Annotated in this window: 48 protein-coding genes (2 of these 48 running past the window's edge); 23 read left to right on the top strand and 25 right to left on the bottom strand. The window is 65.2% G+C overall.

Translation table 11 applies throughout. From position 1 onward, the window contains the following. Both AC07VU_RS11540 and AC07VU_RS11545 read left to right on the top strand, forming a co-directional pair. On the top strand, positions 1-293 hold the final stretch of the coding sequence (locus tag AC07VU_RS11540; protein ID WP_495029969.1) for a D-arabinono-1,4-lactone oxidase. Its footprint begins 1,036 nt before the window's first position; only the last 293 of its 1,329 coding nucleotides appear in the window; its start codon lies off the left edge, out of view; its stop codon occupies positions 291-293. 84 nt (positions 294-377) lie between these two features. Continuing rightward, positions 378-1,586 (top strand): DSD1 family PLP-dependent enzyme, encoded by a 1,209-nt coding sequence (locus tag AC07VU_RS11545; protein ID WP_173679829.1) that lies wholly within the window; start codon positions 378-380, stop codon positions 1,584-1,586. Here AC07VU_RS11545 and AC07VU_RS11550 read toward each other — a convergent pair. Both AC07VU_RS11550 and AC07VU_RS11555 read right to left on the bottom strand, forming a co-directional pair. Further along, entirely contained in the window at positions 1,583-1,735 is a 153-nt protein-coding gene (locus tag AC07VU_RS11550; RefSeq protein WP_185057573.1) for a hypothetical protein, read from the bottom strand. The two genes, AC07VU_RS11545 and AC07VU_RS11550, sit on opposite strands and share 4 nt — an antisense overlap. A 14-nt stretch (positions 1,736-1,749) precedes the next feature. Continuing rightward, positions 1,750-2,700, bottom strand: coding sequence for a SphA family protein (locus AC07VU_RS11555; RefSeq protein ID WP_495029876.1), 951 nt, complete (start codon positions 2,698-2,700; stop codon positions 1,750-1,752). Positions 2,701-2,972: 272 nt separating this feature from the next. Here AC07VU_RS11555 and AC07VU_RS11560 point away from each other — a divergent pair, with 272 nt between their 5' ends. The 3 genes from AC07VU_RS11560 to AC07VU_RS11570 all read left to right on the top strand — a co-directional run bounded on the left by AC07VU_RS11560 (position 2,973) and on the right by AC07VU_RS11570 (position 6,323). Further along, positions 2,973-4,010, top strand: a complete 1,038-nt coding sequence (locus AC07VU_RS11560; protein WP_062825598.1) for an AraC family transcriptional regulator — start codon at positions 2,973-2,975, stop codon at positions 4,008-4,010. A 100-nt stretch (positions 4,011-4,110) separates the two neighbouring features. Continuing rightward, a complete protein-coding gene (locus AC07VU_RS11565; RefSeq protein WP_274303895.1) occupies positions 4,111-4,995 on the top strand; it encodes a Dyp-type peroxidase in 885 nt (294 codons plus the stop codon). Between the two features lie 566 nt (positions 4,996-5,561). Then, the gene (locus AC07VU_RS11570; RefSeq protein ID WP_274303894.1) at positions 5,562-6,323 is read left to right on the top strand and encodes a fimbrial protein; all 762 of its coding nucleotides are present in this window, start codon (positions 5,562-5,564) and stop codon (positions 6,321-6,323) included. A gap of 132 nt (positions 6,324-6,455) precedes the next feature. Here the strand turns inward: AC07VU_RS11570 and AC07VU_RS11575 are convergent, their stop codons facing one another. The 3 genes from AC07VU_RS11575 to AC07VU_RS11585 form a co-directional block, all read right to left on the bottom strand. Next, positions 6,456-8,114 (bottom strand): phosphoethanolamine transferase, encoded by a 1,659-nt coding sequence (locus AC07VU_RS11575; protein ID WP_495029877.1) that lies wholly within the window; start codon positions 8,112-8,114, stop codon positions 6,456-6,458. Positions 8,115-8,246: 132 nt separating this feature from the next. Further along, a complete protein-coding gene (locus AC07VU_RS11580; protein WP_457276715.1) occupies positions 8,247-8,984 on the bottom strand; it encodes a TorF family putative porin in 738 nt (245 codons plus the stop codon). A gap of 130 nt (positions 8,985-9,114) precedes the next feature. After that, entirely contained in the window at positions 9,115-10,857 is a 1,743-nt protein-coding gene (locus AC07VU_RS11585) for an amidohydrolase (RefSeq protein WP_277589168.1), read from the bottom strand. Between the two features lie 103 nt (positions 10,858-10,960). Between AC07VU_RS11585 and AC07VU_RS11590 the strand changes: the two genes are divergently transcribed. The 11 genes from AC07VU_RS11590 (at position 10,961) to AC07VU_RS11640 (ending at position 25,275) form a co-directional block, all read left to right on the top strand. After that, positions 10,961-11,878, top strand: a complete 918-nt coding sequence (locus AC07VU_RS11590) for a LysR family transcriptional regulator (protein WP_277589167.1) — start codon at positions 10,961-10,963, stop codon at positions 11,876-11,878. Between the two features lie 38 nt (positions 11,879-11,916). Then, complete coding sequence (gene lexA, locus AC07VU_RS11595; RefSeq protein WP_053261774.1) at positions 11,917-12,534, top strand: transcriptional repressor LexA; 618 nt, start codon at positions 11,917-11,919, stop codon at positions 12,532-12,534. After that, positions 12,534-13,151 (top strand): translesion DNA synthesis-associated protein ImuA, encoded by a 618-nt coding sequence (imuA, locus tag AC07VU_RS11600; protein WP_277589166.1) that lies wholly within the window; start codon positions 12,534-12,536, stop codon positions 13,149-13,151. Before lexA ends, imuA begins: the two co-directional genes overlap by 1 nt. A 7-nt stretch (positions 13,152-13,158) precedes the next feature. Then, the gene (locus tag AC07VU_RS11605; protein ID WP_495029878.1) at positions 13,159-14,574 is read left to right on the top strand and encodes a Y-family DNA polymerase; all 1,416 of its coding nucleotides are present in this window, start codon (positions 13,159-13,161) and stop codon (positions 14,572-14,574) included. Next, positions 14,571-17,654: an error-prone DNA polymerase gene (locus AC07VU_RS11610; RefSeq protein ID WP_495029879.1), complete on the top strand. Its 3,084-nt coding sequence runs from the start codon at positions 14,571-14,573 to the stop codon at positions 17,652-17,654. Before AC07VU_RS11605 ends, AC07VU_RS11610 begins: the two co-directional genes overlap by 4 nt. Positions 17,655-17,922: 268 nt before the next feature. Further along, the gene (locus AC07VU_RS11615; protein WP_223816008.1) at positions 17,923-18,579 is read left to right on the top strand and encodes a CsgG/HfaB family protein; all 657 of its coding nucleotides are present in this window, start codon (positions 17,923-17,925) and stop codon (positions 18,577-18,579) included. 26 nt (positions 18,580-18,605) lie between these two features. Continuing rightward, positions 18,606-18,977 carry a DUF4810 domain-containing protein gene (locus tag AC07VU_RS11620; RefSeq protein ID WP_087091552.1) on the top strand — a complete coding sequence of 124 codons (372 nt, stop codon included), beginning with the start codon at positions 18,606-18,608 and terminating at the stop codon, positions 18,975-18,977. Beyond that, complete coding sequence (locus AC07VU_RS11625; RefSeq protein ID WP_087091551.1) at positions 18,974-19,633, top strand: DUF799 domain-containing protein; 660 nt, start codon at positions 18,974-18,976, stop codon at positions 19,631-19,633. Before AC07VU_RS11620 ends, AC07VU_RS11625 begins: the two co-directional genes overlap by 4 nt. 267 nt (positions 19,634-19,900) lie before the next feature. Further along, a complete protein-coding gene (locus AC07VU_RS11630; RefSeq protein WP_495029880.1) occupies positions 19,901-22,012 on the top strand; it encodes a hybrid sensor histidine kinase/response regulator in 2,112 nt (703 codons plus the stop codon). 168 nt (positions 22,013-22,180) lie between these two features. Next, entirely contained in the window at positions 22,181-24,841 is a 2,661-nt protein-coding gene (locus AC07VU_RS11635; protein ID WP_495029881.1) for an excinuclease ABC subunit UvrA, read from the top strand. A gap of 200 nt (positions 24,842-25,041) precedes the next feature. Beyond that, a complete protein-coding gene (locus tag AC07VU_RS11640) occupies positions 25,042-25,275 on the top strand; it encodes a DUF465 domain-containing protein (protein WP_007932361.1) in 234 nt (77 codons plus the stop codon). A 175-nt stretch (positions 25,276-25,450) separates the two neighbouring features. On the opposite strand, the gene AC07VU_RS11645 is transcribed toward AC07VU_RS11640, so the two are convergent. The 3 genes from AC07VU_RS11645 to AC07VU_RS11655 form a co-directional block, all read right to left on the bottom strand. Continuing rightward, positions 25,451-25,588 (bottom strand): PA0050 family protein, encoded by a 138-nt coding sequence (locus AC07VU_RS11645; protein WP_007932359.1) that lies wholly within the window; start codon positions 25,586-25,588, stop codon positions 25,451-25,453. A gap of 140 nt (positions 25,589-25,728) precedes the next feature. After that, on the bottom strand, positions 25,729-26,838 hold the full coding sequence (locus AC07VU_RS11650; RefSeq protein WP_495029882.1) for an SMP-30/gluconolactonase/LRE family protein: 1,110 nt from the start codon (positions 26,836-26,838) through the stop codon (positions 25,729-25,731). Between the two features lie 24 nt (positions 26,839-26,862). Then, positions 26,863-28,032 carry an SRPBCC family protein gene (locus tag AC07VU_RS11655; protein WP_150052133.1) on the bottom strand — a complete coding sequence of 390 codons (1,170 nt, stop codon included), beginning with the start codon at positions 28,030-28,032 and terminating at the stop codon, positions 26,863-26,865. A gap of 94 nt (positions 28,033-28,126) precedes the next feature. Here AC07VU_RS11655 and bsrA point away from each other — a divergent pair, with 94 nt between their 5' ends. After that, positions 28,127-29,065 (top strand): LysR family transcriptional regulator BsrA, encoded by a 939-nt coding sequence (gene bsrA / locus AC07VU_RS11660; RefSeq protein WP_495029883.1) that lies wholly within the window; start codon positions 28,127-28,129, stop codon positions 29,063-29,065. A gap of 124 nt (positions 29,066-29,189) precedes the next feature. Further along, positions 29,190-29,816: a thiol:disulfide interchange protein DsbA/DsbL gene (locus AC07VU_RS11665; protein ID WP_495029884.1), complete on the top strand. Its 627-nt coding sequence runs from the start codon at positions 29,190-29,192 to the stop codon at positions 29,814-29,816. Between the two features lie 108 nt (positions 29,817-29,924). Here AC07VU_RS11665 and AC07VU_RS11670 read toward each other — a convergent pair whose 3' ends face one another. The 8 genes from AC07VU_RS11670 to AC07VU_RS11705 all read right to left on the bottom strand — a co-directional run bounded on the left by AC07VU_RS11670 (position 29,925) and on the right by AC07VU_RS11705 (position 38,112). After that, the gene (locus AC07VU_RS11670) at positions 29,925-31,337 is read right to left on the bottom strand and encodes an amidase (RefSeq protein WP_007932347.1); all 1,413 of its coding nucleotides are present in this window, start codon (positions 31,335-31,337) and stop codon (positions 29,925-29,927) included. Further along, entirely contained in the window at positions 31,334-32,614 is a 1,281-nt protein-coding gene (locus AC07VU_RS11675) for a Zn-dependent hydrolase (RefSeq protein ID WP_495029885.1), read from the bottom strand. Before AC07VU_RS11675 ends, AC07VU_RS11670 begins: the two co-directional genes overlap by 4 nt. 13 nt (positions 32,615-32,627) lie before the next feature. Continuing rightward, a complete protein-coding gene (locus AC07VU_RS11680; RefSeq protein ID WP_495029886.1) occupies positions 32,628-33,323 on the bottom strand; it encodes an ABC transporter ATP-binding protein in 696 nt (231 codons plus the stop codon). Continuing rightward, entirely contained in the window at positions 33,323-34,075 is a 753-nt protein-coding gene (locus tag AC07VU_RS11685) for an ABC transporter ATP-binding protein (RefSeq protein ID WP_007932340.1), read from the bottom strand. The genes AC07VU_RS11680 and AC07VU_RS11685 overlap by 1 nt, the downstream gene beginning before the upstream one ends. Beyond that, entirely contained in the window at positions 34,072-35,082 is a 1,011-nt protein-coding gene (locus AC07VU_RS11690) for a branched-chain amino acid ABC transporter permease (protein WP_009044478.1), read from the bottom strand. Before AC07VU_RS11690 ends, AC07VU_RS11685 begins: the two co-directional genes overlap by 4 nt. Before the next feature lie 2 nt (positions 35,083-35,084). Beyond that, positions 35,085-35,945: a branched-chain amino acid ABC transporter permease gene (locus AC07VU_RS11695; RefSeq protein WP_009044477.1), complete on the bottom strand. Its 861-nt coding sequence runs from the start codon at positions 35,943-35,945 to the stop codon at positions 35,085-35,087. Between the two features lie 81 nt (positions 35,946-36,026). Beyond that, the gene (locus tag AC07VU_RS11700; RefSeq protein WP_277589155.1) at positions 36,027-37,229 is read right to left on the bottom strand and encodes an ABC transporter substrate-binding protein; all 1,203 of its coding nucleotides are present in this window, start codon (positions 37,227-37,229) and stop codon (positions 36,027-36,029) included. Positions 37,230-37,341: 112 nt separating this feature from the next. Beyond that, positions 37,342-38,112 (bottom strand): FadR/GntR family transcriptional regulator, encoded by a 771-nt coding sequence (locus tag AC07VU_RS11705; protein ID WP_085534255.1) that lies wholly within the window; start codon positions 38,110-38,112, stop codon positions 37,342-37,344. A gap of 216 nt (positions 38,113-38,328) precedes the next feature. Here AC07VU_RS11705 and AC07VU_RS11710 point away from each other — a divergent pair, with 216 nt between their 5' ends. After that, a complete protein-coding gene (locus AC07VU_RS11710; RefSeq protein WP_277589154.1) occupies positions 38,329-38,733 on the top strand; it encodes a DUF488 domain-containing protein in 405 nt (134 codons plus the stop codon). 12 nt (positions 38,734-38,745) lie between these two features. Here AC07VU_RS11710 and AC07VU_RS11715 read toward each other — a convergent pair whose 3' ends face one another. Continuing rightward, positions 38,746-39,207 carry a hypothetical protein gene (locus tag AC07VU_RS11715; protein ID WP_102679517.1) on the bottom strand — a complete coding sequence of 154 codons (462 nt, stop codon included), beginning with the start codon at positions 39,205-39,207 and terminating at the stop codon, positions 38,746-38,748. 105 nt (positions 39,208-39,312) lie between these two features. Continuing rightward, a complete protein-coding gene (locus AC07VU_RS11720; RefSeq protein ID WP_277589153.1) occupies positions 39,313-39,591 on the bottom strand; it encodes a hypothetical protein in 279 nt (92 codons plus the stop codon). Positions 39,592-39,789: 198 nt separating this feature from the next. On the opposite strand from AC07VU_RS11720, the gene AC07VU_RS11725 reads away from it, so the two are divergent. Beyond that, a complete protein-coding gene (locus tag AC07VU_RS11725; protein ID WP_277589152.1) occupies positions 39,790-42,432 on the top strand; it encodes an MGH1-like glycoside hydrolase domain-containing protein in 2,643 nt (880 codons plus the stop codon). Between the two features lie 105 nt (positions 42,433-42,537). Here the strand turns inward: AC07VU_RS11725 and AC07VU_RS11730 are convergent, their stop codons facing one another. The 3 genes from AC07VU_RS11730 to AC07VU_RS11740 form a co-directional block, all read right to left on the bottom strand. Further along, a complete protein-coding gene (locus AC07VU_RS11730; RefSeq protein WP_277589151.1) occupies positions 42,538-44,256 on the bottom strand; it encodes a hydrogenase maturation protein in 1,719 nt (572 codons plus the stop codon). 282 nt (positions 44,257-44,538) lie between these two features. Next, a complete protein-coding gene (locus tag AC07VU_RS11735; RefSeq protein ID WP_007921837.1) occupies positions 44,539-44,853 on the bottom strand; it encodes an SCP2 sterol-binding domain-containing protein in 315 nt (104 codons plus the stop codon). A gap of 47 nt (positions 44,854-44,900) precedes the next feature. Further along, positions 44,901-45,611 carry a histidine phosphatase family protein gene (locus tag AC07VU_RS11740; RefSeq protein ID WP_009044471.1) on the bottom strand — a complete coding sequence of 237 codons (711 nt, stop codon included), beginning with the start codon at positions 45,609-45,611 and terminating at the stop codon, positions 44,901-44,903. Between the two features lie 204 nt (positions 45,612-45,815). On the opposite strand from AC07VU_RS11740, the gene sohB reads away from it, so the two are divergent. Then, positions 45,816-46,838, top strand: coding sequence for a protease SohB (gene sohB, locus AC07VU_RS11745; RefSeq protein ID WP_009044470.1), 1,023 nt, complete (start codon positions 45,816-45,818; stop codon positions 46,836-46,838). 163 nt (positions 46,839-47,001) lie between these two features. Here sohB and AC07VU_RS11750 read toward each other — a convergent pair whose 3' ends face one another. Both AC07VU_RS11750 and AC07VU_RS11755 read right to left on the bottom strand, forming a co-directional pair. Continuing rightward, the gene (locus AC07VU_RS11750) at positions 47,002-47,496 is read right to left on the bottom strand and encodes a DUF934 domain-containing protein (protein WP_007921840.1); all 495 of its coding nucleotides are present in this window, start codon (positions 47,494-47,496) and stop codon (positions 47,002-47,004) included. Then, entirely contained in the window at positions 47,480-49,138 is a 1,659-nt protein-coding gene (locus AC07VU_RS11755) for a nitrite/sulfite reductase (protein WP_062825622.1), read from the bottom strand. Before AC07VU_RS11755 ends, AC07VU_RS11750 begins: the two co-directional genes overlap by 17 nt. Positions 49,139-49,635: 497 nt before the next feature. Between AC07VU_RS11755 and AC07VU_RS11760 the strand changes: the two genes are divergently transcribed. Then, positions 49,636-50,733, top strand: a complete 1,098-nt coding sequence (locus AC07VU_RS11760) for an ABC transporter substrate-binding protein (RefSeq protein WP_274303849.1) — start codon at positions 49,636-49,638, stop codon at positions 50,731-50,733. A 7-nt stretch (positions 50,734-50,740) separates the two neighbouring features. Here AC07VU_RS11760 and AC07VU_RS11765 read toward each other — a convergent pair whose 3' ends face one another. Next, positions 50,741-50,959: a DUF2970 domain-containing protein gene (locus tag AC07VU_RS11765; RefSeq protein ID WP_053261745.1), complete on the bottom strand. Its 219-nt coding sequence runs from the start codon at positions 50,957-50,959 to the stop codon at positions 50,741-50,743. Positions 50,960-51,065: 106 nt separating this feature from the next. After that, on the bottom strand, positions 51,066-54,776 hold the full coding sequence (gene metH / locus AC07VU_RS11770; RefSeq protein ID WP_274303846.1) for a methionine synthase: 3,711 nt from the start codon (positions 54,774-54,776) through the stop codon (positions 51,066-51,068). A 156-nt stretch (positions 54,777-54,932) separates the two neighbouring features. Between metH and AC07VU_RS11775 the strand changes: the two genes are divergently transcribed. Beyond that, on the top strand, positions 54,933-57,210 hold the 5' portion of the coding sequence (locus tag AC07VU_RS11775) for a fatty acid cis/trans isomerase (RefSeq protein WP_457276697.1). It continues 14 nt past the right edge of the window; only the first 2,278 of its 2,292 coding nucleotides appear in the window; its start codon is at positions 54,933-54,935; its stop codon lies beyond the right edge, outside the window.

A 57,210-nucleotide genomic window follows, 5' to 3' on the forward strand; every position in this document is an offset into this window, starting at 1 on the left:
GCTATGTCCAGGCCGACGACATTGCCCTGAGCATGTTCGAGGGCCGCGACAGCTGTTCGATCTCGGTGCACCAGCACTACGCCATGGACCACCACAACGTCTTCGCCGCCATTGAACCGATCTTCTGGAAGTACGCCGGCCGCCCGCACTGGGGCAAGTTGCACAGCCTCAACGCCCGGCAGTTGCAGGCGCTGTACCCGCGCTGGCGCGAGTTCACCCGGGTGCGCGAAGCGCTGGACCCCGGCGGCAAGTTCCTCAATGCACACCTGTCGTCCATCCTGGGCGTGGTCTGAAGGGAGATAAAAAGCATGAATCGACGCAACTTCCTGCTCGGTACCGCGGGTGTCGGCGCCTTGTTGGCGGGCGTGGGGGCCTGGCTGCGGCCCGCCGACCGGGGCGGGCCCTACAGCGACTATTTCCGCGCGCTGAACCAGGAACTCAAGGCCCACGGCCCGATGCGCCCGGTGCTGCTGATCGACCTCGACCGCCTGGACCACAACATCGATGTGGTGCTGCAGTCGGTCAAGCGCGGCGGCAAGCAGCTGCGGCTGGTGGAGAAATCCCTGCCGTCGCCGGGACTGCTGGCGTACATCGGCCAGCGTGCCGGCACCCAGCGCCTGATGTCGTTCCACCAGCCATTCCTCAATCACGATGCCATGCGTTTTCCCGAGGCCGATATCCTGCTGGGCAAGCCGCTGCCGGTGCGTTCGGCGCAGCTGTTCTACCAGGGCCACAAAGGCCGGTTCGACCCGGCCCGGCAGCTGCAATGGCTGATCGATACCCCGGAACGTTTGCAGCAATACCTGGCCCTGGCCCGCGGCCTGGGCACCCGGCTGCGGATCAATATCGAGCTGGACGTCGGCCTGCACCGCGGTGGGGTGAAGGACAGCAGCGGCCTGGGGCCGTTGCTGACCCTGATCGCGGCCAACCCCCAACACCTGGAGTTCGCCGGCTTCATGGGCTACGACCCCTTTGTCGGCATGGGCGTGCCGGGCATTCTCGGCTCGCCCGAAGCGCTGTTCGCCAAGGTCATGCAGCGCTACCAGAGCGCCGTGGACTTCACCCGGCAACGCCATCCAGCGCTCTGGCAGCCGGGGCTGACCCTCAATACCGCCGGCAGCCCCAGCTACCGCATGCATGAGCGGGAACAGTTGAGCAGCGAGGTGTCGGTGGGCACGGCGATGCTCAAGCCGACCCATTACGACCTGCCATCCCTCAGCGAACATCGGCCCGCGGCCTACATCGCCACCCCGGTGCTGAAAAACACAGGCCCGGTGCGCATCCCGGCGCTGGACGACAAGTCGAAGCTGCTGGCCTGGTGGGACCCGAACCAGCGCGAGACCTTCTTCATCTACGGCGGCAACTGGCAGGCCGAGTTCGAGTCGCCGGCGGGGCTGCAAAGCAACGGTCTGTTTGGCCGCAGTTCCAACCAGGAGATGGTCAACGGCTCGCCCGCCGTGGGCCTGGGGCCGGACGACCAGGTGTTCCTGCGGCCGATGCAGAGCGAAGCGCTGCTGCTGCAATTCGGCGACCTGCTGGCGGTGCGCGGTGGGCGGATCGTCGAGCGCTGGCCGGTCTATAGCTAGGTTTTTGCGCTGCTGCCGAGGACCTCATCGCGGGCAATCGAGCAGGCGCGTCCTTCTTCTGTAGGAGCGAGCGGGCGGCGATCCGACTTGCCCGCGATGACCGTGACGCGGAATGTCTGAACCACCGCGTTATCGTTCATCGCGCGCAAGCTGCGCTCCACTATTACAAAGAGAACGGAATCGTCAGCTTGGCCCACAGCATCTCGCCCTCGGGCCGGTTCTCCACGTCGAACTCCTTGGCCCAGCGGATCTCCGCGCTGGCGTACTTGAGGAAGGTCAGGTACAGCGCCGGGCCGATGGCGAACACCTGGCCGCGTACGCCGTCGTCCACGTCCTCGCCGAGAAACTGCACGGTGCGGCCGTACTGTTTGTCGTCGCTGGTCTGCTTCAGGTAGTAGCCGTTGAGCCCCAGGCTCAGGTTGTCGGTCACCTTGTAGCTGGCGGAATAGTCGAAGTGGAAAATCTGCCCGGACTTGTAGTCGGTGGCGTGGTTTTCCTCGTTGAAGCTGTAGGTGGTCTTCAGCGACAGCTCGGTGCGCGGAGTCGGCAGCCAGGTCACCGAAACCAGCGGCTTGTAGGTGTAGAAATTGTTGCTGGTATTGGCCAGGCGCGTCGCGTCGTACTTGCCGGTGGGAATGGTGATTTCCACGGCGGCGCCCAGGGTCAGGTTCTTGCCCAGGTCCCACAGGATGATCGGCGCGATGGTGGTGTCGCCCATGCTTTCGCGCTGGTCCTTGAGGCCGAAGACCCCCACCTGCTGGCGCAGATAGGGCTGCGCCACATAGCCGCCGAGGCGCCCGCCGAATACCCGCAGCGGGCTCAGGTAGTCGAGGCGGGGAATGATCGCGTCGGAGACGATCCGCACGTCCGGCACCTTGCCGCCCAGGGAGCTGATATTCAGCTTCCGCGCTTCGTAGTGGTTGTAATACAGGTTGAAGGCGAACATGTGGTCCGGCAGGCCGTTGACATCCAGCGGCAGGATGAAAAAACCGTCGGTGCCGGGGCCGATATTGTCGACCCCGGATTCGCTGGCCGGGGCCAGGGCGGGCAGGGCGGCGAGGCAGGCCAGGCTGGCGGCGAGGCGCCGGGGGAGAGGGGGGCGGGTCGAATTCATGTTCGGGCTCTTATTATTGTCAGTGGGCGCGCAGTGGGCCGGTTTCCGGCCGCCCCATAGGAATAAGCCTTCGGCACCCGGGCAGGCAGGGTATTGGCGGCCACTGAGGGGGACTTTCGCGGCCAGCCTGCAATGACTTGTTACATCCTTGCGTGAGCGCGAGCGGAAAACGCTATGCTGAGCGGGCGCTCGCCTCGCCCTGGCGGTGTCCGGGAGCGGGGCGCATAACCAGAATAAGCATTGCAGCCGAACCGGCTCGGGACCCGATGCCCATGCAGATGAAAGCCGTCGACCCACAGTACCAACTGGCCCTGGTGTCCCCCTTCCTGTTGCAGACCCTGGCCGAAGTCGCGGGCAGCCACGGCGTCGACCCGCACGCCCTGTGCCGCGGCCTGGGCTTTACCCTCGACGACCTGCAGGACCCCGCGCAACGCATCTCCTACCGCCAGGCCGTGGCGATGATCCAGCGCGCGCTCAAGGCCTTGCCCCGGCAGGGCCTGGGCCTGTGGGTCGGGCACCAGAACGTGCTCGGCACCCTGGGCCTGCTGGGGCATGTGCTGTCTCTGTGCAAGACCCTGCGCGATGCCTTCGACATCGGCATCCGCCACCAGCACACCTCGGGCGGCATCGTCAGCTGCACGGTGCGGCAGCAGGGCGATGAATTTTTCGTCGAGGCCGAATGCCGGCTGCCCTACAGCGACGTGCAGATCTTTGCCGTCGAAGAGTTCTTCGCCAGCCTGCCGGTCTATGGCCGTGCCTTGGTCGGCGCCGATTTCCAGGCGCTGCGGGTCGAGTTCATGCACGCCGCCCCGGCTTACCAGGATGAGTACCTGCGCCTGCTGGGGCCCGACGTGCACTTCGGCTGCCTGCACAACCGCATGGTCATCGCCGGCGAATGGCTTGATACGCGCCTGCCCAACCACCACGCCGTGGCCCTGCGCCAGGCGCTCAAGTTGCTGGAACTGGAAAGCGCCCAGGTGCATCGCAAGCTGGACCTGATCCAGGCGGTGGAGCGGGCCATCTCTCGCGACCTGACCCAGGGCAGCCATATCGAGCAGGTCGCCAGTGACCTGAACATGAGCGGGCGCACCCTGCGCCGGCGCCTGAGCGAGCACGACCTGACCTTCGACGCGTTGCTGGAGCAGGTGCGCCGGGCGCGCACCCTGAGCCTGCTGGCCAACCCGCAGCTGTCCATCGAGCGCATCACCGAGGCGGTCGGCTACAGCGACGTGCGCAGTTTTCGCCGGGCGTTCAAGCGCTGGACCGGCCTGAGCCCCAGTGCCTATCGGGAGGAGGGCGGCCAGGCGTAGGACAGGGGCGTGGCCCTTCACCGCGTCACTTCATGGGTGTCTAAACCCCCACAAATTGTGGTGCTCCGGGTAAACTCCGGGCTTTCTTCAAGGAGTCGCTATGAGTTACTACCAGCCGGGCATTCTTGCCACCCCCGTTCCGAGCCAGGCTCGTCACCTGTTTTTCGCCCTCGAATCCATCGAGGCGCTGCCGGCGGCGATCGATCGTCTGCTGACGCTGGTGGACGGGAAAACGGCGGTAGCAGGGTTTGGCGCGTCGCTGGTCAAGGCGCTGGGCGCCCGCGTGCAGGGACTCAAGGCCTTCCCGGCGCTGACCGGCGTCGGCGTCGACAACCCTTCGACCCAGCATGCGCTGTGGGTCTGGCTGCATGGCGAAGACCGCGGCGAGCTGCTGCACCGCGGCAACGCCCTGGCGGCTGCCCTGGCCCCGGCGCTGCGCCTGGTGCAGATGAACGAAGCCTTCCGCCACAAGACCGGCCACGACCTGACCGGTTACGAGGACGGCACCGAAAACCCCCACGATGAAGAAGCGGTTTCCGCGGCCCTGGCCGACGGCAGCGACGGCCTGCGCGGTGGCAGCTTCGCCGCGATCCAGCAGTGGCAGCACGACTTCAAGGGCTTTGCCGCGATGCATCAGGAAGAGCGCGACAACATCATCGGCCGCCGCCTGAGCGACAACGAAGAGCTGGACGACGCGCCGGACTCGGCCCACGTCAAGCGCACCGCCCAGGAGAGTTTCACCCCCGAGGCCTTTATGGTGCGCCGTTCGATGCCGTGGATCGAAGGCGACAAGGGCGGCCTGATGTTCCTCGCCTTCGGCCACAGCCTCCAGGCCTTCGAAGTCCAGCTGCGACGCATGAGCGGCCTGGAAGACGGCATCGTCGACGGCCTGTACCGCATGAGCCGGCCGATCACCGGCGGCTACTACTGGTGCCCGCCGCTGCAGGATGGCCGCCTCGACCTGCGCGCCCTGCAAGCGGTCTGATCCGCGCTCATCGCTGACAAACCTTGCTCTTACAGAAGTGTGCTTTCCTCTGTAGGAGCGAGGAGGACGCCTGCTCTTGGCACGCGACGCCGACAGACTCACTTATGGCGTTATTAAGGTAAATATAAGACACCGGTAATGTTGAAAATATCTGCTTTTATTGCCTGAAGGCCATTGTCATATCTTATAGACAGGGCTGATGCTTGGCGTTATGCAAGGTGAGCGGAGTTATTAAGACGTTTCTTAATTTTTTGTGTTTTTCTTTGGCGAAAATGCGGGGGGTGATATAAAGGTCGGCAAATTTTCTTGTCGGTCTTTACTGTATGTCTGTTTGTTCTGGAAGGTTGTTGTTTTGTATATCGTCTGTCTTCTTGTTTGCTTGTTTTAAGGTTAATGCAAGTTGCACCATCACGAGGTCGGATGGCGCTGTTGTTAATTCGCTTATCGTGACACTTCCACTGGCGGCATCTCAGCCTTTTGATCCGAATGTTCCTGACGGTACGGTTATATACAGCTCTTCAGGAGCGGGAACAGGGCTGGGAGGTAGGGCCAAATGTACCAGCGTAGTGGGTGATGTCCAATACAGGGGTATCGGGCCTGTAGGGAAGTTCAATACTTATTCAACTCCGGTTGCTGGTATCGGCATCCGCATTCGAGGAGGTATCAACACAAGTCAATGGTGGCCTCAACAAATGACAAGCCCTAATATTGACTATGGCCTAGGGACGGGATCAGACTTCACAGTGGAGTTGGTGAAAACGGGGCCGGTCACGGCGTCAGGACAATTGACGGGGCTTATTGGCACAACTACGGCTATTGCTCATGGCTCGGATTTTCGCAGGATTTCAATTAGTGGCTCCCTGCAGATCAAACCGAAAGTTCCCTCTTGTTCTCTTTTGACTCCTAATATCTCGGTGAGCCTTGGAAAAGTCTCGATCAGTTCGATGACGGGGCCAGGTGTTACTACTTCATCATCTCCGCTGGAGATTCGCCTGAAATGTTCAGGGGGTAATGAAGGCAGTACCACAAGAATGTTCTTGACCCTGACCGATGCTGTCAGTCCGGGTAACAGGTCCAGTAATTTATCGCTGCTGCCGGGTCCCGCCACGGCCTCAGGGGTGAGTGTGCAGATATTGCGCGGTGACGGCACACCGGTCAGCTATGGCCCGGACTCGGCGGAAACCGGCAATCCGAACCAATGGCAAGTGGGTGAGTTTGGCAACGTCATCGTGACCATCCCGTTCAAGGCGCGTTATATCCAGACGGCCACTAGCGTCCGCCCGGGGTCAGCCAATGCGGCGGCGACCTTTACCATGAGTTATCAGTAGACGGATGACTTCTGCCGGACTTGCCCGCGATAAACGATGATGCGGTGTGCCAGGCAAACCGCGCAGGCCTTCGCGGGCAAGTCGGATCGCCGCCCGCCCGCTCCTACAGAAGCCAAACGCTATCCAGCGGCGCTAGTGTGCCGCGGTCATGTTCGGCCGGCATGAATGGAAGATGTCCAGTTGCGGCTGGTACAGGCTGGTCTTGATCTCGAACAGCCCGAGCACCGAGTGGAACAGGTTGTCGTGGCTCAGGTCCGGCTCGCCGCTCTTGCCTTGCAGGCAGTCGCGCTGGATGCCCAGGTCACTCAGGGCCTGCTGGCCGAACCACATCAGCATCGGCACATGGGTCTGCGCCTGCGGCGCCAGGGCGTAGGGCGCGGCGTGCAGGTACAGGCCGTTTTCGCCGAGGGACTCGCCATGATCGGAGACGTACAGCATCGAGGTGTCGAAGCGTTGCTGGTTGTGCTTGAGCAGCTTGATGACCCGGGCCAGGAAGTGGTCGGTGTAGAGGATGGTGTTGTCGTAGACGTTCACCAGTTCCTCGCTGCTGCAACTGCCCAGCTGGTTGGTGTGGCAGATCGGGGTGAAGCGCTCCAGGTTCTTCGGGTAGCGCTCGTAGTACTCCGGGCCGTGGCTGCCGTCGGCGTGCAGGACGATGATCGCGTTGTCGCCGAGGTGGTCGATGTACTGCTGCAGGTCCACCAGCAGGGCTTCGTCCAGGCAGTTCTTGCCGTCGCAGAAGGGGCTCGGCTGGGTCTTGGGAATGTCGCGGTTCGGCACCCGCAGGCAGGTGCCCTTGCAGTCGCTGTTGTTGTCCAGCCACAGCACCTGCACGCCGGCCCGTTGCAGCACATCCAGCAGGCCTTCGTAGGTCTTGCCCTTCTTGTCGCTGTAGTCCCCGCGGGGAAACATCGAGAACATGCACGGCACCGAGACCGCGGTCGAGGTGCCGCAGGAGTGCACCTGGGTGAAATTGAGGATGTCCAGCCTGGCCAGCTCCGGGTTGGTGTCGCGGGCATAGCCGTTGAGGGAGAAGTGATCGGCGCGGGCGGTTTCTCCGACCACCAGGATCATCAGCGACTTCTTCTCCCGGGCGCTGGCCTGGGCACTCATCGCCGCGTCCTGGCCGATCGGCTGGACCATCAGGTGTTGCTTGATCCCCAGGCTCTGCTTGGCGTATTTGCCGAGGGCGTAAATGTAGTTGGTCGGGTTGATGAAGTGGGTCAGCTTGTCTTCTTCGCGAAAGATCGGCGCGTAGGTGGAATAGAAGGCGCCGACCGAGACCGCGATCACCAGCACACAGCCGGCGATCACCAGCAGCTTGTTCAGCAGGCCGCGAAAGAACGGTCGGTAGCGCACCGGGGTGCGCCAGATCAGCATCACCGGCAGCAGGCCCAGCACCAGCAGGTAGCCCAGCAGCTTGAAATTGAACAGCGCGGCGGCTTCGTCCGGGTTGGTCTCGAACACGTTCTGCACCATCACCGTGTCGATGGTGATGCCGTATTGGTTCATGAAGTACGCGGCGGCGGCCGAGGTCAGGGCCACCAGGGTCAGCGCCGGTTTGAGGGTCCAGCGGAAGGACACCAGGGTCAGCAGCAGGGTGATGGCGGCCCACAGGAACAGCCCGAAGGAGGCAAAGAACGCCAGCTTGTGCAGGCCTTGCAGGCTGATCAGGTTGCCCAGCGCGTGCCAGGTGGCGAAGTTGTAGAGCAGCACCAGCGCCAGGGAAAACAGCAGCACCAGGCGGGTCGATGTGATTGACGCGAATCGCAGTCCTTTGCCCAAGACCATTTCAGTTCGTTCCTCTACCTGTGATGAAGGCGCCAGCAGTTGCACTGCCGACTATAGATAGGGATTGGTAAAAAAAATGTCGAAAGGGCGCTGCTTTTCGTATCGGTTCACGCCAACCAGCGCCCGCGGGATTCAGAAGGTCTTCCTGGCACTGGCGACCCAGGTCGCGCCACACAGGTCGCTGAATCCGTAATTGCCGGTGCACTGGCTTTTCGACAGGTCGGTATCGATATAGCTCAGGCCCAGTACCACGCCCGCCACTTCGCGGGTCAATCTGGCCTCCCATTCGTGGTAGGCATCCTCGCCCTGGCCCGAGGCCGAGATCAGTCGCGGGTCCTTGAAGTCCATCTCGCCGTATCGCAGCTTCAAGCCCAGGCCCAGGGGCAGCTCGGTTTCGTAGCCGAGGTAGCGGTACAGGGTGCTCTGCTGGCTGTCGATGCCCGGCGCATCGTTGGAGTAATAGGCCGCCAGGCTGAACCCGTAGGCGCTGAAAATCCCGTAGACCTCGCTCTGGTTGAATTGCCCTTCCCGGGGGTAGCTGTACTTGAGGTAGCCCAGGTCGAGGCTGACCGCGTCGCTGGCCTGCCACAGCCAGCCGGCGTAGTAGTCGACTTCCTGGCGGGTCTTCAGGCCGCCGCCGAAATCGACGTTGGAGGTCCAGGCACCGAGGTACAGGCCGCTGCTGTGCAGCAGGGTCGCCGCGGCCTGCGCGGCGGGATCGTTCTGGGTCTGGGAAATGCCGCGGGTGCGGTAGTCGCTGGCCAGGGTCAGCTCCAGCTCCACGGCAACGTCATCGTTCAAGGGCAGGGCCTGGCTGCCCGGGGGCAACAGGCTCAAGGCACCGATGGCGAACAGGCTGAGGGTCTTCATGTGGGCGTCCCGTATTGTTGTGATTGTTATGGGCAGGTTTCGGGCAAGGCTGCGCCGGCCCACACGCGCAAGGACGTGGGGCGGGGCAGTGGATTAGTTTTTTTAGATGGGTCGGTTTAGCGAGATCGGGTTAAAGAGGCCGGGCGTAGACTTCGCGGCCGGCGAACCAGGTCTGCAGCACCTGGGTTTCGTGCAGGGCCTTTTCGTCGACCTTGAACACGTCGCGGTCCAGCACGATGAAATCGGCCTGTTTGCCGGCGCTCAGCGAGCCGATCTGCCGCTCCAGGCCAATGGCGCGGGCGGCGTTGAGGGTGTAGGCGTAGAACATGGTTTCGCGGTCCAGGCGCTCGTCGGCGTTGAGCACCCCCAGCGGCCCCTTGCGGGTGATGGCCTGGGCGATGGCGTTCCACGGGTTGGGCGAGGACACCGGCCAGTCGCTGGCCCCGGCGAGGGTCGCGCCCTGCTTGAGCAGGGAATGCGCCGGGTACTGGTAACGGAAAGCCAGGGCGCTGACGTAGGGCTTGATCATGTCCAGGGTGTAGTCGTCCGCCGAGGCCCACAGCAGTTGCATCGAGGCGATGACCCCGAGCGGCTTGAAGCGGGCGAACTCTTTCGGGTTGACCATCTGCAGGTGGGTGATGGAGTGGGCGATGCCGCTCTGGCGGTCCTTGCGCGCCTGGGCGATGCCGTTGAGGGATTCGCGTACCGCGCGGTCGCCGATCGCGTGGATGTGCACCCGCCAGCCGCGCTGGTCGATGGCGCTGACCAGTTCGCCGAAATGCTCGGGATCGATCAGTAGTTCGCCCTGTTTGTGCGAGTTGCTGTAGGGATCGATCATCGCCGCGCTCTGGGCCGGGTACTCGATCACCCCGTCGGCGAAGATCTTGACGCCGGGCAGGGTCAGGTTGGGGATGCCCTGGAATTGCTGGCGCACCTGTTCCAGGACGTCGAGGTCGGCAGGAAGGCTTTTCGGGTTGGCCACCAGCAGCGCGGCGACATGCGCGCTCATGCCACCGCTCTCGGCCAGCGCCTTGTAGGCCGGCAGCACACCGACGGTCTGGGCGGTGGGCTTGAGGGCGAACACTGCCTCGCCGGGAGCCGCATTGGCCGCCGGGTCCATCCAGGCGGTGATGCCCAGGCTGTTGTTGTAGCGCACCGCCGATTGCGCCGCGTTGAGTAGGGCGGCGGCGCTGGGCACCGGCATTTTCGCCGCGACCCGGTCCCAGCCGGCGTCCACCAGGAAGCCGTTGGGGCGGCCGTCGGCGAGCTTGCCGATGGTGTCGCGCTCGGCCTGCGGCAGGTTCTTGAGCAGGGCGGCGTCGATGCCGGCGCGCTCGAGCATCGCATTGTTGGCCCAGGCGGTATGGTGATCGCTGCCGGTGAACACCACCGGCACCCTGGCCCATTCGCCGGCGTTGAAGCGCTGGCCCAGGGCTTCGGCCTGGGCCCAGTAGGCCGAGCTCATGCCGGCGATGCTGAGCACATCGCCATGCCTGGCCTTGCCGTCGTCGCGCCAGGCACGCAGCTTTTTCTCCAGCTCGTCGAGGCCGACCACCTCGTCCTGCAGGTTGGCCGAGGTCATTTCCAGGCCGCCGAAGATCGCGTGGGAATGGCTGTCGATCAGGCCGGGCATCAGGGTCTTGCCGCCCAGGTCGATGACCCGGGTGCCGGTTTCGATCAGGGCCTTGATCTGCGCGTCGCTGCCCACCTGCAGCACCTTGCCGTCGGCCACCGCCAGGGCCTGGGCCTTGGGTTGGGCGCGGTCGGCGGTGAACACCTGGCCGTTGAACAGCACCAGGTCGGTGGCGGCCATGGCTTCCATTGAGGCAAAACTCACTGCAATCGCCAGCAGATTCGGGATGAATCTTTTCATTGAGTATTTCCTTGTTATTGCGTCTGATGGCCAGCTTATTGGCTTGCCAGAGCCGACAGAACGCCTCACTGACGAAAAACGTTTTTGCCGGAATGGAAAAAGCATGGACAAGTTGAGTGCACTGAAAATGTTCGTGGTCACCGCGCAGCTGGGCAGTTTCAGCCGCGCCGCCGAGCAGTTGGGCAAGACCCCCTCGGCCCTGACCAAGGCGGTCAATCACCTGGAAGTCGAGCTGGGCGCGCGCTTGTTCGAGCGCAGCACCCGGCGGATCCTGCTGACGGAAGTGGGGCGGCTCTACCTGGACACTGCGCGCCAGGTCCTGCAGCGACTGGAGGAGGCCGGTGAGGAAATCGAGCAGTTGCAGCATGGCCTGCGCGGCAACCTGAAAATCACCGCGCCGCTGGCCTATGGGCAGGCCTTTCTCGACCAGGTGTGTGGCGGTTTCCTCGAGCAGTACCCGCAGATTGACCTGCAAGTGGATTTGTGCGACGAGTTCGTCAACCTGCTGGAAAGCGGCTACGACCTGGCCCTGCGCGAAGGCCATGACGACCTGCCGGGGTTGATCGCCCGGGTGGTCGGCAGCAATTGCCTGGCCTTGTGCGCCAGCCCGGCCTACCTGGCGCGCAAGGGCGTGGCGGTGACGCCGCAAACCCTCGACGACCACGAATGGCTGCTCTATCGCCATCCCTTGCTCAGCCGCGAGTTCTGGTGGGTCGAGCGGGACGGGCAGCGCCTGAGCTTGCTGCAACCTCGGGCGCCGCGGCTGCGCAGCGACAATTACGACCTGCTGCTGGCCAATGCCCTGGCCGGGCGCGGGCTGCTGCACACCCCGTTGTGGAGCGCCGCGCCTTACCTGGCCGACGGCCGCCTGGTGCGGGTGATGGCCGACTATTCCATCGACCCGGACTGCTTCGGGCCGCACATCCTCGCGGTCTACCCCAGCCACCGGCGGGCCACGGCCAAGGTGCTGGCGTTCATCGATTACATCAGCGCGTTCCTGGCGAGCCGTGGCCTGGGCTGACTGGCGGTTCTTGTCAGGAAACCCCGGGAGGAGTACAAATGTACTCCATGACCACTTTATCTCCCCGCCGCAGTGCCATCCTGACCTTTATCCGCGAGCGCATCGCCGAACATGGCCAGCCCCCGAGCCTCGCTGAAATCAGCGAGGCCTTCGGCTTCGCCTCGCGCAGCGTGGCGCGCAAGCATGTCGTGGCCCTGACCGAAGCCGGCTTCATCGAGGTCAACCCCAACCAGGCCCGGGGCATCCGCCTGCTCAACCAGCCGCCGCGCCCCGAGCTGCTCGACATCCCGGTGCTCGGCCGGGTCGCCGCCGGCCTGCCGATCGGCGCCGATGCCGAGGTGCACAGCCGCTTGCTGCTCGACCCGGCGCTGTTTTCCCGTACCCCCGATTACCTGCTGCGGGTCCAGGGCGACTCGATGATCGAGGACGGCATCCTCGACGGCGACCTGGTGGCGGTGCGCCGCGACAGTGAGGTGCGCAACGGTCAGATCGTGGTGGCGCGGCTGGACGGCGAGGTCACCATCAAGCGTTTCGAACGCCTGGCCGAGGGCGTGCGCCTGCTGCCGCGCAACCCGGCCTATGCGCCGATCCTGATCGGCGAGGACCGCGACCTGGCCATCGAAGGGGTGTTCTGTGGCCTGGTGAGGCAAGGCTGATGGGCGCCGTCGTGGCACTGGAGACGCTGTTCAATGCCGGCCGGGTGTGGAAGGGCCGCCCGACGGCGCCCGCGGCCAGCCCGCAACCCACCGGCCACGCCATGCTGGATGCGGCCTTGCCTGGCGGCGGCTGGCCGGAATCGGCGCTGACGGAAATCCTCATCGCCGCCCAGGGTGTCGGCGAGCTGCAATTGCTGTGGCCGACCCTGGCCCGGCTCTCGGCCGCTGGCGAGCGCATCGTGCTGGTGGCGCCGCCCCATGTGCCGTACCCCCAGGCCTGGCAGAGCGCCGGGGTCGACCTGCGCCAGCTGGCGGTGATCCAGGCCGGCGAACGGGATGCCCTGTGGGCCGCCGAGCAGTGTTTGCGTTCGGGCAGTTGCGGGGCCGTGCTGTGCTGGCCGCAACTGGCCGACGACCGCGCCTTGCGGCGTTTGCAGGTGGCGGCCGAAACCGGCCAGACCCTGGCCTTTGTCTACCGCTCCCTCAAGGAAGCCATCAACCCTTCGCCGGCGGCCCTGCGCCTTGCCGTGGAGGCGCGACCGGCACAGTTGCGGGTGCTCAAGTGCCGCGGCGGCCTGGCCCACTCGGCGCCGATCGCCTTCGCCCCGGGGTCCTGAGGTTGCCATGCGCTGGGTCTGTATTCTGTTCCCGCAATTGGCGCTGGACGCGGCGCTGCGCCAGCACCCCGAACCGGAGGCCGCGCTGGCGCTGATCAGCGGGACGCCGCAGCGCCGGGTGATCCAGGCGGTGAATGCCGCGGGCCGCGAGCTGGGGTTGCGCCCCGGGCAGTCTTTGACCGCCGCCCAGGCCCTGAGCAAGGACTTCGCCAGCGCCGAATACGACGCCGAGGAAATCGCCCGTTGGCAGCAGTTTCTCGCGGCCTGGGCTTACCGCTTCAGTTCCCAGGTCAGCGTGCATTACCCGCGCACCCTGGTGTTCGAGATCGAGTCGAGCCTGGGCCTGTTCGGCCCCTGGCCGCAGTTGGAGGCGCGTCTGCGCCAGGAGCTGGGCGAGCTGGGTTTTCGCCACCGCATCGTCAGCGCGCCGAATCCGGCGGCGGCCCGGGTGCTGGCCAATGCCTGCGACGGGCTGGCGGTGACCGACCTGGAGCAATTGCGCCAGGCCCTGGGGCGCATGCCCGTGGAGCGTCTCGGCCTGCCGCCGGGCGCGGCCACCGCCCTGTCGCGCATGGGCCTGCGCACCTTCGCCCAGGTGCGTGGGCTGCCGCGGGACACCCTGGCCCGGCGTTTCGACGCGGGCCTGCTCAAGCACCTGGACACTCTTTTGGGCGAGCGCTCCCTGGCGCTGGCGTTCTATCAGCCGCCGGACCGTTTCGACCTGCGCATCGAATTGAATTTCGACGTGCTGTCCCATCAGGCCCTGCTGTTTCCCCTGCGCCGCTTGACCAGCGATCTGGCGGCGTTTCTCTGTGGCCGTGACAGCGGGGTGCAGCGCTTCGAGCTGCACCTGGAACATGTCGAGCGGCCCGACACCCTGGTCAAGGTCGGCCTGCTCAGCGCCGAGCGCGAGCCGGGGATGCTGTTCGAACTGGCGCGCGGGCGCCTGGAGCAGGTCCAGGTGCCCGCGCCGGTGCGTGGCGTGCGGCTGGTGGCCGAGGATTTGCCGCGCTTCGTGCCGCAGCACCGCGAACTGTTCGACGAACGTCCGCAGCAATCCCTGCCCTGGGAGCAACTGCGCGAGCGCCTGCGCGCCCGCCTGGGAGACGAGGCGGTGCATGGCTTGCGCTTCCACTCGGACCACCGCCCCGAATGCAGCTGGCAACCGATCGGCGACAGCCAGGCTTGCCCGCTGTTGCCCGGGCCCCGGCGCCCGGGCTGGCTGCTGCGCGAGCCGCTGGTGCTGGCGGAGGGGGCGGCGCGCATCCTCATGGGGCCGGAACGCATCGAGTCCGGCTGGTGGGACGGCGGCGACGTGCGCCGCGACTATTACCTGATCGAAACCCGCGGCGGCCAGCAGGGCTGGGCGTATCGCCCAGTGGGCGAGGCGGGGCCCTTGCTGTTGCAGGGCTGGTTCGCATGAAGGGCTACGCCGAACTGCACTGCCTGTCGAACTTCAGTTTCCAGCGCGGTGCCTCCAGTGCCCGCGAGCTGTTCGAGCGGGCGGCGGCCCAGGGCTACCAGGCCCTGGCGATTACCGACGAATGCAGCCTGGCCGGCATCGTCCGGGCCTGGCAGGCCTCCAGGGACAGCAACCTGGCGCTGATCGTCGGCAGCGAAATGCGCCTCGACGACGGCCCGAGGCTGGTGTTGCTGGTGGAGAACCTGGAGGGTTACCAGGGCCTGTGCCGGCTGATCACCCGTGGCCGGCGCCGGGCGCAGAAGGGCCAGTACCAGCTGCTGCGCGAAGACTTCGAACAACCCTTGCCGGGGCTGCTGGCCCTGTGGCTGGCGGACGGTCAACCAGAGGGTGAGCAGCAAGAAGCGGGGCGCTGGTTGCAGCAGGTGTTCGCCGACCGGCTATGGCTGGCCGTGGAGCTGCACTGTGGTCAGGACGATCAGCGGCGCCTGGACGAGTCGCTGGCGCTGGCCCGAGGGCTGGGCATTGCCGCCGTGGCCTGCGGCGATGTGCATATGCATGTGCGTGGGCGGCGGGCCTTGCAGGACACCATGACCGCGATCCGCCATCACGTGCGGGTGGCCGAGGCCGGCCAGCGCCTGCACCCCAATGGCGAACGGCATTTGCGCAGTATCGAGGCGTTGCAGGGGCTGTATCCGCCGGCCTTGCTGGAAGAGTCGCTGAAGATCGCCGAGCGCTGCGATTTCGACCTCGGGCAGTTGCACTACCAGTACCCCCGGGAGCTGGTGCCCCAAGGGCAGACGCCCGCCAGCTGGCTGCGCGAGCTGACCGAACGCGGCATCGTCAAGCGCTGGCCCGGGGGCGCCAAGCCCAAGGTGCTCAAGCAGATCGACGATGAGCTGGAGCTGATCACCGAGCTGGGGTACGAGAGCTATTTCCTCACGGTGCACGACATCGTCAACTTTGCCCGCGGCCAGTCGATCCTCTGCCAGGGGCGGGGCTCGGCGGCCAACTCGGTGGTGTGTTTCGCCCTGGGCATCACCGAGATCGACCCGGACCGCTCGACCCTGCTGTTCGAGCGTTTTCTTTCCCGCGAGCGCAACGAGCCGCCGGATATCGACGTGGACTTCGAGCACGATCGCCGCGAGGAAGTCCTGCAGTACGTGTTCCAGCGTTACGGCCGCCACCGCGCCGCGCTGACCGCGGTGGTCAGCACCTACCACGGCGCCGGCGCGGTGCGCGATGTGGCCAAGGCCCTGGGCCTGCCGCCGGACCAGGTCAACGCCCTGGCCGATTGCTGCGGCCACTGGAGCGACACGCCGCCGGCCGTCGAGCGCCTGCGGGAGGCCGGCTTCGACCCGGATAGCCCGGTGCTGCGCCGGGTCCTGAGCCTGACCGGGCAACTGATTGGCTTTCCCCGGCACCTGTCCCAGCACCCCGGCGGCTTCGTGATTTCCGAGCAGCCACTGGACACCCTGGTGCCGGTGGAGAACGCGGCCATGGCCGAGCGCACCATCATCCAGTGGGACAAGGACGACCTGGACGCGGTCGGGCTGCTCAAGGTGGACGTGCTGGCGCTGGGCATGCTCAGCGCGATTCGCCGCTGTTTCGATCTGATCCATGGCTATCGGGACCAGCGGCTAAGCCTGGCCAGCATCCCCGCCGAGGACCCGGCCACCTACGAAATGATCGGCCGCGCCGACACCATCGGTGTGTTCCAGATCGAGTCGCGGGCGCAGATGTCGATGCTGCCCCGGCTCAAGCCGAAGGATTTCTACGACCTGGTGATCGAGGTGGCCATCGTCCGGCCGGGGCCGATCCAGGGCGGCATGGTCCATCCGTACCTGCGCCGGCGTGACAAAAAGGAGAAGGTGACCTATCCCTCGGCGGAGCTCAAAGAGGTGTTGGAGCGAACCCTGGGCGTGCCGCTGTTCCAGGAGCAGGTGATGCAGATCGCCATTGTCGCCGCCGACTACACCCCCGGCGAGGCCGACCAGTTGCGCCGTTCCATGGCCGCCTGGAAACGCCACGGCGGCCTGGAACCCCATCGCCTGCGCCTGCGCGACGGCATGCGCGCCAATGGCTACAGCGACGAGTTCGCCGCGCAGATCTTCGAGCAGATCAAGGGCTTTGGCAGCTACGGTTTCCCCGAGTCCCACGCCGCCAGTTTCGCCTTGCTGACCTATGCCAGCTGCTGGCTCAAATGCCACGAGCCGGCGGCCTTCGCCTGCGCCCTGATCAACAGCTGGCCCATGGGTTTCTACAGCCCCGACCAGATTCTCCAGGACGCGCGCCGGCATCAGTTGGCTATTCGTCCGGTGGACGTGCGCGCCAGCACCTGGGATTGCAGCCTGGAGCCGCTGGCCGGCGCGCAGCCGGCGTTGCGCCTGGGGCTGCGGATGATCAAGGGCTTTCGCGAAGACGACGCGCGGCGGATCGAGGCGGCGCGTGGGCATGGCCCGTTTGTCGACATTGCCGACCTCGGGCAACGGGCGCGCCTGGACAGCCGCGCCCAGGAGCTGCTGGCCGATGCCGGCGCCCTGCGCGGGCTGGTCGGGCACCGGCATCGGGCGCGCTGGGAAGTGGCGGGGGTGCAGCAACAGCTCGGGCTGTTCGCCGGCCTGCCGCGCCAGGAGGAAGTGCCGGTGGTCTTGCCGCGGCCGACGGTCGGCGAAGACCTGCAGGCCGATTACCTGAGCGTCGGCACCACCCTGGGGCCGCATCCGCTGGCCTTGCTGCGGGGCGAGCTCAAGGCCCGGCGCTGCCGCAGTTCCCGCGAGCTGCTGGAGGTCGAGCACGGGCGCCCGGTGAGCATCGCCGGGCTGGTCACCGGGCGCCAGCGGCCGGGCACCGCCAGCGGCGTGACCTTCGTCACCCTGGAAGACGAGTTCGGCAACGTCAACGTGGTGGTCTGGCGTGACCTGGCCGAGCGCCAGCGCAAGGTCCTGGTGGGCGCGCAGTTGCTCAAGGTCGACGGCACCCTGGAAACCGAAGGCGAGGTCCGCCACCTGATCGCCGGGCGCCTGAGCGACCTCAGCGACCTGCTGAGCGGTATCAGCGTGCGCAGCCGGGACTTTCGCTGACGGAGCGAGCGCTTGCCCAAAGGTGCAGGCGCAGGGCGGAGCGCCCGGCAGTCAATCGACTGACGCCAGAGTTTTTTATTTCTTTTCGCAATGATGGCACTTTGGCATAATCGCCGCCGCCGACGCCTCCTGCGTCACGTTTCAGCGTGCCCTGACTGCTATTTCCGAACCCGCAGAAGCCGTGTTTCGCAAGGCTGTGGCAGGGCGCAGGCACTTTTTTATGAATACTCAAAAGGAACGCAGAGTGAGACTGATCTCGAAGTTGGTGATGTCGGGCGTAGCGTTGGCTGTACTGGCGGGCATGAGCGGTTGTGCCACTGAAAGCTCCCGGGCGTTGCCGGTGGAGAAGGTCCAGAGCGCCAATCAGGTGTGGACCGGGGCTCGGGTACCGATGGCGGTGGGCAAGTTCGATAACCGCTCCAGCTACATGCGCGGGATTTTCTCAGACGGCGTCGACCGCCTCGGTGGCCAGGCCAAGACCATCCTGATTACCCACCTGCAGCAGACCCACCGCTTCAATGTGCTGGATCGCGACAACATGGGCGAGATCCAGCAGGAAGCGGCGATCAAGGGCCAGGCGCAGAAGCTCAAGGGCGCGGACTTCGTGGTGACCGGCGATGTCACCGAGTTCGGCCGCAAGGAAACCGGCGACCACCAGCTGTTCGGCATTCTCGGCCGCGGCAAGACCCAGGTGGCCTATGCCAAGGTGGCATTGAACATCGTCAACATCAGCACTTCCGAAGTGGTGTATTCGACCCAGGGTGCCGGTGAGTACGCCCTGTCCAACCGCGAGGTGATCGGCTTCGGCGGCACCGCCTCCTACGACTCGACCCTCAACGGCAAGGTCCTCGACCTGGCCATGCGCGAGGCCGTCAACCGCATGGTCGAGGCGATTGACGCCGGCGCCTGGAAACCCAGCCGCTGATCAACACTGCTGACAGGGAGAAGAGCATGTTCAACACCCAGATGGCCCGGCCGCTGATGGCCGCCACGTTGCTGGGCAGCGTATTGCTGGCCGGTTGCAGTGGGCCGAAGACGCTTTACCAGTGGGAAACCTACCAGACCCAGACCTACGAGTACTTCAAGGGCGAGGAGGCCAAGGAGGCCCAGGTCGAAGCGCTGGAGCGCGACCTGCAGAAGATCAAGTCCACCGGCAAGGCGGTGCCGCCGGGTTACCACGCGCACCTGGGCATGCTCTATGCGGGCCTGGGCAAGGACGACCAGATGGTGCAGCAGTTCAACACCGAGAAGGCGCTGTTCCCCGAATCCACGCCGTACATGGACTTTCTGCTGAAGAACGCCAAGAAGGGAGCCGGCCAATGAACCTCTACACCTTGCGCAACCTGTTGGGCCTGTTGGCCGTCAGCCTGCTGGTGGGCTGCGCCACGCCCAAGACCGTGGACTACTCGGCCTACAAGCAGGCCCGGCCGAAGTCGATCCTGGTGCTGCCGCCGCTCAACGAGTCGCCGGACGTCAAGGCCACCTACAGCATGCTGTCCCAGGTGACCTTTCCCCTGGCCGAAGCCGGTTATTACGTGATGCCGATCGCGGTGGTGGATGAAACCTTCCGCCACAACGGCCTGACCAACCCGGCGGACATCCATGGCTTGTCGCCGGCCAAGCTCAACGAGATCTTTGGCGCCGATGCCGGGCTGTATATCACCGTCAAGGAATACGGAACCAGCTACATGCTGATCAGCAGCGCCACCGTGGTCACCGCCAGTGCCACCCTGGTCGACCTGAAGACCGGCACCACGCTGTGGACCGGCACTGCCCGGGCCTCCAGCGAAGAGGGCAACAATAACAGCGGCGGTGGCCTGGTGGGCATGCTGATCACCGCCGCGGTGAAGCAGATCATCAACACCTCCACCGACGCCGGTCACCCGATCGCCGGCATCACCAGCCAGCGCTTGCTGTCGGCCGGGCAACACGCGGGCCTGTTGTACGGTCCGCGCTCGCCGAAATACGGCACCGACTGAGGTCTTCAGGGCGGGCAATCCGCCCTGTGCCAGGCGGCGCCTGCGAGCGTCCGCCTGGACCTTGCGCCTAGGCTGTTTGTTCAATAGTGCCCGGCGCACGCTGGGGGCGCTCGCGGGCAGGGCGTCCGACCAGCGGCAGCGGTGATTCGGCCTCATGGCTGAAAATCTTGAAACCATCCGTGTGCAGGGTGCTCAAAGGCTCTGGAGGCTGCTGCGTCGCGACCTCCTGAAAATTCATGCTTGCCATGCTTTTCGTAGAGTTCGCTCATGCCGTTCTTATCCGATCCTCATGGTTGCCAGGGCTGGAGAGGCGAGATGGCCGGGCGTATCCAGGCGTTCGACTGGTCCGTCACCGAGCTGGGCGCGCTGGAGCAGTGGTCGTCGAGCCTGTGCAGCGCCGTGCAACTGTTGCTGGCCTCGCCGGTGCCGCTGGTCATGCTCTGGGGGCGCTCGGGCTACATGATCTACAACGATGCCTACGCCGAATTCGCCGGCGGCCGGCATCCGTACCTGCTCGGCCGCCAGGTGGAACTGGGCTGGCCGGAAGTGGCGGATTTCAACCGCCATGTGTTGGACACCTGCCTGGCGGGCGGGACCCTGTCGTACCGCAACAAAGAGCTGGTCCTGCTGCGCAACGGCCAGCCGGAACATGTCTGGATGGACCTCTACTACAGCCCGGTGGCCGGTGACGACCAGGCCCCGGCCGGGGTCATGGCGATCGTGGTCGAGACCACCGCCCACGTGCTGTCCGAGCAGCGCCGCCAGGAAGTCGAGAACGCCTACCGCGCGGAAAATGAACGGGTGCAGCTGGCGCTCAATGCCGGGGCGCTGCTGGGCTCCTTTGTGTGGGACATCAAGGCCGATCGGCTATCGGGCGACGAGCGTTTTGCCCGGACCTTTTCCTACCCGCTGGAGCAGCCGCTGGACGACCTGTCGATGGCGGTCGCCGACAGTCGGGTGCACCCTGAGGATCTGCCGCGGATCAAGGAACAGGCCGCCTACAGCGTGAAAAAGGGCGTGCCCTACAACACCGAATACCGCATCCGCCGGGAGGACGGCAGTTACCTGTGGGTCATGGGCTGTGGCCGTTGCGAGTTCGACGACGCAGGGCAGGCCTTGCGCTTTCCCGGCGTGCTGATCGATATCCACGAACGCAAGATGGCCGAAGAGTCGCTGCTGCAACTGACGCGCAACCTCGAGCAGCGGGTGGCCGAGGAGGTCAACGCGCGGGTCTCGGCCGAGGAGCAGTTGCGCCAGGTGCAGAAGCTCGAAGCCATTGGCGGCATGACCGGTGGCGTGGCCCACGACTTCAACAACCTGCTGCAAGTGATCGCCGGCAACCTGCACCTGCTGGCGCGCCATGAGCCGGACAATGCCAATGTGCAGCGCCGGGTCGGCGCGGCCATTACCGCGGTCGAGCGCGGCGCCAAGCTGTCCGCGCAATTGCTCGCGTTCGCCCGGCGCCAGCCGCTGTCGCCCGAGGTCTACAACCCCCGCCGGATCCCCGACAGCCTGAGTGAGCTGCTGCAACGGGCCCTCGGCGAAACCATCGACATCGATGTGCAACTGCCGGCGAAGCCCTGGTGCATCAAGGTCGATCGCAGCCAGCTGGAAAATGCCTTGCTCAACCTGGCGATCAACGCCCGCGACGCCATGAAGGGCGAGGGCACCATCGGCATCCGCGGCGAAAATATGGTGCTCGACCGCGGTTTCTGCGCCGGCAAGGGCATCAGTCCCGGTGACTACTTGTGCCTGTCGGTGGCCGATACCGGCGATGGCATGCCCCCCGAGGTGCTCAAGCAGGCATTCGAGCCGTTCTTCACCACCAAGCGCGACGGCCAGGGCACCGGGTTGGGACTGAGCATGGTGTTCGGTTTCGTCAAGCAGAGCGGCGGCCATATCGAGATGCTCAGCACGCCGGGGCAGGGCACCACGGTGCGCATGTATTTCGTGCGCAGCACCGAACCGGAACCGGGAGAGGCGCCCCGGCGCGGGCGGCGGCCTGGCCACGGCCAGGAAACCATCCTGGTGGTGGAGGACAACGAGGACGTCCGCGCGGCGGCGGTCGAGCTGCTGGAGAGCGCCGGCTACAAGGTGCTGGTGGCGGCCAATGGCGATGCGGCCATGCAACTGCTGCTGAGCGGCGCCCGGGTCGAGCTGATCTTCACCGATGTGGTGATGCCCGGCCTGATCAAAAGCACCGACCTGGCGCTCTGGGCCAAGACCCAGTCGCCGTCGGTGGCGGTGCTGTTCACCTCGGGGCATACCCGCGACATCATTTCCTGCAATCACCAGCTCAGCCCGGACACCCACCTGCTGAGCAAGCCCTACAGCCCGGATGCCCTGACCGCCATGGTCAGGTCGGTGTTGGAGGCATGAGGCCATAAGCGGGAAAAAGTCCGCCGAACGTTCGACATCCGCGGTTGCTCAAAACCCCGGGCCCATGCACCCTGCACCTCGGTCGGGTGGCTGCCGGTCGCCGGTGCTGGCGCCGTGGGGCTTTCTGACTTGACCTCTGTTCCGACACCTCCGATACAAGGCTGTCCCATGACTTCAGCGCGCAATACGCCTTCGCCACAGGTTTTGTCTTCCTTGCCCGCGAACAGCTCGGGTTTTGTCAGGGTGCGCGGCGCCCGCGAACACAACCTGCGCAACGTCGACGTGGATATTCCCCGCGATGCGCTGGTGGTGTTCACCGGGGTCTCCGGCTCCGGCAAATCGTCCCTGGCGTTCTCGACCCTGTATGCCGAGGCCCAGCGCCGCTACTTCGAATCGGTGGCGCCTTACGCCCGGCGCCTGATCGATCAGGTCGGGGTGCCGGATGTCGACGCCATCGAAGGCCTGCCGCCGGCGGTGGCCCTGCAACAGCAGCGCGGCACGCCGAGCACCCGCTCTTCGGTGGGCAGCGTCACCACCTTGTCCAGCCTGATCCGCATGCTCTATTCCCGGGCCGGCAGCTACCCGCCGGGACAGCCGATGCTCTACGCCGAAGACTTCTCGCCCAACACCCCGCAAGGGGCCTGCCCCAACTGTCACGGCCTGGGCCGGGTCTACGAGGTCAGCGAGGCGTCCATGGTCCCGGACCCTTCGCTGACCATCCGCCAGCGCGCGGTGGCGTCCTGGCCGCTGGCCTGGCAGGGGCAGAACCAGCGCGACATCCTCGTGACCCTGGGCTACGACGTCGATATTCCCTGGCGCGACCTGCCGCAAGAACAGCGCGACTGGATCCTGTTTACCGAAGAAACCCCGACCGTGCCGGTGTACGCCGGGCTGACCCCGGAGCAGACCCGCGAGGCCCTCAAGCGCAAGCAGGAGCCGAGCTACATGGGCACCTTCAGCGGGGCCCGGCGCTATGTGCTGCACACCTTCACCCATTCGCAAAGCGCGCTGATGAAAAAGCGCGTGTCGCAGTTCATGCTCGGCAGCCCGTGCCCGCTGTGCGAGGGCAAGCGCCTGAAGCGCGAGGCGCTGTCGGTGACCTTCGCCGGCCTCGACATCGGCGAGCTGTCGCAGATGCCCCTGCTGCAACTGGCCGAGGTGCTCAAGCCGGTGGCCGCCCAGGCTTACCTGGAACAGGCCGAGAAGGCCGGCGAGGTCTGGAGCCACGAACAGACCCAGGCCGCGCGCCAACAACGGATCGCCCAGGGTGCGCCGGGGCATGTCGGAGGGCCGGATGTGCGGCACACGCCGAACCTGTCCCTGGAAAAACGCCTGGCCGCGCAACGCATCGCCCAGGATCTGCTGGAGCGGGTCAGCACCCTGACTGGCCTGGGCCTGGGTTACCTGGCCCTGGAACGCAGCACGCCGACCCTGTCGTCCGGCGAGTTGCAGCGTCTGCGCCTGGCGACTCAATTGGGTTCGCAGCTGTTCGGGGTGATCTATGTGCTCGACGAGCCTTCGGCCGGCCTGCACCCGGCGGACGCCGAGGCGTTGTTCGAGGCCCTGCAGCAGCTCAAGGCTTCGGGCAATTCGCTGTTCGTGGTCGAGCACGACCTGCAGACCATGCGCCGCGCCGACTGGCTGATCGACGTCGGCCCGGCGGCGGGCGAGCAGGGCGGCCAGGTGCTGTACAGCGGTCCGCCGGCGGGGTTGGCCCAGGTCGCGCAGTCGCAGACCCGCGCCTACCTGTTCGCCGAACAGGCGCCGGCCCGCCGTACTGCGCGCCAGGCCCAGGGCTGGCTGCGCCTGGAGGGCATCAGCCGCAACAACCTGAAGGACCTGAGCGCGCAATTCCCCCTCGGCTGTTTTACCGCGGTGACCGGGGTGTCGGGCTCCGGCAAGTCGAGCCTGGTCAGCCAGGCCTTGCTGGAACTGGTGGGCGCGCACCTCGGGCGGCCGCAGAGCAACGAAGAACCGGAGGAGCTGAACCTGGAAGACGACGCCCCGCAGGCCAGCAGCGGCGAAGTCACCGCCGGGCTGGAGCGGATCAAGCGCCTGGTGCAGGTGGACCAGAAACCCATTGGCCGTACCCCGCGCTCGAACCTGGCGACCTACACCGGGCTGTTCGACCATGTGCGCAAGCTGTTCGCCGCCACCCCCGAGGCGCGCGCGCTGGGCTACGACGCCGGGCAGTTCTCCTTCAACGTCGCCAAGGGTCGTTGCCCGGCCTGCGAAGGCGAAGGTTTTGTCAGCGTCGAGCTGCTGTTCATGCCCAGCGTCTATGCGCCGTGCCCGACCTGTCACGGCGCGCGTTACAACCCGCAGACCCTGGCTATCCAGTGGCAGGGCCTGGACATCGCCCAGGTCCTGCAACTGACGGTGCAGGAGGCGGTCGAGGTGTTCGCCGGACAGGCGAGCATCCACCGTTCCCTGGAAGTCTTGCGCGATATCGGCCTGGGTTACCTACGCCTCGGCCAGCCGGCCACCGAACTGTCCGGCGGCGAAGCGCAGCGGATCAAGCTGGCCACCGAGCTGCAGCGCAACCCCCGCGGCGCCACCCTGTATGTGTTGGACGAGCCGACCACCGGCCTGCATCCGCGGGATGTCGATCGCCTGCTGGAACAACTGGACAACCTGGTGCGGGCCGGCCACAGCGTGGTGGTGGTCGAGCATGAAATGCGCGTGGTGGCCCAGGCCGACTGGGTGATCGATATCGGCCCGGGCGCTGGCGACCAGGGCGGCAAAGTGGTGGTCAGCGGGACGCCGCAGCAGGTGGCCAGGCACCGCAAGAGCCGCACCGCGCCGTTTCTGGCCCAGGCGCTGGGGTGAATCGCGGCACCCTCCGCGGGGCTTCGCTCGTGGCGGGTTGTGAGGCGGGCGGTGGGGCGCGGGAAATGTCGCTGAAGGCGACGAACGGTTAGCGCTGTGGTCTGATTGACGGTCGACAGACAGCGGTGGTGGAGGTCATTCTGGTAACTGGCGAGCGCCTGTAAGTGCGCTTGCTACCGATCAACAAACGGAGGTGTTTCATGCCGGTGCCCCACGACCTGTATCAGGACCTGAGCTACAGCAAAGAAGACATTCAACAGCGCCGGGCCAGTGACCCGCATTTGAATGCCTTGTTCGACAAATACTCCAGCATTGATGATCAGGTGCTCAAAGCGGAGGCCGCGGCGGCCGCTGACGAGGAGCTGAAACGACTCAAGGAAAAGCGGCTGCTGATCAAGGACGAAATCTCCGAGAAGCTGACCGCCCGCTTCTGACCCCGACCCTGTCCTGAGCGAGATGTCCCGAGGCTTCGGGCGTCTCGCCAGGTTCTACGCAATCCAGAGCATTGGCTGCTCTTTCCGCTATTTGCCCGTTTACTCCCCTGTATCGACCCGCACCCTTGGCGAGACGCGCCCGAGTCGGGCGCGCCTGTTTCAGCGTCTGCCTGCCTCAAGGGCACTCGCAGGTGCTCGGGCCGAATACCGGGCCTGCACAGGGATCTTCGGACGGTCCGAACACCGGGCACGCGGCCAGCGCCGACAGGGATGAAGTGAGCAGCAGGGAAGCCAGGAGGATTTTGATTTTCATGGGGGGATCCACTCTCAATGTGATGGGAATCAATCGGATTCGATTGTTTGTCTTTCCTTGGTGGGCGCCTGTGACGGCGCCGCGCGGGACAGCTTAGATCAGAATCTGGCGAGCATGCCGGTGCCCATGCCGTTATCGCATCAAGGCGCCTTTGACAGCGCGACGCTCAGCGGCAGGCGCGCCATGTGCGTGGCCTTGAGCGAGCCGAAGTACAGCGCGTCGCCGTATTCGCGCACCGTGGTGATGGGGGCGTAGTTGCCGGCGCTGGCGTCCTGCAGGTTGGCGATGACCTGGCCCTGGGTATCCAGGCCGAGGACGAAGCCGCGTTTTTCCACCGGCTTGGGCAACAGGGTCATGGCCCGCACGATCATCTTGCGCATCAGCGGGTAGGGCGCGGTGCCGTCCAGCAGGACATTGCGCGGGGCGTAGAGCGCCACCCAGAAACGCCCCTGGCCGTTGAAGCTGAGGTTGTCCGGCAACCCCGGCAGGTTGTCGATGAACAGGTCGTGGGTGCCGGCCTTGGCCCCGCTGAGCCAGTAGCGGCTGATCCGGTAGGCGCCGGTTTCGTTGACCAGCACATAGGCTTCCTGGGGCCCGAGGGCCACGCCGTTGGCGAACTCCAGGCCGTCCAGCAACTGTTCGGTCTGGCCGGTCTGGAAGTCATAGCGCAGCAGGCGACCGTCGCCGCGGTGCTCGATCACCGCCTCGCCATCCTGGCCGTAGCCCCAGCGGCTGGTGGCATCGCTGAAGTAGGCATAACGCCCGGCGGCGTCCACTGCCACATCGTCGGTAAAACCGAAGGGCAGGCCGTTGGCGGAGGTGGTGAGGGTGCTCAGTTGGCCCTTGGCGTCCAGCGCCAGCAGGCCCTTGACCGCGTCGGCGATGATCAGCCGGCCATCCGGATGCCGGGCCAGGCCCAGGGGGCGTCCGCCGGTATGGGCCAGTACCTGCAGGGTGCTGCCGTCCAGGGCGGTGCGGATCACCCGCCCGTCATGCAGGCCGCTGATCAGCGAGCCATCCTCTAGCAGCAGGGCTTCCGGCCCGTCGATATTCAGCGCGCCCACCGTCTGCACGCCCTTGAGTTTCTGGTTTTCGGCGTACAGGCCGCTCTTCAGCGAAGGCGCCACCGGCGGGGTCCAGGCCAATGGCTGGACCTTGGTCGGCATCAGCAGCAGAAAGGCGCCGATGGCGATGACCACGACCAACAGCAGATGGCGAAACTTGATCCGACGGGGTGCGACGGGCTTCATCGAGGGCGGCTCCTGGTGATGGGTTCAGGTCGCGCTCTGCGGCGCGACGTCGGCGCCCCGGGGAATTGCCCGTTGCGCCATCTCGCACAAGGCTAGCAGGGAGTCGGCGGACTCCCGTTCTATCCGCCTTCTGAATAGCAGGCGATTGCCCAGGCGCATCAGCAGGCCGTCGAAGCGGTATTCCAGGGTGCGGATAAAGCGCGTGCGGTGGGCGTCCAGCGCCTGGCATTCGTAGGTGACCACCAACTCCAGGCCATGATCGCCCTTGGCCGCGGCGCTCCAGCGATGCCCGGGCAGGTACTCGTCGACCCGCCAGCTCAGGTGCCCGCTGCGCCCGCCGGCGTGGATGTCTTCCTCGAAGCGCGCGCCGGCGGGCAGGGCCCCGGCCGGACCCTGGACCTTCAGCGACGAGGGGTGCCACTCCGGCCAGCGGCTGGAGGCGCAGGCGTAGTCGAGCAGGGCCACCGGGTTGCGCGGAATATCGATCTGATGCTGCATGCGGGTCATGGACGAGGACCTTGTCGATAGAGAGGAGGTGGCGGGTTCCGGCTCCCAGTACAGGGTGCCGAACAGGTAATCCATCAGCGGCAGGACGATGTTGAAATTGCGCTCCTGCATCAGCTCGCGGCGGTGATGCAGCTCATGCAGGCGGCGCATCTGGCGGATCCACGGCAGCCGTGCCAGCGGGTGCTCGGCCGGCAGGTGTTCGCAGGCATGGAACACCTCGTAGGCCAGGTAGCCGATCAGCGTGCAGCTGGCGAACAGCGCTGCGACATTGGCATTCCAGAACTTCAGCAGCCACCACAGCGGCAGGGCGAACAGCAGGCTGTGGACCACGATCAGCCAGGCCGGAAACAGGATCACCCGCCAGTCCCGGGGGCCGTCGTAGGTCATGTGTCCGGGCACGAAGAAACTGTGGTGATCGCCGCTGTGGCGGGCGTAGAACATCCGCGCGAAGGCCTGCTTGTGGTGGCCCAGCCAACGGTGCACGACGTAGATGCACAGGTTGAAGAACAGCAGCGCCACCGGCACCGCCAGCCACTCCAGGGGCTGTACCTGGTGCAGGGTGCTCCACAGCAGGGCGATGCCCGCCATGCCATAGGCCAGCACGAAACCGCCGTGCAGCCACGGGTTGTAGCGCGGGTGAACCGCGGCGCGGTAACGCTCGCGAAATGCCAGGGTGGTTTGCCTCAAGGCCGTTCTCCTGTGGGTTTTATTGTTCTTGTTGACAGAAGATTAGTCCTGCTCGAATTATCCAGCTAATGGATATTCGGAATGGGCATTATTCATGAAGCTGAATTTGCGGCACCTGGATCTCAACCTGCTCTTGGTGTTCGATGCGCTGATGCAGGAGCAGAACCTGTCCCGCGCGGCGGTGCGCCTGAACCTCAGCCAGCCGGCCGTGAGCAACGCCCTGGCGCGTTTGCGCAGCCAGCTCGACGAGCCGCTGTTCATCCGCACCGCCCGGGGCATGCAGCCCACGCCGCGGGCCCATGTGCTGCACGGCTCGGTGCGCCAGGCCCTGCGCCTGCTGCAGGAAGGCCTGGACCCGGGCAGCGAGTTCGACCCGGCGGCGGCCGACCAGACCTTTACCCTGTCGATGAACGACTACGCCCAGGCGCGCCTGTTGCCGGCGCTGTCGCGGCGCCTGCAAAGCGCCGCGCCCAAGGTGCGCCTGGCGGTGCGCAGCGATGCCGCCGACTCCCTGCCGGCCTGGCTGACCACCGGGATGCTCGACCTGGCGGTGGACTACCTGTACTTCGACGACCCCGACCTCTGCTACCAGCCGCTGCTGGAAGAACAGCTGGTGGTGATCGGCCGTATCGACCACCCGGCCTTCGAGCCGCAGCTCGGCCTCAAGGCCTATGAGCAGAGCCGGCACGTGGCGATTCCGGACCGGGGCGGGCGCGGCTCGCCGCTGGAGATCGTCCTCGGTTCGGCCAAGGTCCAGCGCCATGTGCAGCTGTTCGTCCCGCATTACCTGAGCATTCCCTTGATCGTCGCCCAGTCGGATTTGCTGGGCACGGTGCCGCGGCGCCTGGCGGAGCACTTCTGCGCGCTGATGCCGATCCGCATCGCCGAGCTGCCCTTGGTGGCGCCGCCGGTGCAGGTCAGCCTGATCTGGCATCGCCAGCAGGAGCGGGTGCCGGGGCATCGCTGGCTGCGCGAGGAGATCATCGCCCTGGCCGCCCGGTTCGCGCAGCAGCCGGAGCTTTCCGGGTGTTGATGACAAAAAACCAACAAAAGATTGGGACTGGTCCGATTGGCACCGCGGACACCGCCTGTATCCTTTGGGGCCCGCTTGACGAGCAGCCGTGCTGACTCAGAGGCGTCAACCCATTGGAGATTGCATGCGTCACTCGATTCTGAACATTGCCCTGGCAGCCAGCTGCCTCTTTGGCCTGGCCGGGCAGACCGCCATGGCGGCGGTGGATGCCAGCCAGTACGTGGAACTCAAGGATGCCGTGCCGCAGGTCGTGCCCGGCAAGATCGAAGTGGTGGAACTGTTTTCCTACGGCTGCGGTCACTGCTACAACCTCGAAGCCTCGATCAACCCCTGGGCCGCCCAGCTTCCCGAAGACGTGAACTTCGTCAAGCTGCCGGCCATGTTCGGCGGGATCTGGGATGTCTACGGCCAGCTGTACCTGACCCTGGCGACCATGGACGCCAAGCCCGAAGCGCACCACGCGGTATTCGAGGCGATCCACCGCGGCAACCGCCTGAAAACCCCCGAGGCCATGGCCGAGCTGCTCAAAGACCAGGGCATCGAGCCGGCGAAGTTCCTCGCCACCTACAACTCCTTCGCCGTGCAGGCCAAGGTGATGGACGCGAAAAAACGCACCGCGGCCTACCAGGCCACCGGCGTGCCCTCGCTGGTGGTAGACGGCAAGTACCGCTTCGGCATGACCAACGATGGCGCCAAAGGCCTGCTCGCGGTGGCGGACCAGTTGATCGCCCAGGTGCGGGCAGCAAAATAAGCCCTCGATCCCCTGGCCGCTGTCCAGCCGGCGAGGCTCGACAGCGGCTCCAGGGCATCGAGGGGCAGTCAAAAAGGGCATCGCTAGCGATGCCCCTCATGAGCGCTGTCAGTCCTTGATCCGCGGCGCCTGCGGATGCGGGCTCGGGAACGCCTGCTCATAGGCCCGGCACAGGCGCAGCACCTGATCATCGGCAAACCGCGCCCCCACCACCTGCAGGCCCACCGGCAAACCGTCCTCGGCGAAGCCGCACGGCACCGAGGCGGCCGGTTGCTGGGTAAGGTTGAAGGGGTAGCTGAAGGGCGTCCACTCCATCCATTCGCCCAGGCCGGAGCCCGGTGGCACGTTGTGCCCGGCGGCGAAGGCGGTGAGCGGCAGCATGGGCGAGACCAGCAGGTCGTAGCGCCTGTGGAACCCGGCCATGTGCGCCACCAGCGCCGCGCGGGCTTCCAGGGCCAGGGTGTAGTCGTGAAGGCTGATGCCTTCACCCTGCCGGGCAATGCGCAGCAGGCCCGGGTCGAGCTGCTGGCGTTGCTCCTGGCTCAGTTGCCCGGCCAGCCGCGCGGCGCCGGCGAACCACAGGGTATTGAACAGTTCCAGCGGGTCGCTGAACCCCGGGTCGACCTGCTCGACGTCGGCACCCAGTTGCGCCAGGCGTTCCACCGCCCGGGCCACCACCCGCGCCACCTGTGGCTGCACCTTCACGTAGCCGAAATCGGCGCTGTAGGCGATACGCAGGCCTTTGAGGTCAGTGCTCTGCGGCAGCCAGGGCGTGCTGCGTGGGGCCCCGGCAAGGCCGTCGCGGGCATCCGGGCGGGCCACGGTTTGCAGCATCAGCAGCGCATCGTCGACGGTGCGGGTCATCGGCCCCAGGTGCGAGAGGATAGTCATGGCGCTGGCCGGCCACTGCGGCACGTAGCCGAAGGTCGGCTTGATCCCGAAGGTGCCGGTGAAGGCGCAGGGAATGCGGATCGAACCACCGGCATCGCTGCCCTGGTGCAGCACGCCGAGGTTCAGCGAGGCCGCGGCGGCCGCGCCACCGGAGGAGCCACCGGCGGTGGTGCGGGTGTCCCAGGGGTTGCGGGTGATGCCGTACAGCGGGTTGTCGGTCACGCCTTTCCAGCCGAACTCCGGGGTGGTGGTCTTGCCCAGCAGCACCGCGCCGGCGTTGCGCATAAAGGCCGGGAAGGGCGCATCGACGTCCCAGGGGCCGCTGGCGGAGGTGGTTTTCGAGCCCTTGCGGGTGGGCATGCCACGGGTCAGGGTCAGGTCCTTGATCGAGGCCGGCACGCCGTCCAGCGCACCGCAGGGCTGGCCCTTGAACCAGCGCTGCTCGGAGGCTTTTGCCGCGTCCAGCGCGCCTTGCGGGTCGACATGGCAATAGGCGTTGACCTGCGGGTTGAAGCGCTCGATGCGCGCCAGGGCGTCCTCGGTCGCTTCCACCGGCGACAGGCGCTTGTCACGGTAATGGGCGAGCAGTTCGACGCCGCTCATCTCGGCGATTTCGCGGTGTCGGGTCATGCCGTCGCTCCCGCTTGCGCCGCGTTGACCATGGCCCGCAGCAACACGGCGCAACCGTCGGCCAGGTCCTGGGGCGCGGCGTTTTCGATTTCGTTGTGGCTGATACCGCCTTCGCAGGGTACGAAGATCATTCCGGCCGGGCCCAGCTCGGCGATGAAGATCGCGTCGTGCCCGGCGCCGCTGACGATGTCCATATGGCTCAGGCCCAGCTGTTCGGCGCCCTGGCGTACCGCGGCGACGCAGGCGGGGTCGAAGTCCAGTGGCGGGAAATCGGCGGTGGGGGTCAGTTCGAAGCCCAGGCCGTGCTGCTGGCAGGTGTCCTCGATCACCTGGTGCACCTCGTCGACCATGGCTTGCAGTTTGTCGGCATGCAGGTGGCGCAGGTCGAGGGTCATCTGCACCTGGCCGGGAATCACGTTGCGCGAGCCCGGGTGCAGGCTCAGGCAGCCGACCGTGCCACAGGCGTGGGGCTGTTGCTCGTGGGCGATGCGGTTGACCGCGCTGACCACCTGGGCGGCGCCCACCAGGGCATCCTTGCGCAGGTGCATCGGCGTCGGCCCGGCATGGGCCTCGACCCCGGTCAGGGTCAGGTCGAACCACTTCTGGCCGAGGCAGCCCATGACCACGCCTATGGTGGTCTGGCGGTCTTCCAGCACCGGGCCCTGTTCGATGTGCGCCTCGAAATACGCGCCCACCGGATGGCCGAGCACCGCCCGCGAGCCGGCATAACCGATGCGCCGCAACTCGCTGCCCACCGACAGCCCCTGTTCGTCCTGCTTGCGCAGGGTGTCGTCGAGGTCGAACTTACCGGCGAACACCCCCGAGCCCATCATGCACGGCGGGAAGCGCGACCCTTCTTCGTTGGTCCAGACCACCACCTCGATCGGCGCCTCGGTCTGCAGGCCGAGGTCGTTGAGGGTGCGGATCACCTCCAGGCCGGCCATCACCCCGTAGCAACCGTCGAACTTGCCGCCGGTGGGCTGGGTGTCGATATGGCTGCCGGTCATCACTGGCGGCAGCTGCGGGTTACGCCCGGCGCGGCGGGCGAAGATATTGCCGATGCCGTCGATGCTGACGCTGCACCCGGCCTCTTCGCACCAGCGCACGAACAGGTCGCGGGCCTGGCGGTCGAGGTCGGTCAGGGCCAGGCGGCACACGCCGCCCTTGGCGGTGGCGCCCAGCCGCGCGAGGTCCATCAGCGATTGCCAGAGGCGTTCGCGGTTGACCAGCGGGGTGCTGTCTTGCAACGGGGGTACGGACACAATCGGACGGTTCATTTCATCTCTCCCCTCAGGCGCTCAGGGCCAGGTAGCGGTTCTTGATGCTCGGGTCGGCGCGGAAGTCGGCGGCGCTGCCCTGGTAGACCACGCGCCCCTGTTCAAGGACGTAATGGCGGTCGGCGAGCTTGTCGCAGACCATCAGGTTCTGTTCCACCAGCAGCACCGGCAGGCCGTCGTCCTTGATCTTGCGCAGGATCTTCACCAGCTCGTCGACGATTACCGGGGCCAGGCCTTCGGTGGGTTCGTCGAGAATCAGCAGCCTGGGATCGTTGAGCAGGGCACGGGCGATGGCGAGCATCTGCTGCTCGCCGCCGGACAGCGCGTGGCCGGCGTTTTTGCGCCGCTCCTTGAGGCGCGGGAACATGCCGTAGACATCCTCCAGCTGCCAGCGGCTGCTCTTGCGCTGGGCGATGCGCAGGTTTTCCTCGACGCTGAGCAGGCGGAAGATGCCGCGGTGTTCCGGCACCAGCGCCAGGCCCTGGCGGGCGATCTCGAAGATCTTCTTGCCCACCAGCTCCTGGCCATTGAAGCGGATCTGCCCCTGGCGCGGGCAGATGATCCCAAGGATGCTGCGCAGGGTCGTGGTCTTGCCCGCGCCGTTGCGCCCCAGCAGGGTCACCAGCTCGCCGGCGTCGACCTGCAGCGAGACGCCTTCGAGGACGTGGCTCTTGTCATAGTAGGAATGGATATTCTCGACGGTCAGCATCAGGCGGCTTCTCCCAGGTAGGCGATGCGCACGCGCTCGTCGGCGCGGACGAATTGCGGTGTGCCCTCGACCAGGATCTGGCCGTGGCTCATGACGGTGATGCGTTGGCTGATGGACATGACGATGCTCATGTTGTGTTCGATCAGCAGCACCGTGTGGTCGCGGCCCAGGTCGCTGATCAACTGGGTCATGATCGGGATGTCGTCGATGCCCATGCCGGAGGTCGGCTCGTCGAGCATCAGCAGTTTCGGCCTGGAGCAGATCGACATGCCGACTTCCAACACCCGCTGCTGGCCGTGGGACAGCTCGCCGGCGAGGGTGTCGGCGCGTGCCGTCAACTGCAGGCGTTCGAGCACCTGGTCGGCCATCTCCAGGTGTTCGCGGCGGCTGTCGACGTGGCGCCAGAAGTTCAGCGCCGCCAGGCCATCGCGGCCCTGGGCGGCCAGGCGCAGGTTTTCCCGCACGCTGAGGTTCTGGAACAGGCTGGTGAGCTGGAACGAACGGGCCATGCCCAGGCCGACCCGGCCGTGGGCCGGTTTCTTGATGATGTTCTTGCCGTTGAACAGGATCGCCCCGGCGGTGGCCTGGCGTTCGCCGGTCAGGCAGTGGAACAGGCTGGTCTTGCCGGCGCCGTTGGGGCCGATGATGGTGTGGATGGTGCCGGCCTCGACCTTCAGGTTGACGCCGTTGACCGCGTGGAAGGCGCCATAGGCCAGCTCCAGGTCCTGGGTTTGCAGCAGGTACTGCGTCATGACAGTTTCTCCTCGGTCGGCAGGGCCGCCTTGCGTGGCCCCCGGATGCGTTCGAACAGGCTCGACAAGCCGCCCCACAAACCGCCGCGCATGAACACCACCACCAGGATCAGGATGATCCCCAGCAGCATCAGCCAGCGTGGCCAGAGGTCGGAGAGGAACTCGCCGAGCAGCACGATGGAACCGGCGCCCAGCAGGGAGCCGAACAGCGAGCCGGTGCCGCCGACTATGGTCATGATCAGGATGTTTTCCGACATCGCCAGGTCGATGTTCGACAGCGGCACGAAATGCAGGAGCATGGCGTACAGCGCCCCGGCGATCCCGGTGACTGCGCCGGACAGCATGAACACCAGGATCTTGAAGTGCCGGGTGTCGTAGCCGATGGCGGCGGCGCGGGTTTCGTTCTCGCGGATCGCCATCAGCGTGCTGCCGAACGGCGAGGCAATCACCCGGCGCGCGCCGATGAAGATCAGCAGGAACAGCACCGCGACAAAGGCGTAGAAGTAGCGCGCATCGCCCAGCGACAGCAGCACGGTGTCGCCGAGGCGGATCTCCGGGCGCGGCACGCTGAGCAGGCCGTTGTCGCCGCCGGTCCAGTCGCTCAGGGTGTAGGCGATGAAGTAGGCCATCTGGCTGAAGGCCAGGGTCAGCATCACGAAGTAGATGCCGGTGCGCCGGATCGCCAGGGCGCCCACCAGCAACGCCAGCAGCGCGCCCACCAGGGCCGCGCCGAACAGGGCGCTGAACAGGCCCAGCTGCAGGTGGATCATCAGCAGCGCGGCGCAGTAGGCCCCGGCGCCGAAGAAGATGCCCTGGCCGAACGACAGCAGGCCGGTGTAGCCCAGCAGCAGGTTACAGGCCAGCGCCGCGAGGGCGAAGATCAGGATCTCGGTGGCCAGGGTCGCCGACGGCAGCACCAGCGGCAGGCCGATCAGTACCGCGACCACCAGCCACGGCAGGGCGCGCGACTGGGTCTTGGCGAACGGCAGGGGATTTTTCTCGCTCATGTTCATGCTCTCCCGAACAGGCCGTAGGGACGGACCAGAATCACCGCCGCCATGGCGCCGTAGATCATCAGGCTGGCGCCTTGCGGCCAGAGGGTGGTCATCAGGCTCTGCACCACGCCCACCAGCAGGCCACCCACCAGTGCGCCGCTGAACGAACCCATGCCGCCGATCACCACCACCACGAAGGCCACCCCGAGGATTTCCGGGCCGACAAAGGGCTGGGCGCCACGCAATGGGGCGAACAGCACCCCGGCGATCCCGGCCAGGGCCACGCCGAGGGCGAAGGTCATGGAGAACAGGCGAAAGATGTTGGTGCCCAGCAGCGACACGGTCTCGGTGCTTTCGCTGCCGGCGCGCACCAGGGCGCCGAAGCGCGTGCGCTCCAGCAGCAGCCACAGTGCCAGCCCGACCAGCGCCGAGAAGACGATGAGGAACAGGCGGTAGTAGGGGTAGACGAAGTCGCCGACGATCAGCACGCCGCGCAGCAGTTCCGGCACCGCGACGCTTTTGCCGACGGGGCCCCAGATCAGCACGCTGGCTTCCTGGATGATCAGCGCGATACCCAGGGTCACCAGGATCTGGAAAGTGTGGGGCAGGTGGTAGATGCGCTGGATCAATAATCGCTCGATGGCCCAGGCCAGGGCCGCGACCACCAGCGGCGCGACCAGCAGCGCCAGCCAGAAGCTGCCGGTGAGGCTGACGGCGGTGTAGCAGATGTAGGCCCCGAGCAGGAAGAACGCGCCGTGGGCGAAGTTGACGAAGTTCAGCAGGCCGAAAATGATCGTCAGGCCCACCGCGATCAGGAAGTAGATCATCCCCAGGCCGAGGCCGTTGAGGATCTGGAACAGGTAAAGATTGAGCATGCGGGTACCCTCGACAGGGGGCCGGCGACTGTCGTCGGGCGGCCCGCTGCCTCTAGCCAGCGATGAAAAGGTCGGTCGGGGTCAGGCCAGGTTGCAGCCGGTGGCGCCGACATCCGGGAACGAGCGCCCGGAGCTGAGCACTTCGGCCAGGTCGTCCTTGTCGCGCATGTTGGCCGTGGCCTTGCCCTGCAGCAGGTAGTAATCCTTGATCACCTGATGGTCGCCGGCGCGGATGCTTTCCTCGCCGGTCGGTCCCTGGTACGTCAGGCCTTGCATGGCCTTGGCCACGGTCGCGCCGTCGAAGCTGCCGGTGGCGACTATGGTGTCGAGCATGATTTTGGTGCCGATGTAGTCGGCGGCCAGCGGGTAGGTGGGGTTGATGCCGTACTTGGCCTGGGTCAGCTTGACAAGTTCGCGGTTGAGCGGGGTGTCGACCTGGTGCCAGTACTGCGCGCCGAGGTAGATGCCTTCGAGCACGTCGCTGCCCAGTTCCTGGAACTGGTCGAGCCCGGCGGACCACACCAGCAGCACTTTCATGCGTTCCTTGATGCCGAAGTTGACCGCCTGGCGCAGGGCGTTGGAGGACTGGCTGCCGAAGTTGAGCAGCACCAGCACGTCGGGCTGGGCGGCGATGGCGTTGGTCAGGTAGCCGGAGAATTCCTGCTCCTGCAACGAGTGATAGCTGTTGCCGACGTGCTCGATGCCATGCTCGGCGCAGACCTGTCTGGCGCCTTCCAGCAGTGCTTCGCCGAATACGTATTGCGGGGTGATGGTGTACCAGCGCTTGGCCTCGGGCAGGCGCTTGATCAGCGGCACCATGGTTTCGCGAATGGCGCCGTAGGTCGGCACCGACCAGCGAAAGGTCGAGGCATTGCAGTCCTTGCCGGTGACTTCGTCGGCGCCCACCGGGGTCATGAACACGCCGTTGACCTTGCCCACCTCCTTGGCCACCGCCAGCGCCGAAGACGACAGGGTGCAGCCCTGGAAGAATCGCGCGCCGTCCTGGGCAATCGCCTCCTGCACCTTGCGCACCGCCTTGCCGGCGTTGCCTTCGGTGTCGATCACCTTGTAGTTCAGCGGGCGGCCGAGCAGGGTCGGGTACTGTTCCACCGCCAGGCGCGAGCCCATGTCGGCGAACTTGCCGTAGCTGGCGAAGGCCCCGGACATCGACTTGAGCCCGTAGAAGGTAAAGGGGTCGGCGGCAAAGGCGTTGCGCACCCCCAGCGGAAGGCTGAGGCCTGCGGCAACGGTCAGACTGGCTTTCAACAACGTACGACGCTGCATGGGGTAACTCCCTGGTTTAGTTATTGGCAGGAGCGGCAATGGCAAAACGGCGCAGCAGCCTGTGTTCAGGCTTTGTTATTGGCGAAGCGGTGTGTGGCGGGTGCGGCGGTTATCAATGGTGGTGGTCGAACTCCAGCAGGAAGTGTTGGGTGACCTCGCCCTCGAGGGCGCTCATATGGTGTTCGGCGTCGCACATGTGTTCGTGCATCAGCTGGCGTACCGCGGTTTCGTCCTCGGCTTTGAAGGCCAGCAACAGGCGCTTGTGGTAATCGAGGTTGGCGGCGTCGAACTGCTTGCGCTTGGGCTTGTAGGCCTTCTTCAGCACCACCAGGTCGCGCAGCAGGTCGTTGAGGAACTGCGCCATGAAACTCAGCAGCGGGTTGGGGCAGGCGCGGCCCAGCAGGTTGTGGAACTCCAGCTCGGCGATGCGCTGTTCGCGCTGGCCGGCCTCGCTGTCTTCCGGGGCGCTGCAGAAGTCGATATTGGCCTGCAGCGCCGCAAAGTCGTCGGCGCTCAGGCGGCCGATCACCGACACCGCCAGTTCTACCTCGATGACCTTGCGCAGCTGGTACACCTGCTCGCCGTCCATCTGCTGGAAGTGCAGATAATTGCGCAGGGCGCGGCTCGCCGGCTCGGTGCCGGCCTGGTTCAGGTAGGCGCCACCGCTGGGGCCGGTGCGGGTGTTGACCAGCCCTTCGACCTCCAGCGCCTTGAGCGCTTCGCGGGCCGAACCCTTGGAACACTGGAAGCTTTCCATCAGCTCGCGCTCGGTCGGCAAGCGATCGCCGGGACGCAGGGCGTTGATCACAATGGAACGCTTGACCGACTCGACAATCACGTCGGAAAGCTTCTGGCGTTTGCGGCGAACAGGTCGTTTGAGCATGTTTTCGATTTATCGTATTAATGCGGATAAATAGTACTTAATAGGGCTGGGCCCGCTGCGTCAATCGTCCGGGAGGCGAGCTGTCGTTTTCAATGTGGGAGGGTCGTAATCAGAACCAGGGTGAGTGGCGGCGGGGCACTTGTCGAAGGTCCTCCATCCTGTGTCCAGCCACTAAGCTGATGGCAGGCCATGCGCTGCCATAGACGGGAGGAAATCATGATTCTGTGCAAACGCGCCTACGAGCCGGCGAGCCCCGACGACGGCTATCGGGTGCTGGTGGACCGCCTGTGGCCGCGCAACTGTCGCAAGGACCGGTTGCCGCTGGACGAGTGGTTGAAAGAGCTGGCGCCGTCCAGCGGATTGCGTCGCGCCTTCAAGTCCGGCGAGCTGGATTTCGCCACCTTCCGCAACCGTTACCGCCAGGAACTGGCGGCCCGCCCCGAGTATTGGTGGGCGTTGCTGGAACGCGCGCAAAAGGGCCGCTTGACCCTGGTGTACTCGGCCCACGATGAAGTGCACAACAATGCCCGGGTGCTGGCTGAGTGGCTGGAAGACGAACTGGACCGGCAGGGCGAGGGCAGTTCGCCGGTGTGCTATGCGCACCTGTCGCCGCCTGAATGAAGGCGCTGGGTTTCAGGGGTGCTTCAACATCACATAGGCCTCGCCGCCGCGCCGGTCGTGCATCAGCAGGAAGGTCTGCTGGTCGAGGGTGATTTTCGCCGGCAGGTGCTGCGCCACCGGGGTGCTGGAGAACTGCTCGGCCAGCTTGAGAAATTGCGCGGTCAGGGTCTTGTCCCGTTGCGACGGCGTGGTCACCGCGCATTGCTTGCCTTTCTGCACCTGGACCCCAAGGCTGTGGTCCGGCCTGAGCCCCATCCGCGCGTACCCGGCATTGTCCAGCCTGGCGATGCCATAGGCCTTGGCCGCGCTGTCGGCCCCGGCGAAGGAGGGCGCGGACTTCAGGCAGATATCGCGAAAAGCCAGCACGCCTTCGGCGATGGCCGCCGCTTCCTTGTCGATGACTTCGGGCGGGCTGGCGCAGCCGGCCAACAGGGCCAGGGCCAGGCTCAAAGGGCTCAGGATCGCGCGGTTCATCGGACCTCCCAGGCATTCACGGGGCATGCTTATAGCCTAGCCAAGCTTCAGCCTGCGGGGGACCTGGGTGATGGGCGCCTTATGACAGGCGCCGAAAAAAGCGGATCAGTTGAACCCGACCGACCATCGGTTCACCGTTTCCGGCTCATGGCGCTGGCTCGGGTCGGTTTCGTAATTGCACTGGGGGCCGCTGCAGGCGTGCTCCAGGGTGATCGGCGCCTTGAACTCCAGGTGGAATTTCGTCGGCTCCTGCTCTGCTGCAGAGCTAGCCGTTGCCTCTGCCAGGGCGGGCATCGGGTAGCTCAGGTCCAGGCCTTCGGCCTGTGCCGGCAGGGCCAATACACAGAGCACAAGGCTCGCCAGGAGGGTGTTGTCGCTGAACATCGTGGGGACCGCGTTTGCACAAAAGGGTTGCCGAGTATAACGAGCGTCTCGCCGGAAATTTAAGCCGAAGGCTCTATCACGGGCTTTGTGCGACAACGGGTCGCTGTTGGCGCCTCGCACCATGAAACATTTGTCATGGGCCGCCGGCACCACCAGCCCCTACACTGGCTTTCACCTCCATGGCTCACGGACACCCCCATGACGGCAGCAGCGGCGGCAAGCATCCTCGAAACGGTCGAAGGCCAGCGCCTCAATGGCGAGGCCTGCGAACCCTGGCGCGAGTGGGGGCCGTACCTGAGCGAGCGGCAGTGGGGCACGGTGCGCGAGGACTACAGCGCCGATGGCGATGCCTGGGCCTACTTGGCCCACGACCATGCGCGCAGCCGTGCCTACCGCTGGGGCGAGGACGGGCTGGCGGGGTTCTCCGACAAGGCCCAGCACTGGTGCCTGGGGCTGGCCCTGTGGAACGAGCGCGACAGCATTCTCAAGGAGCGCCTGTTCGGCCTGAACAACGCCGAAGGCAATCACGGCGAAGACGTCAAGGAGCTGTATTTCTACCTCGATGGCGTGCCCAGCCATGCCTATATGCGCATGCTCTACAAATACCCGCAGGCGGCCTTTCCCTATGAGGATCTGCTGCGGGAAAACGCCCGGCGCGGCCTGGACGATACCGAGTACGAGATCCTCGACACAGGGGTATTCGAGGACGATCGCTACTTCGACGTGACCGTGGAATACGCCAAGCACGCGGTCGACGACATCTTCATGCGGGTCACGGTGCACAACCGTTTTCATCAGCCGGCGCGTTTGCGGGTCTTGCCCCAGGTATGGGCGCGCAATACCTGGAGCTGGGGCGGCGACTCGCGCAAGCCGAGCTTGCGCCTGGAGGGCGAGCAATTGCTGGCCCGGCATCCACGGTGCTCGCCGATGCAGGTCAGCGCCTGGGGGCCGGAGCGTTGCGAGTGGTTGTTCTGCAACAACGAAACCAACTTCCCGAGACTCGATGGCCTGGCCGCGCCCGGTCCGTTCAAGGATGGGATCAACGACTACCTGCTGGGAGGTTCCGCCAGCGCCATTGCCCGCGACGGCGGAACCCGCGCCGCCGCCCACTTCACCCTGGAGCTGGCCGGGCTGGAGAGCAAAAGCGTATATCTGCGTTTTGCTCCGGCTGGCTCGCCACAGGTCAGCGCCAGGCGCCTGTTCGAACAACGGCGGGCCGAGGCCGACGCGTTCTACGCCGCGCTGCAACAGGGCATCGCCGATGCCGACGCGCGCAATGTGCAGCGCCAGGCCCTGGCCGGGCTGCTGTGGTCCAAGCAACTCTACGATTTCGACGTCAACCGCTGGCTCGATGGCGACCCCGGCCAGCCCGCGCCACCGGCGCCACACGCGCATCTGCGCAACAGCCATTGGCGGCACCTGGCGAACTTCGACATCGTGGCCATGCCCGACACCTGGGAATACCCCTGGTACGCCTCCTGGGACCTGGGTTTCCAGGCGGTGGCCCTGGCCTTGATCGACCCGGGCTTCGCCAAGCACCAGCTGTTGCTGCTGGTCAAAGACCGCTTCATGCATCCCAACGGGCAGTTGCCGGCCTACGAGTGGCGCTTCGACGACGCCAACCCGCCGGTGCATGCCTGGGCCAGCTGGCGGGTGTACCAGCGGGAAAAAGCCCTGACCGGCCAGGGCGACATGGACTTTCTCGAACGGATCTTCCACAAGCTGCTGCTGAACTTCTCCTGGTGGGTCAACCGCAAGGACGCCGAAGGGCGCAACCTGTTCCAGGGTGGTTTCCTCGGCCTCGACAATATCGGGCTGTTCGACCGCTCGGCGCCCTTGCCGCCGGGCTACACCCTGGACCAGGCCGACGGCACCGCCTGGGTCGCGGCCTATGCCCTGGACCTGATGCGCATTGCCCTGGAACTGGCCAGGCGCAACCCGGTGTACGTGGACATCGCGGTGAAGTTCTTCGAGCACTTTCTGTACATCGCCGGCGCCATCAACCGGCTGGACAACGGCGACACAGGGCTGTGGGATGAGCAGGACCGGTTCTTCTACGACGTGCTGCATCGCCCCGATGGTGGCAACGAACCGCTGCGCCTGCGCTCCATCGTCGGCCTGATGCCACTATTCGCCGTGCAGGTGCTGGAACAGCATGAACACGAATGCCTGCCGGGGCTGCGTGAGCGTTTGCTGGAGTTCATGCACCATCGGCCGGACCTGGCCAGCCTGGTGTCGCGCTGGAACGAGCCGGGGCAGGGCAATCGCCTGTTGCTCGCACTGCTGCGCGGCGAGCGCACCAAGGACTTGCTCAAGCGCATGCTCGACGAGGCGGAGTTTCTTTCCGAGTTCGGTATCCGCTCGCTGTCCAGGGTCTTCGCCGAACACCCCTTCGCCCTGCAGGTCGACGGTCATCAGTTGCGCGCCCGTTACGCGCCGGCCGATTCCGACTCACGGCTGTATGGCGGCAACTCCAACTGGCGCGGGCCGTTGTGGATGCCGATCAACTACATGCTGATCGAGTCGCTGCGCGAGTTTCATCGCTACTACGCCGACAACTTCTCGGTGGAATACCCCAACGGTTCCGGCTACCTGGCGTCCCTGGAGGAAGTCGCCGACAGCCTGAGCCAGCGCCTGACCCGCCTGTTCCTGCGCGACGAGGACGGGCGCCGCCCATCGATGTGCGCCTACGCGCAGTTGCAGGCCGATCCCCGGGACCGGGATCTGCTGCTGTTCCACGAGTACTTCCACGGCGACACCGGCCGCGGCCTGGGGGCCAGCCACCAGACCGGCTGGACGGCGCTGGTGGCGTTGTTGTTGCAGCCTGTAGCCGCTGCCTAGCCTGCGAGGCTGCGACAAGGCCCGCAGGGCCTTCAGCGGTCTTGAAAACGCCGCGCCCCTGCGGGTCGATCGCAGGCTGCGCCAGCGGCTACAGGGGCGGGGGGATCAGGCGCTCAAGGTATCCGGCTGTGGCACGGCCCAGTCCTCGATCAACCGCTGCGGGGTGCAGCAGGTCTTGCGCTTGTAGACGAAGCCGGCGCATTTCTCGGCGAAGCCGTGGCGGTTCTGCACCATGTCCAGGTGCATCTGTTCCAGCTCCGCGTTGCGGCAGTGCTGCATCAGTTGCGGGTCGGCGTTGGCCTTGCGCTCGCGCAGCGCCTGGTATTTCGGTTCGGTCAGCACGGCGTTGGCCCGCTGCAGCAGCCACAGGCCGAACTCGTCGGGGCAGCGCGGGCCGACTTCCTGGACCATGCCCATCTGCAGGGCCTGGAAAGCGTTGATCGGCAGGCATTGGTCGGTGAGTTTGTGCGCCATGGCGTGGCCGACCGCGCGGGGCAGGCTGTAGGTCCAGTATTCCGAACCGTACAGGCCCATGCTCTTGTAGTGCGGGTTGTAGACGGTATTGGCCCGGGCCAGCACCACGTCGGCCGCCAGCGCCAGCATCAGGCCGCCGGCCCCGGCATTGCCGGTGAGGCCGCTGACCACCAACTGGCGGGCGCTGAGCAGTTCCTTGCAGACGTCGTCGATGGCCTGGATGTTGTTCCAGGCTTCCAGGCCCGGCACCGGCGCGGCCTGGATTACGTTGAGGTGCACGCCGTTGCAGAACGCGCCACGCCCGCCCTTGATCAGCAGCACCTGGGTGTCCCGGGCCTTGGCCCATTGCAGCGCGCTGACCAGGCGCTGGCAGTGTTCGGTGCTCATGGCGCCGTTGTAGAACTCGAAGGTCAGCTCGCCGACGTGGCCCGACTCGCGGTAGCGGATCGGCTGGTAGGCCTCGTCGCTGAACGGCTCGCTGGCGACCGACCAGTGCAGATGAGGCACGCCGTCCAGTTGGCCGGCCAGCACATGGCGGGCGGGCAGCTTGAAGTGTTCCGTGCCCGGCCGGGCCTTGCGCTTGAGGGAGCCGATCCACAGGCTGCGGTCGCCGCAGGCCACCAGCACCGCATCGTCGTGCACCGCCAGCAGTTCGCCGGGGATGCCGCTGCGGCTATCCAGGTGCGCGTCATACAGGTAGTACTGCCCGCCGGCGAGGCTGGCCAGGACCCCGGGCTGGCCGTCGGCGGCGTCGATGCAGCGCTTGATGAAGGCGGCGCTGTCGTGCCAGCTGAAGCTGCGGTCGTCCTGTTTCATGTTCGGTTGCAGGCGGCCGCGCACTTGCGGCTGGCTGTAGTCCAGGGGCACAGGGACGAAGTCGCTGCCGAATTTTTCCACCACATCGCGGATGCAGTAGATCGCCGCGTCGGCCACCGGCCCGTTGTACAGCTCGGACTTGCGCACCTGCGCCGGCACCTTGAACTCCCAGGTAGACCAGACCGGCCCGGCGTCCATTTCTTCCACCGCCTGCAGGGCGGTGACGCCCCAGCGCTCGAGGTTGTTGCTGATGGCCCAGTCCAGGGCGCTGGCGCCGCGGTCGCCGACGATGCCCGGGTGAATGATGATCACCGGACGGGTCGGGTGGCGCCACAGTTGCTCGGGCACCCGGTCCTTGAGGAAGGGGCAGATCACCAGGTCGGGGTCGGCCTGTTCGATCTGCTGGCAAACGTCTTCTTCGTTGGTGAACAGCACCACGCTGGGACGATGGCCGGACTGGCGCAGGTCCAGCCAGGCACGCTGGGTGAGACCGTTGAAGGCGGTGGACAGCAGAATGATCTTCAGCGATTGCATAGCGACTCTTCCTTGAGGATGAAGCGGGGCCGGCCGTTCCGAAAGCCGTCCCTGGCCGATGGAGGCGCCAGAGTAGTGGGGCTGCGCATGCGGTCTGCTGATCGAGATCAATCAAGTGTGTGGCGTGGGTTTTTGAGGTGCGGGATTGCCCGGCTGAGGATTCAAGATTGCCGTCGATGGGCTGGAGGACGCAGGCGTGAGAACGACGTCGCTGAAACGACGAATCCCGCCGGAAGGCGGGATTCGTGGGCAAGACAAGGGCTTCCCTGGGGAAGCGCTTACTTAGGCCGGGAACAGTTCGCTCAGCTTCATCGCCAGCATCATGTCGCCTTCGGCGCGCAGCTTGCCGCCCATGAAGGCCTGCATGCCGTCGGTTTCGCCGCTGACGATGCCTTGCAGGGTTTCGCCGTCCATTACCAGCGTGACCTGGGCGTCCGGGTTCTCGCCTTCCTTGAGCTCGCAGGTGCTGTCTTTGACGATCAGCGAGAAGTTCTTGGTGTCATCGATACGGAAACCGAAAACCAGGTCCAGGCCGGCAGCGGCAGCTGGGTTGAACTTGGCTTTCATGGCTTGTACGGCGTCGGCTACGGAGGTCATGGTTCGATCCTTTTATGGGTTGTTACAGCAAGGGTCACAATCCGGACTCAGCGGAAAGTGATGAGTTCCGGGGCCTTCAGCAGTTGCAGGTGGGCATGGCTGTTGAAGGAAGCCAGGGCAACCTCGCGACCGCGAAACTTCAGCTGGTTGAGCGAGGTATTGACGATTTGCCAATTCAGTTCGAAGGCCTGGGCGGCAGGCATCCGGGTAATCAGGTGGAGCAGGGCGGTGATGGTGCCGCCGGAGGTGAACACGGCGATTTTCTGAGTGTTGTCGGCCTGTTCCAGAATTCGCTGCAGGCCGGCCTGCACCCGTTCGACGAACCCCAGCCAACTTTCCAGGCCCGGTGGATCGTAGGTGCCGGCCAGCCAGCGGTCGATGATCAGGGCGAAGATTCTTTGGAATTCGGCGCGGTTCTGCGCGGCGTTGCGCAGGATGTCCAGGGCGTCGGGCTCCTCGGACAACATGGCGGGCAGCAGGGCGCGGATCACCGCGTCGGCATCGAATTCGTTGAACGCCGAATCGGTTTCCAGGATCGGCGTGGGCAGGCCCGCGGCGCTGAACTGCTGCAGGGCGGAATTGGCGGTGTGTTGCTGGCGACGCAGGTCGCCCGCCAGGCAGCGATCGAAGTTCACGCCCAGTTCGACCAGGTGTTGACCGAGCACTTCGGCCTGGCGAATACCCGTGGTCGAGAGGACGTCGTAGTCGTCCGCACCGAAGGAGGCCTGGCCATGTCGAATCAGATAGATGCTGCCCACGTCCGCGTCATCCCGGTACGTTGAAAGTTTTGCGAGGTTATGAGGATGCCGGTGAGCTGTCAATGAAAAAACATACGCTTGTTTGAAATGCCCGTTAGAGCACGGTAACAGGAGGTTTCGCGACTGGTCGACGCCTGGCTGCGCCGGTATGCTGGAGCCATTCCGCCACATGTTGGCAGTGATGCACGTCTTTAAGGAGTCCCTGTGGAGTTTCTCTCCGAGTACGCCAGTTTCCTGGCCAAAACCGTCACCCTGGTCATCGCCATCCTGGTGGTGCTGATCACCGCTGCCTCGCTGCGCAGCAAAGGCCGGCGCAAGGGCGCCGGGCAGTTGCATGTGAGCAAGCTCAACGATTTCTACAAGGGCCTGCGCGAGCGTCTGGAGCAGAGCCTGCTCGACAAGGACCAGCTCAAGGCACTGCGCAAGTCCGAGGCCAAGGCCGAGAAAAAACACAAGAAGCAGCACGAGGAAAAACCGCGGGTGTTCGTGCTGGATTTCAGCGGCGACATCAAGGCCTCGGCCACCGAGGGGCTGCGCCACGAAATCACCGCGCTGCTGAGCCTGGCCACGCCCAAGGATGAAGTGGTGCTGCGCCTGGAAAGCGCCGGCGGCATGGTGCACAGCTATGGGCTGGCCTCGTCGCAACTGGCGCGGATTCGCCAGGCCGGCGTGCCGTTGACGGTGTGCATCGACAAGGTCGCGGCCAGCGGCGGCTACATGATGGCCTGCATTGGCGAGAAGATCATCAGCGCGCCGTTCGCCATCCTCGGCTCGATCGGCGTGGTGGCGCAGCTGCCCAACGTCAACCGCCTGCTGAAAAAGCACGATATCGACTTCGAAGTGCTGACTGCCGGTGAGTACAAGCGCACCCTGACCGTGTTTGGCGAAAACACTGAAAAGGGCCGGGAGAAATTCCAGGAAGACCTGGATGTCACCCATCAGTTGTTCAAGAACTTCGTCTCCCGTTACCGGCCGCAACTGGTCATCGACGAAGTGGCCACCGGTGAAGTCTGGCTGGGTGTCGCGGCGCAGGAGAAAAAACTGGTCGATGAGCTGAAAACCAGCGACGAATACCTGGCCGAGCGCGCCAAGAGCGCCGAGCTGTTCCACCTGCACTACGCCGAGCGCAAGAGCCTGCAGGAGCGGGTAGGGCTGGCGGCCAGCAATTCTGTCGACCGTGTGCTGCTGACCTGGTGGAGTCGCTTGACCCAGCAGCGTTTCTGGTAAGGGACACCGCGGGAACGAGTTTCTTCTGTAGGCGTGAGGCTTGCCCGCGATCGCGGGCACCGCGTTAAAGATGCCGCGCTTAAAGATGCTGCATTTAAAGATACCGGATACAAAAAAGCCCTGAACCGGTTTCCCGGTCCAGGGCTTTTTGTTGGCGCGGGCCTTAGCGGCGACGGAACAGCGGCAGCGGTTCGTCGGTGGCGGCCTGGTAGGTCACGGAGAAGTCCTTGAGGCTTTCCAGGGCTTCGTACGGGTCCTTGTCGGCGCGCAGGGCGTAGGCGTCGAACCCGCAGCGGCGCAGGTAGAACAGCTGGTCGCGCAGCACATCGCCGATCGCCCGCAGTTCGCCCTTGAAGCCGTAGCGGTCGCGCAGCAGGCGGGCGTTGGAGTAGTTGCGGCCGTCGGTGAAGGCCGGGAAGTTCAGGGCGATGACCTGGAAGTGCTGCACGTCATCGCCGATCTCCTCGGCTTCTTCATCGGCGTCCAGCCACACGCCCAGGCCGCCGTCGCGGGCCTTGAGGGCGTGAGCGTGCTCGCGCCACAGGGCCAGCGGCACGATCAGGTCGTCGCAGTTGGAAATGCCGTCGAGGGTCGCGTCCTTGGGCAGCAGGTGCCAGGTTTCGTCGATGACCTCGTTGTTCTTAATGATTCGCTGCATAGACGCGCTCCTTGAAGAGGTCGATGCCAATACGTTGGTAGGTGTCGATGAAGCGCTCGTCTTCGGTACGTTGCTCCACGTACACGTCGATCAGCTTCGAGATCACGTCGGGCATGTCGTCCTGGGCGAAGGACGGGCCGAGGATCTTGCCCAGGCTGGCGTCGCGGCTGGCGCTGCCACCGAGGGAAACCTGATAGAACTCTTCGCCTTTCTTGTCCACGCCGAGGATGCCGATATGGCCCACGTGGTGGTGGCCGCAGGCGTTCATGCAGCCGGAGATGTTCAGGTCCAGCTCGCCGATGTCGAACAGGTAGTCCAGGTCGTCGAAACGGCGCTGGATGGATTCGGCGATCGGGATCGACTTGGCGTTGGCCAGGGAGCAGAAGTCGCCGCCCGGGCAGCAGATGATGTCGGTCAGCAGGCCGATGTTCGGCGTGGCGAAACCTTGTTCGCGCAGCTCGCCCCACAGGGTAAACAGTTGGCTCTGCTCGACGTCGGCGAGAATCACGTTCTGCTCGTGGGAGGTGCGTAGCTGGCCGAAGCTGTAGCGATCGGCCAGGTCGGCGATGCCGTCCAGCTGCTTGTCGGTGACGTCGCCCGGAGCTACGCCGGTGGGTTTCAGCGACAGGGTCACGGCGACATAGCCCGGCTTCTTGTGGGCCAGGGTGTTGCGCGTGCGCCAGCGGGCGAAGCCCGGATATTGTTTGTCGAGCTCGGCCAGTTCGGCGTCCTGGTTGACCAGGGCCTTGTAGTCCGGATCGACGAAGTGCTTGGCCACGCGATGCACTTCGGCTTCGGTCAGGGTGGTCTGGCCGCCGCGCAGGTGAGCCATTTCCGCTTCGACCTTCTCGGCGAACACCTCTGGGGTCAGGGCCTTGACCAGGATCTTGATCCGCGCCTTGTACTTGTTGTCACGCCGGCCGTAGCGGTTGTAGACCCGCAGGATGGCGTCGAGGTAGCTCAACAGGTCCTGCCACGGCAGGAACTCGTTGATGAAGGCGCCGACCACCGGGGTCCGGCCCAGGCCGCCACCGACCAGGACCCGGAAGCCCAGTTCGCCGGCGGCGTTGTGCACCGGCTCCAGGCCGATGTCGTGGACTTCGATGGCCGCGCGGTCTGAGGTCGAACCGTTGATGGCGATCTTGAACTTGCGCGGCAGGTAGGCGAATTCAGGGTGGAAGGTGGTCCACTGACGGACGATTTCACACCAGGGGCGCGGGTCGATCAGCTCATCGGCGGCGACGCCGGCGAACTGGTCGGTGGTGACGTTGCGCAGGCAGTTGCCGCTGGTCTGGATGGCGTGCATCTGCACGGTCGCCAGCTCGGCCAGGATGTCCGGGATGTCTTCCAGTGCCGGCCAGTTGAACTGCACGTTCTGCCGGGTACTGATGTGGGCGTAGCCCTTGTCGTAGTCGCGAGCGATCCTGGCCATCATCCGTGCTTGGCGCGAAGTCAGCTGGCCATAAGGCACCGCCACCCGCAGCATCGGGGCAAAACGTTGGATATAGAGGCCATTCTGCAGGCGCAGAGGGCGGAATTCTTCTTCGCTCAGCTCGCCTGCCAGATAGCGCCGGGTCTGATCACGGAACTGCTTGACGCGGTCCTCGATGATCCGCTGATCGTACTCGTCGTATACGTACATATAGATCCTGTTCTCAGGCTTATCAGGTGACGCAGAGGCGGATGTCACCCAAGAAATTCTGCGCGCACGGCCGCGCACTCCCAACGGAGCCGGGCGAAGATACCAGTTTGCAGTTATGCGCAAAAGTGATGTTTGAGTATATGCAAAGAACCAAAACGACTAACGGTGTCCGGCCGGCTCAAACCCACATTTGTGGTGAGGGCAATCCTCGGCTTAACTGTGCTCGAGTCTTTGTGCAGTCACCGATAAAACCGACAAGAGGCGATGCTATGAGCAATCCAACCAAGGCAAGGAAAAGCGACAGTGCTGTCGATGCTTGGGCCATTCTCTTTCTGATCATTCTGGTCGTGGGAACGGCGGTGTTCTGGGTCAGTCATCAATAGTTGCGGTCAAGCGATGAGCAGAGTCCGAATTGTCTGTGGGAAATGACGATTTGCCGACATAGGCCAGTATTTTGCCAGTTATACTGCGGGCAATATTCCGGGACTCTGGTCGCAATGTTCAAGGCGTTTGGTAAGTGTCTGCTGCTGGTGCTGCTTGTACTGAGTCCAGCGTTCTGGGCCATGGCCCATGCCACCTCGGTGGTGTTTTTGAATCCGGGCCACTCCACTGAAACCTTCTGGGTCGGGTATTCCCAATTCATGCAGGCCGCGGCTAATGACCTCGGCCTGGATTTGCGCGTGCGTTATTCGCAGCGCGATTCGCAAACCACCATCCGCCAGGCCCGGGAAGCCCTGCAGGGCCCGGACCGGCCGGATTATCTGGTGGTGGTCAACGAGCAATATGTTGCGCCGGAGATCCTGCGCCTGTCCCAGGGCAGCGGGGTGAAGCTGTTCGTCGTCAACAATGCGCTGACCGCCGATCAGCAACGCTTGCTGGACGAGCACCAGAGCCGTTATCCCGACTGGATCGGCAGCATGATCGCCAACGACGAAGAAGCCGGCTACCTGATGCTCAAGGAGCTGATTCGCCGTCATGGCTCGCTCGCTCCCGGGCAGTACATCGACCTGCTGGCGTTCTCGGGCGTGAAGAACACTCCGGTGGCGCAATCACGCGAACAAGGCTTGCGGCGGGCATTGGCGGAGCATCCCGAGGTGCGCCTGCGGCAGCTGGTGTATGGCGAGTGGAATCGCCAGCGCGCCTTTGAGCAGGCCCAGCAGTTGCTCAAGCGCTATCCGCAGACGCAGTTGATCTGGTCGGCCAACGACGAGATGGCCCTGGGAGCGATGGAGGCGCTGGAGCAGCAAGGGCGGCGACCGGGCAAGGATGTGTTGTTCAGCGCCCTGAACAGCTCGCCGCAGGCCTTGCAGGCGTTGATCGACGGACGCCTGACGGCGCTGATCGCCGGGCACTTCACCCTGGGGGGCTGGGCAATGGTGGTCCTCAACGACGACGCCCGGGGGCTGAACCCTGCGACCCATGGCGGCCCGGACTGGCAACTGGGCGTGTTCCAGTTCCTGGACAAGGTCCAGGCGCAGCGTCTGCTGGAGTTGCAGGGGACACAGCAATACGGCGTGGACTTTCGCGGGCTGTCGGCCGAGGGCAAGCCGGCCGGCTACCGTTATCCCTTCTCGCTGGATCTGTTGCTGCGCTGACAGGCGTTCAAAGCCCCGTCAAATGCAGCACCAACTTGACGATACCGAACAGGGTCAAGGCGAACACTGCGGTGAACAGAATGCCTAGGATCACGAAATGGCTGGGTTTGCCGTGGGTGAAGTCGCGCTTGCGGTTCTTGCCGCTCTGCACGCCAAAGGCAGCAGCGGCGACGCTTTGCAGCATCTGCCAGAAGGTCGGCGGCTTGTCGTTGGTGGGGTCGTCCATAAATCCCTCGACACAAGTGGGTGTGGGGAAAGCATAGACAATACCGCTTGTTCCAGCTTGCGGGAGCGCCGACTGGCGGCTCCCGCAAGTGAAGCGAGCTGGGCTTTTAGTTGTCGTAGCCCAGGTTCGGTGCCAGCCAGCGCTCGGTCACGGCCAGGTCCTGGCCTTTGCGCGCGCTGTAGCTGCTGACCTGGTCCTTGTCGATCTTGCCCACGGCGAAGTACTGCGCCTGCGGATGGGCGAAGTACCAGCCGCTGACCGCCGCCGCCGGGAACATGGCGAAGTGTTCGGTGAGGAACACGCCGCTGCGCCCGGCCTTGCCTTCGGATGCCTCGGGATCGAGCAGGGCGAACAGAGTGCTCTTCTCGGTGTGGTCCGGGCAGGCCGGATAACCCGGGGCAGGGCGGATACCGCTGTACTGCTCCTTGATCAGCGCTTCGTTGTCCAACTCTTCGTCCTTGGCATAGCCCCAGTAGTCTTTACGCACTTGCTGGTGCAGCCACTCGGCGCAGGCCTCGGCCAGGCGGTCGGCCAGGGCCTTGACCATGATCGAGTTGTAGTCGTCGCCCTTGTCCTGATAGGCCTTGGCCACTTCTTCGGCGCCGATGCCGGCGGTGGTGATGAAACCACCGACGTAGTCGGTCACGCCGCTGTCCTTGGGTGCGACGAAGTCGGCCAGGGAGAAGTTCGGCTTGCCGTCGGTCTTGATGATCTGCTGGCGCAGGTGGTGCAGCCTGGCCAAGGGCTTGCCGTCGTCGCCATAGACTTCCAGGTCGTCGTCCTGCACCTGGTTGGCCGGCCAGAAGCCGAACACCGCGCGGGCGCTGATCAGCTTCTCGTCGATCAGCTTGTCGAGCATTTCCCGGGCGTCCTTGTACAACGCGGTGGCGGCTTCACCCACCACTTCGTCCTCGAGGATGCGCGGGAACTTGCCGGCCAGGTCCCAGGAGATGAAGAACGGCGTCCAGTCGATGTATTCGGCCAGGACCCGCAGGTCGATATTGTCCAGCACCTTGGCGCCGGTGAAGGTCGGCACGGTCGGCTGGTAGCTGCTCCAGTCGAACTGCGGCTTCTTGGCCACGGCCGCCGGGTAGCTCAGGCGCTCGGTGCGGGCGCTGCGGTTGGCGGTACGCTCGCGGACTTCCACGTACTCTTCGCGGGTGCGCTCGACGAAACCGGCCTTGAGCTCCTTGGACAGCAGCTGGGTGGCCACGCCCACGGCGCGCGAGGCGTCGGTGACGTAGACCACCGCGTCATTGCTGTACTTGGGCTCAATCTTCACCGCCGTGTGCGCCTTGGAGGTGGTGGCGCCACCGATCATCAGCGGCAGGTGGAAGTCCTGGCGCTGCATTTCCCGGGCGACGTGGACCATTTCGTCCAGCGACGGGGTGATCAGGCCGGACAGGCCGATGATGTCGCACTTCTGTTCCTTGGCCACCTGCAGGATTTTCTCCGCCGGCACCATCACACCGAGGTCGACGATGTCGTAGCCGTTACAGCCCAGGACCACGCCGACGATGTTCTTGCCGATGTCGTGCACGTCGCCTTTCACCGTGGCCATGAGGATCTTGCCCTTGGCTTGCGGCTTGTCGCCTTTTTCCAGCTCGATGAACGGGATCAGGTGGGCCACGGCCTGCTTCATCACCCGGGCGGACTTGACCACCTGGGGCAGGAACATTTTGCCGGCGCCGAACAGGTCGCCGACGATGTTCATGCCAGCCATCAGCGGGCCTTCGATCACTTCGATCGGGCGGGCGAAGGACAGCCGCGACTCTTCGGTGTCTTCGACGATATGGGTGGTGATGCCCTTGACCAGGGCGTGCTCCAGGCGCTTGTTGACGTCCCAGTTGCGCCATTCTTCGGTCTCGGCTTCCTTGACGCTGCCGTCGCCCTTGTACTTGTCGGCGATGGCGAGGAGGGCATCGGTGCCTTCCGGGGTGCGGTTAAGGATCACGTCCTCGACGGCGTCGCGCAGCTCCTGCGGGATCTGGTCGTAGATCTCCAGCTGGCCGGCGTTGACGATACCCATGGTCAGGCCGTTGCGGATCGCATACAGCAGGAACACCGAGTGGATCGCCTCGCGCACCGGGTTGTTGCCGCGGAAGGAGAACGACACGTTGGACACGCCGCCGGAGCTCAGCGCATAGGGCAGCTCGTCGCGGATGTAGGCGCAGGCGTTGATGAAGTCCACCGCGTAGTTGTTGTGCTCCTCGATACCGGTGGCCACGGCGAAGATGTTCGGGTCGAAGATGATGTCTTCCGGCGGGAAGCCGACGTCGTTGACCAGGATGTCGTAGGAACGCTTGCAGATTTCCTTCTTGCGCGCCTCGGTGTCGGCCTGGCCGGCTTCGTCGAAGGCCATCACCACCACGGCGGCGCCGTAGCGCTTGCACAGCTTGGCGTGATGAATGAACTGCTCGACGCCTTCCTTCATGCTGATGGAGTTGACGATGCCCTTGCCCTGGATGCACTTGAGGCCGGCTTCGATCACTTCCCACTTGGAGGAGTCGATCATGATCGGCACGCGCGAGATGTCCGGCTCGCCGGCGATCAGGTTGAGGAAGGTCACCATGGCCTTCTTCGAGTCCAGCATGCCTTCGTCCATGTTGATGTCGATCACCTGGGCGCCGGCCTCGACCTGCTGCAGGGCGACTTCCAGGGCTTCGGTGTAGTTCTCTTCACGGATCAGGCGGGCGAACTTGGCGGAACCGGTGATGTTGGTGCGTTCGCCGACGTTGACGAACAACGACTGGCGATCGATGGTGAACGGCTCCAGGCCCGATAGGCGGCAGGCCTTGGGAATGTCCGGGATCTGCCGCGGGGCATAGCCGGCGACAGCCTTGGCGATGGCCTCGATGTGCCCCGGGGTGGTGCCGCAGCAGCCGCCGACGATGTTCAGGAAACCGCTCTGGGCGAACTCTTCGATGACCTTGGCGGTTTGCGCCGGCAGTTCGTCGTACTCGCCGAATTCGTTGGGCAGGCCGGCGTTGGGGTGTGCGGAGACATGGGTGCTGGCCTTGTTCGACAGCTCTTCCAGGTAAGGGCGTAGTTCGCTGGCGCCGAGGGCGCAGTTGAGGCCGACGGAGATTGGCCTGGCGTGGGCGACCGAGTTCCAGAAGGCTTCGGTGGTCTGCCCGGACAGGGTGCGGCCCGAGGCGTCGGTGATGGTGCCGGAGATCATGATCGGCAGTTCGAGGCCCAGCTCTTCGAACACGCCCTGCACGGCGAAGATCGCCGCCTTGGCGTTGAGGGTGTCGAAGATGGTCTCGATCAGGATCAGGTCGGCGCCGCCCTCGATCAGGCCCTTGGTGGCCTCGGTGTAGTTCTCCACCAGTTCGTCGAAGGTGACGTTGCGGTAGCCTGGGTTGTTGACGTCCGGCGACAGCGAGCAGGTGCGGCTGGTCGGGCCCAGTACGCCGGCGACGAAGCGCGGCTTGTCCGGGGTCTCCAGGGTCTTGGCGTCGGCCACCTTGCGCGCCAGGCGCGCGCCTTCGACGTTGAGCTCGTAGACCAGCGCTTCCATGCCGTAGTCGGCCATGGAAATCTGCGTGGCGTTGAAGGTGTTGGTCTCGAGGATGTCGGCGCCGGCATCCAGGTAGGCTTTCTCGATGCCGCCGATCACGTCCGGACGGGTCAGCACCAGCAGGTCGTTGTTGCCCTTGACGTCGCTCGGCCAGTCGGCGAAGCGTTTGCCACGGTAGTCCTGCTCCTCGAGCTTGTAGCTCTGGATCATGGTGCCCATGCCGCCGTCGAGAATCAGGATGCGCTCTTTGAGGGCTTGCTGAAGGGCTTGGAGGCGCGTGCTGCGATCGGACATGAAAGACTACCTGGAAGGGCCATTACGAAGGGCGAGGATCATAGCAAACCTGTGCGCTTTTAGAGCATGCGGCGCTTTTGCATGAATATCGCTCATGTTGGTGGCCGTGCTGGCCCGGTAGAATCGCTGGATTTTCTTATGGATTGGACCAGGGATATGTCTTACCGCGTTGTCATCGGCAGTGTGCTGCTGCTTTTAAGTTCGCTCGCCAGCGCCCAGGGTCCCGCGCCAGCGATCTCCTACACCCGCGATATCCAGCCGATCTTCACCGAGAAGTGCGTGGCCTGCCACGCCTGCTACGACTCGGCGTGCCAGCTCAACCTGGGCAGCGGCGAGGGCGCGGCCCGCGGCGCCTCGAAGATCCCGGTGTACGACGGCGAGCGCAGCAAGGCGCAGACGCCGACCCGCTTGTTCTACGACGCTTCTGGCAAGCACGCCTGGCAGGGCATGGGCTTCTACTCGGTGCTCGACGCCCAGGGCAGCCAGGCGGCGCTGATGGCGCGCATGCTGGAACTGGGCCACAAGACGCCGTTGCAACCCAACGCCAAGCTGCCGGACAACATCGTCCTGGGCCTGAACCGCGAGAACATGTGCGCGCAACCGGCCGAATTCGACGGTTATGCCCGGGCCCATCCGCGCGAAGGCATGCCGCTGGCGGTGACCGGCCTGACCGATCAGCAATACCAGACCCTGCAACGCTGGCTGGCTTCCGGTGCGCCAATCGATGAGCAGGGCCTGGCGCCGAGCGCCAGGGAAGCGATGCAGGTGCTGCAGTGGGAAAACCTGCTCAATGCCCCGGGCGCCCGGGAAAGCCTGGTGGCCCGCTGGCTGTTCGAGCACTGGTTCCTCGCCCATATCTACTTCGAGGGCGGCGAGCCGGGGCATTTCTTCCAGTGGGTACGTTCGCGCACGCCGAGCGGCCAGCCGATCGACCTGATCAACACCCGCCGGCCCAACGACGACCCGGGCACCCAGGTGTATTACCGCCTATGGCCGGTGCAGGGGGTGATCGTGCACAAGACCCACATCACCTACCCGCTGAGCGCGGCGAAGATGGCGCGGATCAAGACCCTGTTCTACAGCGGCGACTATCAGGTCACTGCGCTGCCGGGTTATGGCCCGGGCCGCCGCGCCAACCCGTTCGAAACCTTCGAGGCGATTCCGGCCAAGGCCCGCTACCAGTTCATGCTGGATAACGCCGAGTACTTCGTGCGCACCTTTATCCGCGGCCCGGTGTGTCGAGGGCAGATCGCCACCGACGTGATCCGCGACAACTTCTGGGCGCTGTTCCAGGCCCCGGAACACGACCTCTATATCACCGACCCGGCCTACCGCGGCCAGGCCACGCCGCTGCTGGCCATGCCCGGGCAGAACGACGACGTCGGCAGCGTGCTGAGCCTGTGGTTGGCCTACCGCGACAAGCGCAACGAATACGAGGTACTGCGTCGCGATTCCTACGCCGATGCGCCGCCGCCCAACTGGTCGACCCTGTGGGCAGGCAACGACAACGCGTTGCTGAGCATCTTCCGTCACTTCGACAGCGCCTCGGTGACCAAGGGCCTGATCGGCGAGGTGCCGCAGACGATGTGGCTGTTCGACTACCCGCTGCTGGAGCGCACCTATTACCAGTTAGCGGTCAACTTCGATGTGTTCGGCAATGTCTCGCACCAGGCGCAGACCCGGCTGTACTTCGACCTGATCCGCAACGGCGCCGAGCAGAATTTCCTGCGCCTGATGCCCGCCGGCACCCGCGAGGACTTCCTCGACGATTGGTACCAGAACAGCGGCAAGTTCAAGATGTGGCTGGACTACGAGTCCATCGACGACGACAAGGCCAGCGCCCTGGTGCTGGACGAAAAGGACCCGAAACGCGACTTCGCCAACCAGTTGTTGAACCGTTACGGCGACCTCAATGCGCGGCCCGATCCGATCAACCGCTGTGACGGCGCCTACTGCTCGCGGCCGAATATCGACCCGGCGCTGCAGAATGCCGAACAGGCCCTCAGCGGCCTGGTTTCGCGGCCGGCGGCCGGCATGCGGGTCATCGACCTGTTGCCGGAGGCCACCATGCTGCGCATCCAGGCGCCGAGCGGCAAGCGGGTGTTCTACAGCATGCTGCGCAACCGCGCCCACAGTAATGTGGCGTTCCTGCTGGGCGAGTCGCTGCGTTACCAGCCGGGCCTGGACACCCTGACCATCTATCCGGGCGTGCTCAGCAGCTACCCGAACTTCATGTTCAACATTCCCGCCGGGCAGGTGCCGGAGTTTGTGGCCGAGATGGAAAACGCCAAGGACGCCCACCGTTTCGAGAAAATCGTCGAGCGCTGGGGGATCCGTCGCAGCCATCCGCAGTTCTGGCAGTACTTCCATGACCAGACCCAGTACATCCTCGAGACCGATCCGAAAGAGGCGGGCGTACTGGACATGAACCGCT

It is taken from the genome of Pseudomonas sp. GW821-FHT02B10 (assembly GCF_059421865.1).

Excerpts from the sequence above, each read along its gene's own strand:
- AC07VU_RS11560 (WP_062825598.1), top strand. The coding sequence starts at position 2,973 with ATGCAGATGAAAGCCGTCGACCCACAGTACCAACTGGCCCTGGTGTCC.
- AC07VU_RS11575 (WP_495029877.1), bottom strand. The coding sequence starts at position 8,114 with ATGGTCTTGGGCAAAGGACTGCGATTCGCGTCAATCACATCGACCCGC.
- AC07VU_RS11725 (WP_277589152.1), top strand. The coding sequence starts at position 39,790 with ATGACGGCAGCAGCGGCGGCAAGCATCCTCGAAACGGTCGAAGGCCAG.
- AC07VU_RS11645 (WP_007932359.1), bottom strand. The coding sequence starts at position 25,588 with ATGAAAATCAAAATCCTCCTGGCTTCCCTGCTGCTCACTTCATCCCTG.
- AC07VU_RS11730 (WP_277589151.1), bottom strand. The coding sequence starts at position 44,256 with ATGCAATCGCTGAAGATCATTCTGCTGTCCACCGCCTTCAACGGTCTC.
- AC07VU_RS11765 (WP_053261745.1), bottom strand. The coding sequence starts at position 50,959 with ATGGACGACCCCACCAACGACAAGCCGCCGACCTTCTGGCAGATGCTG.
- AC07VU_RS11760 (WP_274303849.1), top strand. The coding sequence starts at position 49,636 with ATGTTCAAGGCGTTTGGTAAGTGTCTGCTGCTGGTGCTGCTTGTACTG.
- AC07VU_RS11565 (WP_274303895.1), top strand. The coding sequence starts at position 4,111 with ATGAGTTACTACCAGCCGGGCATTCTTGCCACCCCCGTTCCGAGCCAG.
- AC07VU_RS11750 (WP_007921840.1), bottom strand. The coding sequence starts at position 47,496 with ATGCAGCGAATCATTAAGAACAACGAGGTCATCGACGAAACCTGGCAC.
- AC07VU_RS11720 (WP_277589153.1), bottom strand. The coding sequence starts at position 39,591 with ATGTTCAGCGACAACACCCTCCTGGCGAGCCTTGTGCTCTGTGTATTG.
- AC07VU_RS11665 (WP_495029884.1), top strand. The coding sequence starts at position 29,190 with ATGCGTCACTCGATTCTGAACATTGCCCTGGCAGCCAGCTGCCTCTTT.
- AC07VU_RS11620 (WP_087091552.1), top strand. The coding sequence starts at position 18,606 with ATGTTCAACACCCAGATGGCCCGGCCGCTGATGGCCGCCACGTTGCTG.
- AC07VU_RS11630 (WP_495029880.1), top strand. The coding sequence starts at position 19,901 with ATGCCGTTCTTATCCGATCCTCATGGTTGCCAGGGCTGGAGAGGCGAG.
- AC07VU_RS11680 (WP_495029886.1), bottom strand. The coding sequence starts at position 33,323 with ATGCTGACCGTCGAGAATATCCATTCCTACTATGACAAGAGCCACGTC.
- AC07VU_RS11700 (WP_277589155.1), bottom strand. The coding sequence starts at position 37,229 with ATGCAGCGTCGTACGTTGTTGAAAGCCAGTCTGACCGTTGCCGCAGGC.
- AC07VU_RS11670 (WP_007932347.1), bottom strand. The coding sequence starts at position 31,337 with ATGACCCGACACCGCGAAATCGCCGAGATGAGCGGCGTCGAACTGCTC.
- AC07VU_RS11695 (WP_009044477.1), bottom strand. The coding sequence starts at position 35,945 with ATGCTCAATCTTTACCTGTTCCAGATCCTCAACGGCCTCGGCCTGGGG.
- bsrA (WP_495029883.1), top strand. The coding sequence starts at position 28,127 with ATGAAGCTGAATTTGCGGCACCTGGATCTCAACCTGCTCTTGGTGTTC.
- AC07VU_RS11640 (WP_007932361.1), top strand. The coding sequence starts at position 25,042 with ATGCCGGTGCCCCACGACCTGTATCAGGACCTGAGCTACAGCAAAGAA.
- AC07VU_RS11735 (WP_007921837.1), bottom strand. The coding sequence starts at position 44,853 with ATGACCTCCGTAGCCGACGCCGTACAAGCCATGAAAGCCAAGTTCAAC.
- imuA (WP_277589166.1), top strand. The coding sequence starts at position 12,534 with ATGGGCGCCGTCGTGGCACTGGAGACGCTGTTCAATGCCGGCCGGGTG.
- AC07VU_RS11585 (WP_277589168.1), bottom strand. The coding sequence starts at position 10,857 with ATGAAAAGATTCATCCCGAATCTGCTGGCGATTGCAGTGAGTTTTGCC.
- AC07VU_RS11580 (WP_457276715.1), bottom strand. The coding sequence starts at position 8,984 with ATGAAGACCCTCAGCCTGTTCGCCATCGGTGCCTTGAGCCTGTTGCCC.
- AC07VU_RS11555 (WP_495029876.1), bottom strand. The coding sequence starts at position 2,700 with ATGAATTCGACCCGCCCCCCTCTCCCCCGGCGCCTCGCCGCCAGCCTG.
- AC07VU_RS11755 (WP_062825622.1), bottom strand. The coding sequence starts at position 49,138 with ATGTACGTATACGACGAGTACGATCAGCGGATCATCGAGGACCGCGTC.
- AC07VU_RS11625 (WP_087091551.1), top strand. The coding sequence starts at position 18,974 with ATGAACCTCTACACCTTGCGCAACCTGTTGGGCCTGTTGGCCGTCAGC.
- lexA (WP_053261774.1), top strand. The coding sequence starts at position 11,917 with ATGTACTCCATGACCACTTTATCTCCCCGCCGCAGTGCCATCCTGACC.
- AC07VU_RS11650 (WP_495029882.1), bottom strand. The coding sequence starts at position 26,838 with ATGAAGCCCGTCGCACCCCGTCGGATCAAGTTTCGCCATCTGCTGTTG.
- AC07VU_RS11715 (WP_102679517.1), bottom strand. The coding sequence starts at position 39,207 with ATGAACCGCGCGATCCTGAGCCCTTTGAGCCTGGCCCTGGCCCTGTTG.
- metH (WP_274303846.1), bottom strand. The coding sequence starts at position 54,776 with ATGTCCGATCGCAGCACGCGCCTCCAAGCCCTTCAGCAAGCCCTCAAA.
- AC07VU_RS11685 (WP_007932340.1), bottom strand. The coding sequence starts at position 34,075 with ATGACGCAGTACCTGCTGCAAACCCAGGACCTGGAGCTGGCCTATGGC.
- AC07VU_RS11590 (WP_277589167.1), top strand. The coding sequence starts at position 10,961 with ATGGACAAGTTGAGTGCACTGAAAATGTTCGTGGTCACCGCGCAGCTG.
- AC07VU_RS11710 (WP_277589154.1), top strand. The coding sequence starts at position 38,329 with ATGATTCTGTGCAAACGCGCCTACGAGCCGGCGAGCCCCGACGACGGC.
- AC07VU_RS11705 (WP_085534255.1), bottom strand. The coding sequence starts at position 38,112 with ATGCTCAAACGACCTGTTCGCCGCAAACGCCAGAAGCTTTCCGACGTG.
- AC07VU_RS11610 (WP_495029879.1), top strand. The coding sequence starts at position 14,571 with ATGAAGGGCTACGCCGAACTGCACTGCCTGTCGAACTTCAGTTTCCAG.
- AC07VU_RS11690 (WP_009044478.1), bottom strand. The coding sequence starts at position 35,082 with ATGAGCGAGAAAAATCCCCTGCCGTTCGCCAAGACCCAGTCGCGCGCC.
- AC07VU_RS11635 (WP_495029881.1), top strand. The coding sequence starts at position 22,181 with ATGACTTCAGCGCGCAATACGCCTTCGCCACAGGTTTTGTCTTCCTTG.
- AC07VU_RS11675 (WP_495029885.1), bottom strand. The coding sequence starts at position 32,614 with ATGAACCGTCCGATTGTGTCCGTACCCCCGTTGCAAGACAGCACCCCG.
- AC07VU_RS11605 (WP_495029878.1), top strand. The coding sequence starts at position 13,159 with ATGCGCTGGGTCTGTATTCTGTTCCCGCAATTGGCGCTGGACGCGGCG.
- AC07VU_RS11615 (WP_223816008.1), top strand. The coding sequence starts at position 17,923 with ATGTCGGGCGTAGCGTTGGCTGTACTGGCGGGCATGAGCGGTTGTGCC.